The sequence below is a fragment of the Brevundimonas sp. SL161 genome (assembly GCF_049896985.1).
GTDB lineage: Bacteria > Pseudomonadota > Alphaproteobacteria > Caulobacterales > Caulobacteraceae > Brevundimonas.
Genome location: NZ_JAFCVJ010000015.1, coordinates 1 through 55706 on the forward strand (window position 1 = coordinate 1; position 55706 = coordinate 55706).

The window sequence follows — 55706 nt, forward strand, 5'->3', positions numbered from 1 at the left end:
GCCCCCTCCGTGCCGAGATGCGGATATTCGGCGGCGAGACGGCCCATAAGCTGAGTTTTTCTCATCCATCATTTAAAGCGGGACCGGGGCAATCTGCCAATGGTGTTTCCGAAGCGGACCATCGCAAGAGCCGCTAAGGGTCGATTTGCGAACTTGGCATGCCGCCGCAAAGCGGACATTCCCGCGACGGCCTGACACGACTGGCCGCGTCGTCAGCCAGGGGGTTATCAACAAGCCTGGGCCGACGGGTCCGACGGCCTGTTGCAGGCGACGCGGCGCTGGCCGGCGTCACCGTCGTAAAGCTTCAGATGAGCGCGTGGTAAGCCCAGGTGGGGATAGGCCGGGCCTGCACTGCGCCCGTGTGTAACAGGTTAGTAGATGCAGCCATGTTCGCAGCCTTTGTAGGGGTTGATCGAGCGGTCGAAATTGACGTCGGGACTGGTATTGGTGGTGATGATCTTGCGGGCGTGTTCAGGCGTCAGGGTCGTTCGGAGCGGGGCCGGCGTGTCGTCCTCCGCCGTCCAGCCATCGTCGAAATCCTCGTGCACGACGGGTTCGAACCGGCCGGTGGCGTTGGTGCGGGCGCCGCGTCCTTTCCTCGGCAAGGGAGCAGTAGACATGGGGGGAGGCTAGGTTCCAGAACGGAACAAAGCAAGAACAATTTCGTCGTGAGCTCGCGATCCACTAACGCCGATTTCACTATCCAGGGCTCGCCCTTCGCGCGATAATCTCAGCCTTCGCAGAGGAGCTGTCATGATCACACTCATCGTCATCGGCGTTATCGTCGTTATCCTGATCTTCGTGGTGATGGGGGCCTACAACCGCCTGGTCGCGCTGGATCAGAAGGCCGACCAGTCGTTCGCCGACATCGACGTGCAGCTGAAGCAGCGGAACGACCTGATCCCCAACCTGGTCGAGACGGTGAAGGGCTACGCCTCGCACGAGCAGGAGACGCTGAACGCCGTGACCCAGGCGCGCGCCGCCGCCGCGGGAGCCACCACCGTCGACGACAAGGTGACAGCCGACAACATGTTGACCGGCGCCCTGGGCAAGCTGTTTGCCGTGGCCGAGGCCTATCCGGACCTGAAGGCCAACACCAACTTCCTGGAGCTGCAGCGCGAGCTCAGCGACATCGAGAACAAGCTGGCCGCCGCGCGCCGGTTCTTCAACAACGCCGTGGCCGAGTTCAACGCGGTGCGGGCACAGTTCCCGACCGTGCTGTTCGCCGGGATGTTCGGCTTCGGGACCGAGAAGCCCTTCTTCGCCGTGGACGCCGCGGATCGCGCTGCGATGACCGCCGCTCCGCCGTCGGTGAAGTTCTAGGTCCACATGGCCGCTGTCGGTCTCCAGACCCACATCTGGGCGAACAACACCCGGTCGACCCTGCTGCTGATCGGGTTCCCAGTCATGCTGAGCCTGGTCCTGTTCGGGCTGGAGCTGGTGCTGATGGGATTCGGCGTCCTGCCCAACTCGGGCGGGACGCTGGGCGTCGACATCAACTACGCCGTGGGGATGCTGGCGGGGACCATTCCGCTGGCGGTCGTCGTGGCCCTGATCTGGTTCGCCATCGCCTGGTTCGGCAATCAGGCAATGATCGACGTGATGACCGGGGCGCGGAAGGTCGAGCGGCAGGACGCGCCGGAGCTCTATAACCTGCTGGAGAACCTGGCGATTTCCCGCGGTCTGAGGACGCCGGCACTGCGGATCATCGAGTCGGAGAGCCTGAACGCCTTTGCCTCGGGCATCCGTGAGGGCCACTACAGCGTCACGGTAACCCGGGGGCTGATCGACGCCCTGGATCGCGACGAGATGGAGGCCGTGCTGGCGCACGAGATGACCCACGTCATCAACAAGGACGTGCGGACCATGGTGGTCGCCTCGATCTTCGCCGGGATCATCAGCGTGATCTGCCAGCTGGTGTTCCGGGGGCTGTTCTATGTGCGAGGCGGCAAGGACAACAAGAACGCACTGCCTTTGATCCTGATCGGGTTCGCCATCGCGGCCATCGGATATGTGTTCGCCATCGTCATCCGGCTGATGCTGTCGCGGACGCGGGAGTATGTGGCGGACGCCGGCGCGGTGGAGCTGACCAAGAACCCGGATTCCATGATCTCCGCGCTGCGGAAGGTGTCGGGGCGATCCAAGCTGGAGGCGCCCGATGACGTGCAGGGCATGTTCCTGGACAACGAACGGGCCGGATTCACCGACGCCCTGTTCGCCACCCACCCGTCGATCGACAAGCGGATCGCGGCTCTGGTGAAGTTCGGCGGCGGGCGTGATCCGGGGCCGTGGGACGGCTTCGACGGACCGATGAGGGGCAACAGGACAGCGGTTCCGCAGACCAGATCGACCGCCGTTCCCTACAGCTGAGAGGTTCCTCCGTGGCCAAGCGCAAGATCGAGGTTGAGAACGCCGTCAGCCCTGGCCACGTCCAGTCGGTCGACGCGGACAAGTACGAGGCGACTCGCGACGCCTATATGTCGGTGCTGATCCGCGAGGCGCCGGGGATGACGCCGGCCGAGATCAAGTCGGCGCTGACGCCGAAACTGTCTCAGGACCTGTTCCCCGGTGGGGCGACGGCCGGCTGGTGGGCCAAGTGCGTGCAGCTTGATCTCGAGGCCAAGGGGATCATCGTGCGCGGGCCGGGCAGTCCGGTGCGGCTGCGGAAAGCCTAGTCGATGCGAGTCCAGCCGAGCGGCTTGAGCACTTCCATCGGCCTGAACTGGGCCTTGTAGTCCATCTTGGGCGAGCCCTCGACCCAGTAGCCGAGGTAGACGAAGGGCAGGCGCACGGCCTGGGCCTGACGCACGTGGTCGAGGATGGCGAAGACGCCCAGCGACCGCTTGACCATCTCCGGATCGAAGAAGCTGTAGACCATGGATAGGCCGTCGGAGAGGAGGTCGGCCAGGGTCACGGCGACCAGATCGCCCGGACCCTCGTCGGTCGAGGGCAGGCGGTATTCGATCAGATGGGTGCGGACCGCCGTGTCCTCGACCATGGAGATATAGTCGGGCCAGGTCATGTCGGTCATGCCGCCGCCCGGGTGGCGATGGGCGAGGTAGCGTTTCAGCAGGGCGAACTGCTCCTGGGTCGCCTCGGCCTCGACGAGATCGCGCGACAGGTCGTCGTTGCGTGCGAGGACCTTGCGCTGGCCGCGCGAGAACTGAAACTCCGGCGCCGGAAGCCGCACGGAGATACAGGCGTCGCAGCCTTCGCAGGCCGGGCGGTAGGCGATGTTCTGGCTGCGCCGGAAGCCGGCGTGGGTCAGCTCGTCGTTGACGTGTGCGCCGTCCGAGAAGGGCAGGTTGGCGAACACCTTCCGCTCGGTCATGCCCGGCAGATAGGGGCAGGGCGCGACCGCCGTCATGAAGAAGCGAAGCTGACGTGTCGGAACATGCTGCGTCACGGCGTCAGGTCCGCATCCGCTGTCGTCCGGCGTAGGGCAGGGCCGTGTTCAACGGACGATTTGCCGCCAATCGCTGCTGCGCCGCAAGCCGGTTCGCGCCGTAACCGAACGGCGCGGCCCTCACAGGCTGGTGTCCGTGGGCAGGACCGGCGCTTCGCGCAGCAGGACGATGGCGATCCGGCGGTTGCCGGCGAGGGACGGATCGTCCGGATACAGAGGATCAGAACCCGCCTTGCCCGCGACCGAATAGACCCGGTCGGCGTCGATCCCGGCGCCCTGGAGGATCTGGCGAGAGGCATCGGCGCGGCCGGCCGACAGGGGCCAGTCGCTGGCGGTCGAGGCGCGGCCTGAGCCGGCGACCGCCGAGGTGTGGCCCGAGATGGAGATGCGGTTCGGCAACCGGTTCACGACCCCGGCGATGGCCCGCAGCAGGACCTGGGCGCGGGCGTTCGGACGGGTCGAGTTCTGTTCGAACATCGAGCGGCCTTCCTGATCGACCAGCTGGATGCGCAGGCCTTCGGGCGTCTGGTCAATGATCAGCTGTTTCGAGAGCTCGGCCAGTTCGGGCATGCGCTGCATGGCCTGGCGCAGGGATTCGGCGGCGGAGGCGAACTCGGCGGCTTCGCGGGCGGCGATCTCCTGACGCAGTTCCTCTTCGGATGCGGCGCCGAGGTTGGCGCTGGACCCCGCCTCCTCGGGCGCGTTCAGGGGCGCTTCGGGGGCCTGTTGTTCAAGAACCGATTGGGAGCCCGAGCTCTTGGAGCCGTCCTCGCCCAGAGAGGTGCCGCCCAGGATGCCGCCGGATCCGGATGTGGTCTGGGAGACGCTGGCGGGCGCGAAATATTCGGCGATGCCCTTCTTCTGTTCCGGATCGGTCGTGTTGATCAGCCACATCAACAGGAAAAAGGCCATCATCGCGGTCACGAAGTCGGCGTAGGCGACCTTCCAAGCGCCGCCATGATGGCCGCCGCCGACCACCTTCTTGATCTTCTTGATGATGATCGGACGATCGCTGGCGTTCATCGACTCGGGCTCACGGGAACTGAACCGACCGTCGATGATCAAGGTTAATGCGACGTTTCGTAGTCGCCTCAGGCGGCGAGAAACCCGAGATGCTCGAGCAGGATCGTCGTCCCCAGGGCAATGAGGGCGACGCCGCCGATCATTTCCGCGATCTTGCCAAAGCGGGCGCCGACGGCCCGGCCGATCAACATGCCCGCCGTCGTCAGGGCGAAGGTCGTCAGGCCGACACTGAGGGCGATGACCCAGATATTCACGCCGAGGAAGGCCAGGCCCACGCCGACCGCCGCTGCATCGATGCTGGTGGCCACGGCGGTGGCGATCAGGGCCCATGGGCCGGACCGCGTCGGGGCTGCATCGGGTTCGGAGGGTCGGGAGGCCTCCCAGATCATCTTGCCGCCGACGGCGGCCAGCAGGACGAAGGCGATCCAGTGATCGACGCTCTCGACGAAGCCTGCGGCGAGCAGGCCGAGGCTCCAGCCGATCAGGGGCGTGATGGCCTCGATCACGCCAAAGACGGCGCCCGCCTTGACCGCCGACCACCACGACGGCCGATGTGCGGCGCCGCGCCCCACGGCGGCGGCGAAGGCGTCCGTGGACATGCTGAGAGACAGGACAGCGATCGCTCCGGGCGTCATCATCGATCTCGCCGGGCAGTCACGGCGCCCGGCCGGATCGGGCGGGGCCGTCCTAGGGGACGGCGGATCAGTTAGCCCAGACTGAACTGACATGACGGTTGTCGCAGGCGCCGTCAGGTCCTAAACCCGCCGCCACGCGGATGTGGCGAAACTGGTAGACGCACCAGATTTAGGTTCTGGCATCGCAAGATGTGGAGGTTCGAGTCCTCTCATCCGCACCATCTTTTTTAGGGCGCTATCGCTCGCCGCGCTGCGGCTCACTGCTTGAGCGCATTTTGGGCGCTATCGCTTGGCTCGCGGAGCCTCGCTGTTTGGGCGCGGATTCCCCAATCCCCCGTGCGCCCCGGCGAAGGCCGGGGGCCAGATCGCAGCCGTCGGCGGCACGGATCAGCCGCCTCAAACCGTTCAAAGCACCAGTCTTGCCGGCCGTCGCCGGGGTGCACGGTTGGGGTTTAGCCGGCTGCGTTCAGTGTGCAGCCCAAAAAACAAAAGGCCCGGGATTGCTCCCGGGCCTTCCGTTTGTCTGGACTAGAGAGACCTCAGTCCTTCTGGTTGTCGACGCCGGAGCCCATCGCCTCGGCCGGGGAGGACATGGTGGTCTCCTCGGTGATGTCGATGCCCTTGGCCAGTTTGGAGTTCCAGAAGCCGTAGACGGCGTAGATGACCGCACCGACGGCGGCGTAGCCGCCCAGCAGCATGAGCGGGAGGGGGTTGTCCTCCGCCGCGTGCTGGAACATCGGGATCAGGTTCTGGCTGGCCAGGAACAGGCAGGCCAGGATGCCCAGGACGGCAGTGAAGATGCCGCCCGGGACTCTGAACGGACGCGGCATTTCCGGGTGCTTGATGCGCAGGAAGATCACGCTCAGGCACACGATCGAGAAGGCCGTGGCCGTACCCAGCGAGACCAGGTCGCCCAGGATCGAGATGGGCAGGAAGGCCGCCGCGATGGCGATCAGCACGCCCAGCAGGATGGTGCCGATCCAGGGGGTGCGGAACTTCGGATGGATCACGGCGAAGGCGCGCGGCAGCAGACCGTCGCGGGCCATGGTGTAGAAGATCCGCGTCTGGCCGTAGCACAGCACCAGCATGACCGAGCTGAGGCCGGTGATCGCGCCGATCTTGATCATGAAGCTGATGACGTTCAGCGGCTGACCACTCGCCAGGATGATCGGCGTGTTGGCCCATTCCAGGCTCATGCGGTCGATGGCGACAGCCACGGGCGCGGGGCTGGCCAGCTCCATATACGGAACCACGCCGGTCATGACCGCGGCGACGGCCATATAGATCAGGGTACAGACGAACAGGGCGCCCAGGATGCCGAAGGGCACGTCCTTGGACGGGTTCTTGGCCTCGGCGGCGGCGGTCGAGACGGCCTCGAAGCCGACGTAGGCGAAGAAGATGATCGCGGCGCCCCTGAAGATGCCGCCGACGCCGTACTGGCCGGCGACTCCTGTCGGTTCAGGGATGAAGGGCACCCAGTTGTCGGGGTTCACATAGCCGATGCCCACCGCAATGAACGTCAGCAGGACGATGATCTTGATGACCACGATGACGTTGTTGATGTTGGCGGATTCCGAAACGCCCAGCACCAGCAGGCCGCATACGGCGGCGATGCCGATGGCGGCGACCAGGTTGAACGTGCCGGTCATCGGGAAGGACGTGGCGCCTGCTTCCTGGACCAGTTGAACCAGAGGCGTCGCCCATTGAGGGCCCTCGCCGCCGGCGTAGGCGATGGTCGGGAAGATCTGCTGGCTGATGCCGAAGTCGGTCAGGATCGAGACAACGTAGCCGGACCAGCCGACCGCCACGGTCGAGGCCGCGACGCCGTATTCCAGAACCAGCAGCCAACCCATGATCCAGGCGAAGACCTCGCCCAGGGTGCCGTAGGCATAGGTATAGGCGGAGCCGGAGACCGGCATGGTCGAGGCCAGTTCGGCGTAGCAGAGGCCGGCCAGGCCGCAGGCGATGCCGGCGACGACGAAGGACAGCATGATGGCCGGACCGGCGTTGGCCGCAGCCACCTGACCGGTCAGAACGAAGATGCCGGCGCCGATGATGGCGCCGATGCCCAGACTCATCAGATTCCACTTACCGAGCGTGCGCTTCAGCTCGCTCTTGGCCGCTTCCTTCTGGATCTGCGCTACGGATTTTCTGAGGAACAGTCGGTTCCCCTTGGGCCTAAGGCCATCTGCGGACATACGTCGCGCCCCCTCGATACGAAAACACGGCGGCCCCTCCCCGGGGCCGCCTTCCAGCGCGGGACGCTAGCGACGGATCAACGCAGGCGCAACGCGGTTTCCGATCCATGAAGGCGCTGCAACGGTTTCGTGACCCGACGCGTGGCCGTCCGAACGCACATTCCTTGGTGGGCCGCCGATGTCGGGCTAGTGCACCCCGGATGATCCTGCCCATCCACGCCGTGCTCGATGACCTGAAGGCCGCGGTCGCCGCTAATCCGGCGGTCGTCCTTGCCGCCCCTCCGGGCGCCGGCAAGACCACGGTCGTGCCGCTGGCGCTGCTGGGTGCCGACTGGCTGGGCGGGCGCAAGATCCTGCTGCTGGAGCCGCGTCGGCTGGCGGCGCGGGCGGCGGCGGAGCGGATGGCGCAGACCCTGGGCGAGAAGGCCGGCGACACGGTCGGCTATCGCACCCGGCTGCAGAGCCGGATCGGGCCGAAGACGCGGATCGAGGTGATCACCGAGGGTGTCTTCACCCGCATGATTCTGGAGGATCCGGGTCTGGAGGGCGCAGGCGCCGTCCTGTTCGACGAGTTCCACGAGCGCAGCCTCGACGCCGACCTGGGACTGGCGCTTGCGCGGGACAGCCAGTCGGTGCTGCGCGACGACCTGAAGCTGGTGGTCATGTCCGCGACGCTGGATATCGTCGGGGTGTCCAAGCTGCTGAACGGGGCGCCGGTGATCGAGGCGCAGGGGCGGGCGTTTCCGGTGGAAACGCTCTACCTGGGTCGCAATCCGGTCGAGCGGATTGAGGACGCCGTGGCGCGCGCCTGTCTGACGGCGTTGGACGACCAGTCCGGGTCGATCCTCGCCTTCCTGCCCGGCCAGGGGGAGATCCATCGGACGGCGCAGAGGATCGGCGAACGGCTGCGCGATTCGAACGTTGATGTGGTCGCCCTGTACGGCGCCCTGGACAAGGAGACCCAGGATCGGGCCATCGAGCCGTCGCCGACCGGGCGGAGGAAGATCGTGCTGGCGACCTCGGTGGCGGAGACCAGTCTGACGATTCAGGGGGTGCGGGTCGTCGTCGATTGCGGCCTGTCGCGCGTGCCCCGATTCGAACCCTTGAGCGGGCTGACGCGGCTGGCGACGGTGCGGGTCAGCCGGTCATCGGCGGAGCAGCGCCGGGGTCGGGCGGGGCGGACGGAACCGGGTATCTGTTACCGACTGTGGGACGAGGAGGCGACGCGCGGCCTGGTCCCGCATCAGCGACCGGAAATTCTGGAGGCCGACCTGACCGGGCTGGCTCTGGATCTGGCGCGTTGGGGCGCGCGGACGACCGAGGGGCTGGCGCTGCTCGATGCACCGCCGGCGGGGGCGCTGGCGGAGGCGCGGGCGGTGTTGACGCGGTTGAAGGCGCTGGACGGGCAGGGCGGGTTGACGGAGCACGGGCGGCGGCTGACCCGGATGCCGCTGACGCCGAGGCTGGCGCATCTGGTGGCGGCGGCGGCCGACGCCGGCGCGGCGATGCTGGGCGCGCGCATCGCCGCGGTCCTGAGCGAGCCGGGGCTGGGCGGAAACGACATTGACCTGAGAGACCGGTTGCGCGGGTTTGAACGCGACCGGTCGGCAGGGGCGCAGGATGCGAGGAAGCTGGTCGAGCGATGGGCGAGGGCGGCGGGCGGCGGTTCCGGCGGCGGGGGAGAGGTCGAGGTCGGCGAACTGCTGGCGGAGGCCTTCCCCGAACGGGTCGCCAGGGCAAGGGGCAGGCCTGGCGAGGTGCTGCTGGCGTCGGGGCGCGGGGCGTTTCTCGATCCGACGGACGGGCTGGCGCGGGAGGCGTGGCTGGCGGTGGCCGACCTCGGCGGCGGAGATGCGAAGGATCGCATCCGGCTGGCGGCGCCGCTGGACCCGGCCGGGCTGGAGCCACGGCTGACGACCGAGGACCGGCTGGTGCGCGAGCCTTCCGGGCGGATGGTCGTGCGGCGCATCCGCCGGGTGGGCGCGATCGTGTTCGACGAGAAGATCACCGGGGCGCCGGATCGGGCAGCGATCACGAAGGCGCTTCATGACGAGGTCGGGACGGACGGGTTAAGAGGCCTGAAGTGGGGCGAGCGGTCGAGCGCGGTTCGGGCGCGGCTGGCTTTTCTGCATGGGCTGGACGCGGACTGGCCGGACATGTCGGACGCGGCCCTGATGGAGCGGCGCGCGGACTGGCTGTGGCCGTTGCTGGAAACCGTTCAGGACCTGTCTCAGATCCGGGATGAGGCCCTGGCGCAGGGGCTCGAATCCCTGAGTCCGTGGGATCGGCGGCGGCTGATGGACGAGCTGGCGCCCGCACGGCTGACGACGCCGCTCGGGTCGGCGGGTATCGACTATGGGGCCGAGGGCGGGCCGCGCGTGGATATCCGGGTGCAGGAGCTGTTCGGGGTGACGACCCATCCGGCCGTGGGCGGGGGGCGTGTTCTGCTGACGCTGGCCCTGCTGTCGCCGGCGCGGCGTCCGATCCAGCTGACCAGGGACTTGCCCGGCTTCTGGCGTGGCTCATGGAAAGACGTGCGCTCCGAGATGCGCGGTCGCTATCCGAGGCATCCCTGGCCCGAGAATCCGGCCGAGGCGCCGCCGACCAACAGGGTGAAGCCGCGCGGGACCTGACCGGCTTGACCAGCCGAGGGTGTCAGACGCAACGATGGTCGACGACCTGGGGGACTACCGTTGACCGAACCTGCACTACTGATTGCACCCAGCCCGACCTCGACGGGCCGCGTCCTGTTCGCCAGCCTGATCGGCACGACGATCGAGTTTTTCGACTTCTATATCTACGCCACGGCGGCGGTGCTGGTGTTTCCAGCCCTGTTCTTCCCCGGCAGCGATCCGCTGACGGCGCAACTGCAGTCGTTCGCCACCTTCGCGCTGGCCTTCTTCGCACGGCCGGTGGGCGCCGTCGTGTTCGGCCATTTCGGCGACCGGATCGGACGCAAGGCGACCTTGGTCGCGGCCCTGATGACGATGGGCTTGTCCACCATCGCCATCGGTCTGTTGCCGACCTATGCGCAGGTCGGGGTGATCGCGCCCCTGCTTCTGGCGGTGTGCCGGTTCGGACAGGGGCTGGGGCTGGGCGGCGAGTGGGGCGGGGCTGTGCTGCTGGCGACCGAGAACGCGCCGCCGGGACGCAAGGCCTGGTTCGGCATGTTCCCGCAGCTGGGCGCGCCGATCGGCTTCATCCTGTCGACCGGGGCCTTCATCCTGCTGACCTCGCTGATGAGCGAAGAGGCGTTTCTGTCGTGGGGAAGGCGCACGCCCTTCCTGGCCAGTTCGGTGCTGGTGTTCGTCGGCCTGTGGGTGCGGCTGAGAATCACCGAGACGCCGGAATTCAGCCGGGTCATCGAGCGGGCCGAGCGGGTGAAAACGCCGGTGCTGACGCTGCTGACGCGATACAAGGGGGCGCTGATCCTGGGGACTCTCGGGGCGACGACGACCTTCCTACTGTTCTATCTGATGACGGTCTTCGCCCTGAGCTGGGCGACGACGACCATGGGATTCACCCGCGCCGACATCCTGCCGATCCAGCTCGTCGGGGTGATTTTCTTCGGGGCCTTCATCCCGATCTCGGCCCTGGCCGCGGACCGGTTCGGACAGATCAAGGTGCTGATCGCGGCCTCGGTCGCGATCGGCCTGTTCGGTTTCCTGATCGCGCCGTTGTTCACCGGCGGCCTCACCGGACTGCTGATCTTCTTCTCACTGGGTTTCGCGCTGATGGGCGCCACCTACGGTCCGCTCAGCGCCGCCATGGCGCGGCCGTTCCGGGCGGCGGTCCGCTACACTGGGGCGTCGATGGCCTTCAATCTGGCGGGGATCGCGGGAGCGTCGCTGGCGCTCTATGCGGCGACGTCGCTGGCCAAGACCTACGGCGTCCCGGCGGTGGGGCTCTATCTGGCGGCGACGGCGGCGATCACGGTGCTGGCCCTGATCGGCATGTCGCGGCTGAAGGACGAGGTCTAGTCAGTCACCGCATAGACCATGACGCCCGTGGCGATGGCCAGGTTCAGGCTGTCGGCGCGGCCGCGCATCGGGATCTTGACGTTGACGTCGCAGGCGGCGGCTAGGGCGTCGGTCAGACCGGCCTGTTCATTGCCCATCAGGATCAGGCTGGGTCTCGCGTAGGCGGCCTCGCGGTAGCCGACCGTGGCGTCCAGACGGGTGCCGACGACGCTGCCGGGCCAGGCGCCGCGCCAGGCCAGGAAGGCATCCGGCGTGCAGCGTGTGATGGCGACGGCGAAGACCGAGCCCATGGTCGCGCGGACGGCCTCGACCGAGAAGGGATCGACGCAGTCGCCGATCAGGATGACTCCGCCACACCCCGCCGCGTCCGCGGTTCGGATGATGGTGCCGAGGTTGCCGGGATCGCGTACCTGTTCCAGGGCGACCCAGCACGGGGCGGTCTCGGGCCTCAGCGCCGACAGGGGCGTGTAGGCCTGTTCGAAGACGCCGAGCACTGTCTGGGGGTTTTCGCGACGGCTGATCTTCTCGAGGATCGGATGGGTGACGACGACAATCTCGCCCCCGACCTTCAGGGTCTCGGCGCGGGCGCGCTCCAGCAGGGGGTGGGGCCGCGCCTCCATGCCGACGAGCAGGGTCCTGGGGGCACGACCTTGGTCCAGGGCCTCGCCGACGAACTTCAGACCCTCGGCCAGGAACAGGCCTGTGGCGTCGCGTTCCTTGCGCATGTGAAGGGCGCGGACGGCCTTGACCGTGTCGTTGGTCAGGGAGGTGATCAGGCGGTCTTCGCTCACGACGCCGACCATCGGGCGAAGAAGCTGAGGCCGATGGCGCGGGCGTCGGGACCCTCTTCGGACAGCGCCAGTTCGCCCCAGTCGATCCGGCCGCCGCGATCAGCCGTGGCCTCCTTCATCTGGTGGGCCAGCGACAGGCCCGAGATGCGGGCGGCGTAGGCGTTCAACACCAGGAAGTCGGCGTCGTCGGCCAGCAGGGCGGCACAGTCGGCGAGCAGGCCCGGCATGTCCTCGAACAGGCGCCAGACCTCGCCCGTGGGGCCGCGCCCGTATTTCGGAGGGTCGAGGATGATGCCCTGGTATTTCGCTCCCCGGCGAACCTCACGCGCGACGTATTTGCGGGCGTCATCGACGATCCAGCGGATCGGCCTGTCGGACAGGCCGGACAGTTCGGCGTTCTCCCGCGCCCAGGCCACGGACTTTTTGGAAGCGTCAACATGGGTCACCTCGGCGCCGGCTGCAGCGGCTGCCAGGGAAGCGACGCCAGTGTAGCCGAAGAGGTTGAGAACTTTCGGGCGCTGCAGGTTGCGGATCCGCGCCTCCAGCCATTCCCAGTTGGCCGCTTGCTCGGGGAAAAACGCCAAGTGTCGGAAGGGGGTGAAACGGCCCACAAAGCGGACGTCGCGCCAAATCAGCGGAAAGGCGTCGATCGTGCCCTGTTCGTCGAAGCGCCAGCGGCCGGCGTCCTCTTCCTCCTGCTGGGGATCGAAGACGGCGTTGGCGCGCGTGAAGGCGGCCGGGTCGCGCGGCTTCCAGAAGCACTGAGGCTCGGGGCGGACCACGGTGTGGCGGCCGTAGCGTTCCAGCTTCCTGCCGTCGCCGCTGTCCAGCAGGGCGTAGTCCGACCATCCGCGCGTGACGAGGGTTTCGGGCAAAGAGGACAGGACGGGCGGCATCGGCATGGCCTTATTCCGTCATGCGGCCTCGCGTCCAGCTTCGACCTCGGCCTGGGCGGCGATCGCCAGGGCCGGATCGCGCCGATGGCGGGTCTTGTCCCAGGCGAAAGGCTCGGCCGCCAGACGCCATGCCGCGTGCCCGAAGGCGAGCGTCAGCAACGACCAGTAGGCGGGAGCCACCATCATGTCGGCCACGGTATAGGACACCCCCGCCCGTCGTGCGCCGACCTTTCCGTTCAGCCAGGCGGCGACAAGGCCGAGGACAAGAACCGCGAGGGCGAACCGGGGAGTCTCCGGGGGCAGGCCTGCCGCCGTCGCAAGGGCCATCGTGGCGATGACCCAGGCCACGGAGGGTGCATGGGCGGCAGCGGCCGCGAGCGACAGTCCCAAGGTCGTCATCAGGGCGAGGACGCCGCGCCAGCCTAGTCCTGCCGGCGATCGGGTGTGCACGCCCCAGGTCTGCATGAATCCCTTCAGCCAGCGCGTCCTCTGGGGCAGCCAGTCGACCATGTCGCCGGGCGGCGTCTCGTAGGTCGGTTGTCGGAGCGTGCCGAGCCGATAGCCGCACCGCCACAGCCGAAAGCCCAGATCGGCGTCCTCGGTCACGTTGTGGGCGTCCCATCCGCCGACGGCGCGCAGGGCCTGGACGCTGAAATGATTGCTGGTCCCACCGAGCGGGAACGGCAAACCGAGCCGCGCCAAGGCGGGCAGGGTGACCTCGGACAGGCGGCGTACTCGACCGCAAACTGGCGCTCCAGGAAGCCGCCTCCGGAGCCGGCCTGCGCGCGGATCCGCAGGGGCGCCTGAAGGGTGGCGAGCCGGCCGGTCGGATCGGCGGCGAAGCGGGCCGCGGCCTCGCGCAGCTGACGCGGGTCGGGATCGTCCTCCGCGTCATAGACGGTGAGGAGCGCGCCGGACGCGACCGCGAGCCCGGCGTTCAGGGCGGCCGGCTTGGTGCGCGGGCTGCCAGGCGGAACGACGAGCACATTCAGCCAGGCCGGCAGTGCGCACTGAGCGGCGGCGGCAAGGGTCGCGTGGTCGTGGGCCTCCAGAAGCAGGAATCCTTCCAGCAGCTTGCGGGGATAGTCGATCGCGTCGAGGCGCTCGACCAACTGGGGCAGGATTTCCGCCTCGTCGAGCAGGGCGGCGAGGATGGTGTAGCGAGGCAGATCGGCGGCCGGTTCGGGATCGGGAGCGAGGCGGAGACTCACCAGAATCAGGACGACGCGCCAGGCAGCGGCGGCAAGGAAGACGACCTGGGCCAGCAGAATGAGGAAGGCGCCGGTGACCGGGCCGTTCGTCGCCATTCCCCATATGAGGGCACCGAGGCTGATCACGAAGATGATCGACTGGCCGAGGCCGAACGACCGCATGTCCGCGCGGTGGGGATACCCGCGGATCGCGCCTTGCGTGCTGCCCCGAATACCCGCCATGGTTATTATGCTAGCTTAGGGTGGTGTCTCCGGCAAGCCGTTGGCGCGCCTGCGGCAATGGCGCTATGCAAGGTCGAGGCGGGCCCTGTTGGTGCGCCGGTTCTCCTTCAAGGAGTTCAGCGTGTCGGCTGAAACCGTAATACCCTCAACCGCTTCGTCCCGCTCGACCCGCAAGCCGAAGGGCGAGGGTCACGCGCGCCGCGCCGAGATTCTGGCCGCTGCGGAACGCATCTTTGTCGACGTCGGATACGAGGGCGCGACCATCCGCCGGATCGCTGACGAGGTCGGCCTGTCATCGACGGCGCTCTACATGCACTTCTCCGAGAAGAGCGAGATCCTGCACGAGATCTGCCGCCTGGCCTTCGCCCGGCTGCAGGCGGCGAACGCGACGGTCATCGCCGAGGGAGGGCCGCCCGAGGTCGTCTTGCGCAAGCTGATGGAGGCCTATGTCGACTTCGGATTCGAGAACCCCAACGCCTATCGCCTGACCTATCTGACCCGCCCGATCGAGGCGCGGGACGGGGCCCAGAGCGCGGCCCAGATGCTGGGCGGCGAACTGTTCCGGGCGTTTGAGGCGATCGTGGAAGAGGCGGGTGCGGCCGGTCGACTGCGGGGCGATGCGCGCGCCTCGGCCCAGGCGTTGTGGGCGGGGTCGCACGGGGTCATCTCGCTGATGATCACGAAGCCCTATTTCGAGTGGGTCGATCGGAGCCTGCTGACCCGGACCATGCTCGACGCCCTGTTCGCCGGACTGCTCAAGCCCTGATCCTGCTCCAGAGATCAGCGAGAGCCTGACTCATGCTTTCGACAGAAGCGCGAAGCGCTTCCGTCTCAAACGATCAGGCTCGAGGCGATCAAGGCTGGTAGGGCTGGGGTCCGCCGGTGCCGCGCGCGATGTCCGCCGAGGTGGTGAGCGGGGCCGAGCCCCCGTTCAGGCGGGCCTTGTAGACTGCCATGTTCTCCATCACCCGCATCATGTAGTTGCGCGTCTCGGTGAAGGGCGCGCACTCGATGAAGTCGATCGGATCGACCCCGCCGGCTGCCAAGCCGCCGCGCGGATCGCCGCAACGGGCCACCCATTGCGGAGCCCGTGCGGGCCCGGCGTTGTAGCCCACGGTGGTCAGCAGCATCGAGCCCCGGAACTGGCTCATCAACTCGCCCAGATGATAGCTGCCCAGGGTCATGTTGTAGTCGGCATCCCACAGTCGCTCGGCCGACCAGGACATGCCCAGACGACGGGCGACGCCGGAGGCGGTGGAGGGCAGGAACTGCATCATGCCGCGCGCATCAGCGCCCGATCGGGCGCGCGGGTCGAAGCTGGATTCCTGACGCGTGATGGCCATGGTGAAGGCCAGGGGGGCGGCGCCGGCAACCTCGGGCGGGATGCGGATCGGGTACTGGCGCTCGGGCAGCAGGAAGCCGCGCTGGCTGGCGGCGCGACCGACCATCATGGCCCCGAAGCCGTCGCCGTAGCCGCGCGTCATGTCCATCAGGAGAGCCAGGTCGTTGATGCCCGGCAGTGTGTCGTCCAGGTGGTAGGCGAAGACGCGGTAGAGGCTCGTCTCGCCCGTCTCGCCCAGGATGCGGGCGGCGCGAACGACCTCATTGGCTTCGAAGGATGCGACGTCGTTCCGGGTCGGGACGGGCTCGGGCGGCAGGGTCAGGGTGGTCATCCCCGCCTTCTCCGCCGCCAGCTGGCCGTAGAAGGTCTGAATGTGACGGGCACCGCCCTGATAGAAGGCCTGGGCGCGGGCCTGGTCGCCCTGGGCTTCCGCCGCGCGACCCAGCCAGTAGAGGGCGCGGCCTTGGGTGATCGGGGTGGAGGACGACTGGCGCAGGGTCTCGAAGTGACCGGCGGCGCGTGCGGGATCGCCCAGCTTGGTCAGGGCGACCCAGCCGGCGAAGAACTCGGCGTCGACCTTGCGCTCGCCTGACGGGAAGCCGTGACCGGCCATGGCGTCATAGGCCGCGCGCCACTCGCGGCGCTCCAGCGCGTCAAGGAAATAGTTGCGGCGCTCGTTCCACAGGGCGGTCTGGCCGTCGGCGTGCAGGGGCGCGGCAGGCAGGGCGGACAGAAGGGCGAAGCCTTCGGTCTGGCGATTGGCCGCTCGCAGGATACGGACTCGCTCCAGGACGACTGCAGGGTCAGCGGCCTGTGACGGCGACAGGCTGGCGACGACGCTGTCGGCCGCATAGGCGCTTCGCAGGGTCATCGCGGCATTGGCGGTGGCGCGGCGCTCCGGCGAGACCAGATCGAGCATGGCGCGGGTCGCTGGGCCATGCGGGCCGGTCAGCAGCATGTTCAGCCGGGCGTCATGATCGCGCTGGGTGAGGGTGTTGCCCCAGCGGGTGAGGATGCGGCTCTGGGTCGCCTCGTCGAAGGACTGGGTCTGCCACCATTCCTGGATCAGCAGGCGGGCCTCGCCGGAACGGCCGCGCTGGTCCAGCGCATCGGCCAGGGCGATGGCGCCCTGCACCGTCGTCGGACGCGACGCGCTGAAGAAGGCGAGGGCGGCATTGGCGCCCATGCCTGCGCGTTCCAGCGCCTGTTCGCCGGCAGCGATCCGGGCCTCGGCGCGGGGCCAGGCGCGCATCGCCTGAACGTCGTTGGACAGCTCGGTCCAGGACAGTTGCGGCGCGGCAGTATCGACGAGCGCCCACTCGACCAGCTTCCTGGCCGTCGGGTCGCCAATGCCGGAGATGGCGTTCTGCGTGCCCATCACGTCGCGGGCGCGAGCGGCGGCCAGACCCTGGCGGAAGAGGGCGGTGTCGGCGTCGCCCAGGATGCGCGCCTGATACCCGCCGCTCTGCCCGGTGACGTAGGGCGTCGGCTGACGGTTCAGGTCGGCAGTCTGCGGAATCGGCGCGAGAACGGCCAGTACGGCCGCGAGGCTGGTCGCGAGCATGATGTGTCCGATCCTCATTCATCCCGGTTGCGGGTTCGAGCCCGGCAACCTACCCTCTTGCGTCTCGTATCAGGCGCCCGTCGCCCATCCCCCACGCAAGGTATTCTTGTTTCAATGACCGCCCCCTTGTTCAAGGGCGTGATCACCGCCCTGATCACACCACTTCGTGACGGAAACGTGGACGAAGGCGCCTTCGAGGCCCTGCTGGAACGCCAGATCGCCGCCGGGGTTCACGGCGTCGTCCCCATGGGCACGACCGGAGAGAGCGCCTCACTGACATCTGACGAGCATCGTCAGGTGGTCGAGTTGTGCGTACGGCTGGCTGCGGGTCGGGTCCGGGTCATTGCGGGCTGCGGCTCAACCGCGACCGACAGGGCCATGGGTTACACCCGGCATGCCAAGACCGTCGGCGTCGACGCCGCCCTGGTCGTGACGCCCTATTACAACAAGCCCTCGCAGGCGGGGTTGCAGGCCCATTTCGAAGCCATCGCAAACGCGGTCGAACTGCCGCTGCTGCTCTACAACGTGCCCAGCCGGACGGGTGCGGACATGGCCGATACGACCGTGGCGGCGCTTGCGGCGCATCCGAACATCGTCGGCATCAAGGACGCGACCGGCGACATGGCGCGGGTGAGCTGGATGCGGGTCAACATCGGCGGATCCTTCGCCCTGATCACCGGCGATGATGCGAGCTTCCCCGGCTATATGGCCCACGGCGGGGGCGGTATCATCTCCGTGGTGTCGAACGTCGCTCCCGAAGGCATGGTCGCCCTGTGGAACGCCATCCAGGCTGGCGACCGAGCCCTGGCCCTGTCCTGGCAGGACCGGCTGAGCGGACTGGCAAGAGCGCTTTTCCTGGACAGTTCGCCGGCACCGACGAAATACGCCCTGGCCCGGCTGGGGCTTTGCACCGAGGAAATGCGGTTGCCGCTCGTGCCGATGCGCGATGACGTCAAGCCGGCCGTCGATGCGGCCATGGCCGCGGCGGGTCTGTGATGGCCACCACCAAGGAAAAGGCGGCCGCGACCGTCAAGGCTCCGATCACCAAGGCCAAGCTGATCGCCGAGAACCGCCGGGCGCGGTTCGACTATTTCCTCGAGGATAATCTCGAGGCCGGGATCATGCTGCTAGGGACGGAAATCAAGGCCCTGCGTATGGGTCGGGCCAATATCGCCGAGAGCTATGCGGCGGTGGAAGGGCGCGAGATCGTGCTGATCAACGCCGACATCCCACCCTATGCCCAGGCCAACCGGTTCAACCACGAGCCGCGCCGGCCGCGGAAATTGCTGCTGCATCGCAAGCAGATCGACCGGCTGATCGGGGCGGTCCAGAAGGACGGCCAGACTATCATCCCGCTGCGGCTCTACCTGAATGACGACGGCAAGGCGAAGCTTGAGATCGCCCTGGCCAGGGGCAAGAAACTGCACGACAAGCGCGAGGCCTCGGCCGACCGCGACTGGCAGAGGGACAAGGCCCGGCTCATGCGCGACAAGGGCTAGAAGCCCGCAGAGCGGCTCAAGGGGCTGGCCTCGATTACATTCGGGATCGAGGCGACGGCGGCCGGATTGGCGTCATAGAGGCCGAGCGACGGGCGGATCATCGCTTGCAGAACCTGACCCGACAGCGTGAGAACGATCGCCGCCAGGATTGCGAGCCCCGCGACCTTCCGCTCGCCTGCTGTGAACAGTTGAGGTTTGTTGTTGGTCTGTCTGCGCATCTGAACCTTCCTCTCCCTCCTGCAACGGAAGCTGCGCCGCAGTGTTCCGCCCGGTTCCGCGTCAGGAAGACTCGCCGATTCGGTGTGTCCGGCGAACAACAGTCGCCTAAACGGGGTCGGCCTCGATGGCGGCGCGGGCGCGGGCGAAGATGGTCACGAACATCTCTGGCGTCAGTCGGCCGGTGTTCGTGTTGAGCCGGGAGCAGTGATAGCTGTTGATCAGGGTGTAGGGGCCGACCTTTGCCTCGACGCCGTGACCGGCGGCCATGCCGGAGGCCGGGACGCCAAGCACCTTCAGCACGCTCTTTCGCGACACGTCGCCCAGTGTGACGATGACTTTCAGCCGGGGCAGGGCGGTCAGACGGTCGATCAGGAAGGGGCGGCAGGTCTTCTCCTCGATCGGCAGGGGCTTGTTCAGCGGCGGGGCGCAGCGGACGGCGTTGGTGATCATGCAATCGACCAGTTGCAGGCCGTCGTCGGGTCGCGCGTCGTAGACGCCGGTCGCGAAGCCTGTCTTCGTCAGGGTCTGGTAGAGGATCCAGCCTGCGCCATCCCCGGTGAAGGGGCGGCCGGTGCGGTTGGCGCCGGTTCGACCAGGGGCGAGGCCGACGACCAGCAGGCGGGCGTTGGGATCACCGAACGAGGGGGCGGGGCCGTTGAACCAGTCTGGGTTCTGGCGCCGGTTCTCCTCACGATAGGCGACGAGGCGGGGGCAAAGCGGGCAATCGCGGGGCGGTTCCGGGGTCATGCGCGATCGTCCGCCGGGAAGGTGCGCACCGTCGGCGTGGTCGCTGGCGTGCGGGGGCGGCCGTAGTCCTGGAGCAGGTCGACCAGTTCGACGAAGTCATCAGCCTGACGCCGCAGTTCGTCGGCGATCATCGGCGGCTGGCTCTTCAGGGTCGAGACGACGGTGACGCGGACGCCCTTCGACTGCACCGCCTGGACCAGCCGGCGGAAGTCGCCGTCGCCGGAGAAGAGGATGGCATGGTCGATGCGCGGGGCCAGCTTCAGCATGTCCACCGCGATCTCGATGTCCATATTGCCCTTGGTGCGCGTATGGCCCTGGGCGTCGGTGAATCGCTTCACCGGCTTGGTCACCAGCGAGAAGCCGTTGTAGCCCAGCCAGTCAATCAGGGGCCGGATCGGAGAGAACTCTTCGCCCTCGGTCACCGCCGTGTAATAATAGGCGCGAACCAGGACGGCTTTCTCCCGGAACGCATCGACCATCTTCTTGAAGTCGATGTCCGCGTTCAGGGCCTTGGTCGCCGAATACAGATTGGCCCCGTCGATAAACAGCGCCAGACGGTCGGTCGGATAAAGTCTCATGGAAATCGCGTCCCCGGAATCGGTCACAGCCCCTCAGGCGGTCAGCGTCAATATCGACGTCGACCTGGATCTGGACGCCGCCGTCATCGTCGCCCTGGGCTGCAATGACAAGGGGGTCTGGCCCTCGTGCCGCGAGGCGCTGGAAGCGGCGCTGCACCGGTTTCGCTTCGAAGGGATCGATGTGATCGCCAGTTCGAGCTGGTGGACGTCGCAGGCCTGGCCCGACCCGAGCGACCCGCCCTTCGTGAACGGCGTCGTCATCGTGCGCACGGACCATGATCCTCACGCCCTGATGGCGGCCCTGGGCCGGATCGAGGAGGCGTTCGGACGACGGCGCACAGCCGCCAATGCGCCGCGCACGCTGGACCTGGACCTGATCGCCTATGGCCGGGAGCAGGGCGATTGCAACGGCCTGATCCTGCCGCATCCGAGAGCGGCCGAGCGGCTGTTCGTCATGGGGCCGCTGGCGGAGATCGCGCCGGGGTGGGTTCATCCGCATGGGGGAGAGGCGGTCGAGCTTGCACGGATGGCGAGCGTCGGGACAGATGCACATCTTTCGCGGAGTTAACATGCGTCGTCTCGCTGGCGCTTTGGCTCTCGTCCTGATCTCTGCGCCGACACCGGGGCTCGCCCAATCCGACTGGCTCGACGTCGCACAGGCGACCGCGCCGCGAGACGCCTGGCCCGTGGGGGGCTTCGCTGTGTCGGGCCGCAATGGAACCTGGCGGCACGATATCTACAGCCGGTTCGTACCCTTTCCCGACACTGAGGACGGACTGGGTTTCGGCCACTTCGCCATCCGCAAGTCGCTGAACAATCCCGAGGGGATCGAGCAGATCGTCTGGGCGGATGAAGAGACCCGCCCGCAGGTCCTGGGGGTGATGCGCGCGCTGGATGCCTTCCAGCCGCCGCAGATCGATATCTGGGGGTTGCGACGGCGCATCCCCACCGAGGCCGGCCTGTATCCAGCCGCGCCGGGACCGGACGGAAACAGCTACGCGATCTGGGTGAAGGCGCAGGCGCAGACGGCGGATGGCGCCTTCACGGATCTGATGATCGCCGGCGGGGCTGGATTGATCAAGGGCTTCGTCGAGTTCGCGGAGGGCCAGCTGGCGGCATGCTGGAGCCGCGACATTCCGGCCGGCTTCGAGCGCTCGCACCGGTAGCCGCCGCAAAACCGCCGCCCTGGGAGTGCAGATGTGGCGTTGCACAAAGGCATGCCTATCTGTATGCAACGCGGTTCTCCCCCCGCCCGAGGTAATTCATGGCTCGCGTCACTGTCGAAGACTGCATCGAGAAGGTGCCGAACCGGTTCGGCCTGGTCCTGCTGGCGGGTAACCGCGCCCGCGCGATCGCCAACGGCGCCGCCCTGACGCTCGATCGCGACAACGACAAGAACCCCGTCGTCGCCCTGCGCGAAATCGCCGACGACACAGTCGTTCCGGCCGAACTGCTTGAGACCGTCATCGTCGCCCTGCAACGCGTCGACGAGCGCACGGAAGCCGAGGACGAGGCGGAAATCGTCGGTCTGCTGGCCGAGCCGCAACATATGAACATGGCCGAGGCCGAGCTGATCCGTGCGCTGCAGAGCGACCGGGACGGCGGCCAGGAGGAACGCTACTGACGGCGGTACCCGCCAACGGTATCACCATCCTCCCGGCGCGGTCCGGTACGACCCCGCCGCCAAAGATCATTGCCAATGACACCGCTTCGCCGTCTGTGGAAACGCAGGCGGCGAAACGCATTCCGGTCCTGCGCCAGTTCGAACTGATCGAGGCGGTCAAGGCCTATGACCCCACCGCCGACGAGGCCTTGCTGAACCGGGCCTATGTCTATGCGATGAAAATGCACGGCTCGCAGTTGCGGGCCTCTGGCGACCCCTATTTCGCCCATCCGATCCAGGTCGCGGGCATTCTGACCGACTACAAGCTCGACACAGCTACCATCGTCACCGCACTGCTGCATGACGTGGTCGAGGACACCTCGGCGACGCGCGACGATATCGCGGCCATGTTCGGCGAGGAGGTGGCAGGGCTGGTCGAGGGGGTGACCAAGCTGAGCCGGCTGGAACTCCAGGCCGAGCATACGCGCCAGGCCGAGAACCTGCGCAAATTCATCCTGGCCATCTCCAAGGATGTGCGTGTCCTGCTGGTGAAGCTGGCGGACCGTCTGCACAACATGCGGACGCTCAAATACGTCAAGCCGGAGAAACGTGAGCGGATTTCCAGGGAGACGCTGGAAGTCTACGCGCCTCTGGGCCGGTCGATCGGCATCCATTCGATCGCGTCCGAGCTGGAAGAACTGGCGTTCGAACACCTGAATCCCACGGCCCGGACCGCCATAGAGCGGCGCCTGGAGGCGCTGAAGCTCGAACACGGCCACGCCACCGAAGGCGTCGCCGCCGAGATCCAGCAGGTGCTCAGCGAGGCCGGCATCGCGGCGCGCGTCTATGGTCGCCAGAAGACTCCCTATTCGATCTGGCGGAAACTGCAGCGCAAGTCGGTGGGCTTTTCGTCCCTGTCGGACATCTACGGCTTTCGGGTTCTGGTCGCGTTCGAGGACGACTGTTACCGCGCCCTGGGCGTCATCCACCGCGCCTGGCCGATGGTGCCGGAGCGGTTCAAGGATTTCATCTCCACGCCCAAGTCGAACAACTACCGCTCACTGCACACGACCGTCGTCGGACCGGGCGGCCTGCGGATCGAGATGCAGATCCGCACCGAGGCCATGGACCGGGTGGCCGAGGACGGGGTGGCGGCGCACTGGGCCTACAAGAACCAGTCCTATGGCTTTGACCAGGAGGCGATGGAGAAGGATGGCGGGCGCGACCCGCTGCAGAACCTGCGGCACCTTGTGCAGGTCATCGAGCACGGGGAGGGGGGCGAGGACTGGGTCGAGCACGCCAAGCTCGAGATGTACCTGGACCAAGTCTTCGTCTTCACCCCCAAGGGCGCCCTGATCACCCTGCCGCGCGGCGGGATGGCGCTGGACTTCGCCTATGCGGTCCACACCGAGGTCGGGGACACGGCCGTCGGGGTCAAGATCAATGGCGAGCTGAAGCCCATGCGTACGGCGCTCCAGAACGGCGACGTGGTCGAAATCATCCGCGGCAAGAAGCGCGAGGCGCCGGCCGACTGGCGCAGCCTGACCGTCACTGGCCGGGCGCGGTCGGCGATTCGTCGCCATATCCGTTCGTCGGAGCGGGACGAATTCTACAAGCTGGGCAAGACGACGCTGGAGCAGGCGTTGACGCGCGCGGGCAAGTCGTTGGCCGATGTGTCGCTGAAGGTCGTGGTCGAGACCCTGGCGACGGGGACGCAGGAAGACCTGTTCGACGCCATCGGCCGGGGACGGATCCAGGCCAACCGGGTCGTCGAGATCCTGTTCCCTTCGCTGAAGGGGACGCTGACGACGGGCGCGGATCGCAAGAAGATCGGCGACGCCCACGCAAGGCTGTTTGTGCGCGGCGGAGGCCTGACGCCGGGCATCAGCATCCATTTCGGCGCTTGTTGCACCCCGGTGCCAGGCGACCGGATCGTCGGCATCCTCGAGCCCGAAAAGGGGCTGACCGTCCATGTCATCGACTGCCAGAAGCTGGCCGATTTCGCGGACGACGACAGCGTCTGGCAGGACCTGCAGTGGACGCCGCAGGCCGAACAGGGGGTGGTCGGCACCGCCCGGCTGCGCGCCACGATCCAGAACGCGCCGGGCGTGCTCGGTCAGGTCGCCACAGTGATCGGCGAGGCCGGCGGCAACATCCTGAACCTGAAGATGGCCCACCGGCAGTCGGACTTCTTCGACATGGACCTCGACGTCGAGGTCGCTGACGCCAAACACGCCACCAGTATTATCGCCGCTCTGAGGGCCAATCCCAGCGTGGATACGGTCGAACGCTCGCGGGGGTAACCTTGGCTTTCGCATCCTCCGCCCCCCCACGCCTTCGCGGCGCAGACCGGGGGATGACGAATAGCGCCTATTTTTTGCCGGGCGGCTGGGTGAAGGGCGAGGTTCCGACCGACACCGCCGGCTTGGGCTTCTCGGCCTTGGGTTTGCGGACTTCCTTGTTCGACTTCACTTGACCCTTGGCCATGACCGATACTCCTGACGCGCGCCGCCGGGAGGGCGGATGCCTGTCCTCCTCCAACGCGAGATTTTCCACAATAGCCGCCGCCCAAGCTTCACGCCCTGTTGACGAGAACAAACTGCCAACATAGAACAATACCAGAACGATACATCTGGGGATAAGGCGATGACAAGAGTGGTTCGGGAAGCGCTGTCGCTTGCATCGTGCGGCGGCTTTGTCTGGATGGTCTGGCAGGTCGCCCTGTTGGCGAGATGAGTCGCCTCCGGCCTGCGCTCGAGGTTCAGGCCATCACCGATACGCCCGCAGAGACCGGTTTCGTCCATCTGAGGGTGCGCTCGGCCTATTCGCTGCTTGAAGGCGCGATCAAGGCGGGCAAGGTCGGCAGGCTGGCGGCGGATATCGGCATGCCGGCGGTGGCCGTGGCGGACCGGGTCAATCTGTTCGGGGCGCTGGAGTTCTCCGAGGCTTCGAAGAGCGTTGGTGTTCAACCATTGATCGCCTGTGCGCTGCCGGTCACCGGCATCGGCGGAAAGCGCGGTGAGCGCTGGGCCAAGGTCCCGACCGTGGTCCTGATATGCCAGAACGAGACCGGCTGGCGAAACCTGTGCGCCCTGTCGTCCTCGGCCTATCTCGATGCGGGCGACGAGGAGCCGCACGTGCCCTGGGCCAAGGTCGTCGCCCATTCGGAAGGGCTGATCCTGCTGTCCGGCGGCCCTGACGGCCCCGTCGACCCGCTGCTCGTGCAGAACAAGCCTGGCGAGGCCGCCACGACCCTGGCCGCCATGGCCGGGGAGTTCGGCGACCGCTTCTATGTCGAGCTGCAGCGCCACGGCCTGCCAGACGAGGCCGCCGCCGAGCGTGGACTGGTCGAATGGGCCTACGCCAACGACCAGCCGCTGGTCGCCACGAACGACGTCCACTACGCCAAACAGAACCAGGCGAAGTCGCACGACGCCCTGCTGTGCATCGCCGACGGCGCCTTCACCGGCCAGGAAGACCGGCGCCGGATCACCGACCAGCATTTCTTCAAGTCGGCCCCAGAGATGCGGACCCTGTTCGCCGACCTGCCCGAGGCCTGCGACACCACGATCGAGATCGCGCGCCGTTGCGCCTTCCTGGTCAAGACCCACCCGCCGATCCTGCCGCGCTTCGACGCCGGAGACGGCCGCACCGAGCCCGACGAACTGATGCACCAGGCCCGCGAGGGTCTGAAGGCGCGGCTGAAGCTGGTCACGCCCTCGGCGCCCGAGGCCGACTACTGGACGCGACTAGAGTGGGAGGTCGGGATCATCACCCAGATGGGCTTCCCCGGCTATTTCCTGATCGTGGCGGACTTCATCAAATGGGCCAAGTCGCACGGGATTCCTGTCGGGCCGGGGCGGGGATCCGGGGCAGGGTCTCTGGTCGCCTGGGCCCTGACCATCACCGATCTGGATCCGTTGCGGTTCGGTCTGCTGTTCGAGCGGTTCCTGAACCCCGAACGGGTCTCCATGCCCGACTTCGACATCGACTTCTGCCAGGAGCGGCGCGAGGAGGTGATCACCTATGTCCAGGAGCGCTACGGCAAGGACCGGGTCGCCCAGATCATCACCTTCGGTACCCTGCAGGCGCGGGCCGTGCTGCGCGACGTCGGCCGTGTGCTGCAGATGCCGCTGGGCCAGGTCGACCGGCTCTGCAAGATGGTGCCGAACAACCCGGCCAATCCGACCACGCTGGCGCAGGCCATCGAGATCGAGCCCCGCCTGAAAGAGGCCCGCGACGCCGAGCCGGCGGTGGCGAATCTGCTGGCGACGGCGCTGGAACTCGAGGGGCTTTACCGCAACGCCTCGACCCACGCCGCCGGCATCGTCATCGGCGACCGGCCGCTGGTCGAGCTGACGCCCCTGTATCAGGACCCCCGCTCGGACATTCCGGCCACCCAGTTCAACATGAAATGGGTCGAGCCGGCCGGTCTGGTGAAGTTCGACTTCCTCGGCCTGAAGACCCTGACCGTGCTGGACCGGGCGCACGGCTATCTGAGCCGCAGGGGCGCCGCGCAGGACTTCAACCTGCTGCCGCTCGACGACAGGTCGACCTATGAGCTGATGGCCTCGGGCCAGACGGTCGGGGTGTTCCAGCTGGAATCCCAGGGCATGCGCGACACCCTGCGCAAGATGCGGTGCGGCTCCATCGAGGAGATCACGGCCCTGATCTCCCTCTACCGGCCGGGGCCGATGGAGATGATCGACACCTATATCGATCGCAAGTTCGGGCGACAGGAAGTCGATTACCTGCATCCGTCTCTGCAGGAGACGCTGTCGGAGACCTACGGCGTCATCATCTACCAGGAACAGGTGATGAAGATCGCCCAGATCCTGGCCGGCTATTCTCTGGGCGAGGCCGACCTTCTCCGACGCGCCATGGGCAAGAAGAAGAAGGAGGAGATGGACATCCAGAAGGCGCGCTTCATCGCGGGCGCCTCCGAGAAGTCCGTGCCGGAACAGCAGTCTGACACCATCTTCGAACTCGTGGCCAAGTTCGCCGGCTACGGCTTCAACAAGTCGCACGCCGCCGCCTATGCGCTGATCAGCTACCAGACGGGCTGGCTGAAGGCGAACCACCCCGTCGAGTTCTTCGCCGCCTCAATGTCGCTCGACCTGTCGAACACCGACAAGCTGGCGGTCTTTTATCAGGACGCGCGCAAGCTCGAGGTGCCAGTGCGTGCGCCCGACGTGAACGCCTCCTCGGCCGACTTCGACGTCAGCTGGGATGAGGGCAAGGGGGCGGTCCTTTATGCGCTCGGCGCCATCCGCAACGTGGGCCTGGAGGCGATGAAACATGTCGTCGAGGTGCGCGAGACCGGCGGGCGGTTCGCTGACATCTTCGATTTCCTGGAGCGGGTCGATCCGCGCGCGGTCAACAAGCGGGCGCTGGAAGGCCTGGCCAAGGCTGGAGCGTTCGACTCGATCCACCCGAACCGGCGCCAGCTGTTCGAACAGGCCGACACCCTGATGGCCTATTGCCAGAGCGTGGCGGCGGACCGGACCTCGTCGCAGGTGTCGCTGTTCGGCGCCGATCAGGCCGGCGCGTCGCGGCCCCGGCTCAAGAGCATGGAGCCCTGGGTCGGGCCTGAACGCCTGGATCAGGAGCTGTCGGCGGTCGGCTTCTACCTGTCCGGCCACCCGCTGGAGGACATGGAGGGCGCGCTGCGGCGCAAGCGCGTGACCTTCGTCGCCGAGGCGGTGCAGCGCGCGGAGCAGGGCCACGACGCCTTCCTGATGGCCGGCGTTGTGCGCCGCCGTCAGGAAAGGGCCAGCCAGAAATCCGGCGAGAAGTTCGCCTTCGTCACCTTCTCGGACCCGACCGGCGAGTTCGAATGTCTGTTCCCGCCGGAACAGTTAAGGAAATGCCGCGAACTGCTGGAGGTGGGCGCTGCCCTGATGGTGCGGGTTCGGGCGAAGTCGTCGGACGGCGAGGTGCGGTTCTTCGGCGATGACTGTTCCAGGCTGGAGACGCTGGTGGACGACGCGTCGGTGGGACTGCGGGTCCACGTCTCCGCGCGCTCCACGGATCCGGCGGCGATCCAGGTCCGATTGGCCAGGGCCCTGGCGCAAGGAAAGGGCGGTGAGGTCACCCTGATCGCCTCGTTGGACGGGCGACGCGAGGTGGAGGTGCGGTTGCCCGGCCGCTATCGGCTGGACGGGGCGCTGCGCGGGGCGCTGAAGTCGGCGCCCGGGGTGCTGATGCTGGAGGATGCCTGAGGTCGGCCCGGATATATATTTTCTGTGGATTCCTCACTCCTGCGGGCAAGGATGAACGATCCGCTCTTGTGCGCTCGAACCCTCTTCCGCCGGGGAAGGGTTGCTTTCTCGCGCGTCCAGGACTAGAAGCTCGCCCACTTCACACGCAGGCGTGGCGCGTTTCGGGGAGACATCCTGAAGCGCTCCGTTCCGAGGGACCATCCGGTCCTTTCACCGTCTGCGGCGGAATAATCGGAAAAAGGACTTCCAAGATGGCTCTGCCTGACTTCTCCATGCGCACCCTGCTCGAAGCAGGCGCCCACTTCGGCCACCAGACGCACCGGTGGAACCCGAAGATGGAGCGCTACATCTTCGGCTCGCGCTCCAACATCCACATCATCGACCTGTCGCAGACGATGCCGCTGTTCCACCAGGCTCTGGTGGCCGTACGCGAAGTCGCCGCCAAGGGCGGTCGCGTCCTGTTCGTCGGCACCAAGCGCCAGGCTGCAGAGCCCGTCGCCGAGGCCGCCAAGCGCTGCGCCCAGTATTACATGAACAACCGCTGGCTCGGCGGCACCCTGACCAACTGGCGCACCGTGTCGGGCTCGATCGCCCGCCTGCGCGAGCTGGAAGGCCTGCTGGAGCGCGGCGGGGAAGGCCGGGTCAAGAAGGAACTGCTGACCCTCGAGCGCGAAAAGGAAAAGCTGGAGCTTTCCCTGGGCGGCATCAAGGACATGGGTTCCATCCCCGACATCATGTTCGTGATCGACACCAACAAGGAAGCGATCGCGATCCTCGAGGCCCGCAAGCTGAACATCCCGATCATCGCGATCCTGGACACCAACTCGGACCCCGACGGCATCACCTATCCGATCCCGGGCAACGATGACGCCGCGCGCGCCATCCAGACCTATTGCGACCTGATCGCCGACGCCGTCCTGGACGGCCTGGCCGCCGGCGCCGCGAACTCCGGAGTCGACCTGGGCGCGATGGAAAACCCCGTCGAGCCGATGCTGGCCGAGGCCTCGGCCCCGGTTGAAGCCGATCTCGCCCCCGAGGGCGCCGAGGCTGTCGCCGAGGAAATGCTGGCCGCGTCGGGCGAAGAGACGCCTGCCGAAGAGCCTGCTGCCGAAGAGCCTGCTGCCGCGGAGCCTGCTGCCGTGGAACCGGCAGCCGAAGCCGAGAAGACCGAAGCCTGATCGGATCGGTCCGGCGATCCGGACCGTCCGCAAAACTGACATGCGGCCGGGGTAATCCCCCGGCCGCTCATGCATTCGATACAGACCTCAGGAGACCAGAAATGGCCGAGATCACCGCCGCCCTCGTCATGGAACTGCGCGCCAAATCCGGCGTCGGCATGATGGACTGCAAGAAGGCGCTTCAGGAAACCGACGGCGACATCAGCGCCGCGATCGACTGGCTGCGCGCCAAGGGCCTGTCCAAGGCCGCCAAGAAGGCCGACCGTGTCGCCGCCGAAGGCCTGGTGGCCGTCGCCAGCCGCGAAGACGGCAAGGGCGAAATCGGCGCCGCCATCGAGTTCAACTCGGAAACCGACTTCGTCGCCCGCAACGAGCTGTTCCAGAACGCCGCCAAGGCCTTCGCCCAGAAGGGCCTGGAGCACCACTCCGTTGAGGCCCTGCACGGCGCCGAGCTGGAAAACGGCAACACCATCCAGGCCGAGGTCACCAACATGATCGCGACCATCGGTGAGAACATGCAGCTGCGTCGGGCGGCTCGCCTGTCGGTCGATGAAGGCGTCGTCGCCTCCTACGTCCACAACGCCGTGGCTCCGGGCCTCGGCCGCATCGGCGTGCTGGTCGCCCTGCACGGCGGCGGCGACAAGGTTGCCCTGCGCGAACTGGGCCGCAAGATCGCCATGCACGTGGCCGCGACTGCTCCGCTGTCGCTGAACACGGACGATCTGGACCCGGCCGCCGTCGAGAAGGAACGCTCGGTCCTGACCGAAAAGGCCAAGGAAGAAGGCAAGCCGGAAGCCATGATCGCCAAGATCGTGGAAGGCCAGATCAACAAGTTCCAGAGGGACGTGGTGCTGACCAAGCAGCCGTTCGTGATGAATCCGGATGTGACCATCGAACAGTTGGTCGCCGACAAGGGCAAGGAACTGGGCGCTCCTGGCCTGCACCTGGCCGGCTTCGTCCGCCTGGCTCTGGGCGAGGGCGTGGAGAAGATCGAGGGCCCGGACTTCGCTTCGGAAGTGGCCTCGATGATGGCTCCGAAAGTCTAACCATACATACTGCGTGACTATCGGGGCGCGTTCGGCTTTGAAGCCGGACGCGCCCTTCGTCTATAAAGGCCCGCCCGATTCCCGTGAAACGAGACCCCCATGCCTGCTGACAGCGCCCCCCCGCGATACAAGAAGGTGCTGCTGAAGGTCTCGGGCGAGGTCCTGATGGGCGAGCAGGGCTATGGCATCGACATGCACACGGTCGATACCGTGGCCGCGGCCATCGCCCGGGTGGTCAAGGGCGGGACCCAGGTCTGCCTGGTGATCGGCGGCGGCAACATCTTCCGTGGTCTGTCGACGGCGGCCGCGGACATGGAGCGCGCCAGCGCCGACTACATGGGCATGCTGGCCACCGTCATGAACGCCCTGGCCATGCAGAACGCCCTGGAGAAGATCGGCGTCGATACTCGGGTGCAGAGCGCCATCCCGATGGCCGCGATCGCCGAGCCCTACATCCGTCGTCGCGCCGTGCGCCACATGGAAAAGGGGCGGGTGGTGATCTTCGCCGCCGGCACCGGCAACCCCTATTTCACGACCGACACGGCCGCCGCCCTGCGCGCCGCCGAGATGGGCTGCGACGCCCTGCTGAAGGGAACTTCCGTGGACGGCGTGTATTCCGCTGACCCGAAGAAGGACAAGACCGCGACCCGCTACGACCACCTGACCTATCAGGACGTGCTGTCGCAGAACCTGAAGGTCATGGACGCCGCCGCCATTGCCCTGATGCGCGAGTCCAAGATTCCGATTGTGGTGTTCTCGATCCGCGAGGAAGATTCACTGCGCAAGGTGCTGAAAGGCAAGGGAACGTTCACCGTGATCAGTGACGCTCCGCCCAAAGCCGCCTGAGACAAGACCAAGAATGAGGAGACCCCGATGGCCAAGCCTGATCTGAAGACCTATCGCGACCGTATGGACAAGGCTGTGTCCTCGCTGAAGGAAGAATTCCAGGGCCTGCGCACCGGCCGCGCCAATGCTGGTCTGCTAGATCCCGTTCAGGTGCAGGCGTACGGCTCCTCGTCACCGCTGAACGCCGTGGCGGCGATCAGCGTGCCCGAGCCGCGCATGATCTCGGTCAGCGTCTGGGACAAGACGATGGTCGGACCGGTCGAGAAGGCCATCCGCGCCGCCGGTCTGGGCCTGAACCCCATCGTCGATGGCCAGACCCTGCGTATCCCCGTGCCGCCCCTGACCGAAGAGCGTCGCAAGGACCTGGCCAAGCTGGCCGGCAAATACGCCGAAACGCAGAAGATCTCCGTGCGCAATGTGCGTCGCGACGCCAACGACGACCTCAAGAAGGCCGAGAAGGCGGGCGACATCAGCCAGGATGAGCAGAAGAAGATGGAAACCGAGGTCCAGAAGGACACCGACGCGGCCATCAAGCGCATCGACGAGACCTTGAAGACCAAGGAAGTTGAGATCATGCAGGTTTGAGGCCTCCCTCAAGCCTCGACAGAACGGATATCGGATGACGGCCCCCTCCGGCGGCGCGCCAGCCCCTGAAGCGGGGCCCCGGCATGTCGCACTGATCATGGACGGCAACGGTCGCTGGGCTCAGGCTCGCGGTCTGCCCCGGGCCATGGGTCATCGCGAGGGTGTGCAGGCGCTGAAACGCACCGTCCAGGCGGCGCCGGCCTTCGGCATCGAATGCCTGACAGTGTTTGGGTTCTCGACCGAGAACTGGCGGCGTCCGGCCGAAGAGGTCTCCGACCTGATGGGATTGGTCCGGTCCTATGTGGCCAGCGATCTGGCCCGGCTGGAGCGGGAGGGCGTACGCGTGCGCGTCCTGGGCCGCCGGACCGGACTGCCCGCCGATATCGCGGCCATCGTCGAACGCGCCGAGCGGTCGACGGCGCACAACAGCCGCTTCCTGTTGCAGGTCGCGTTCAACTATGGCGGCCGGGCGGACATCGTCGATGCGGCCAAGGCCTATGTGGATCGGTTGCTGGCCGGCGAGGCGACCGGGCCGCTGGATGAAACGACCCTGGGACTGGGCCTGTCCACTGCGGACGGACCACCCGTGGACTTGATCGTGCGCACTTCGGGCGAGCAGAGGCTGTCCAACTTCCTCCTGTGGGAGGCGGCCTATGCCGAGCTGGTTTATCAGGACGTGCTGTGGCCCGACTACGGGGCCGAGGCCTTGGCCGAAGCGGTGGACCAGTACCTGCAGCGCGACCGACGGTTCGGCGCGATCGCGGTCGAGCCGGCGCTCGCGGTCAGCTGATGGCGTTCAAGGTGCGCGACATGGGCCTGCGCGCCGCTTCGGCCATCGTTCTGGCGCCGCTGGCCATGCTGGCCGTCTGGTTTGGCGGACCCTGGATTCTCGGCGTCCTGCTGATCGCCTGTGTCGTCCTGTCCATGGAATGGGCCAGGATGAGCGCTCCGTCCGACTGGAAGGCCGTCGCCGCCGCCGTCGCCCTGGCGCTGGTGGCCACACTGCTGTCCAATCCGAACGAGGCCCTGTCCTTCAGCCTGGTGCTGCTGGTTTTCGGCGGCGCTGCGGCAGGCCTGTTCGCGAGGGCGCGCGGGCAGTCCGGAATCGATGCGGCCTACGGCGTGCTGTACCTCGGTTGGCCGGCACTGCTGCTGATCTGGTTGCGGGACGGGAACACGGCGATCGGCTTCTACTGGGTGACGTTGGCCTTCGTGGTCGCCTGGGCGTCGGATATCGTGGCCTTCCTGGTTGGCAGCGCCGTCGGAGGCCCGAAGCTGTGGCCGCGGTTCTCGCCCAACAAGACCTGGTCCGGCTTCATAGGCGGCTTGCTGGCGGGCACTGTGGCCGGCGCCGCCATGTCGGCCCTGCCCGAGGCGGGCGTGCGCTCGATGCAGTGGAGCGCGCTGCTCGGCTTCGCCGCCGCCCTGGCGACCATGGCCGGCGACCTGTGGGAATCTGCTCTGAAGCGGCGGTTCGGGGTCAAGGACGCGGGAAACCTGATTCCGGGACACGGCGGTCTGATGGATCGGGTGGACGGGCTGATGTTCGCCATCGTGGTCGTCGCCGTCGGACGGGTCCTGGCCAACTATTTCGGCGCGGGCACGTGATCCGGCGTCGCGTGACTGTGCTGGGGTCCACGGGCTCCGTCGGCGCCTCGACTCTGGACCTGATGGATCAGGCGGAGGCGGCCGGGACAGGGGCCTTTGAGGTCGTCGCCCTGACCGGCGGAAACAATATCGAGCGGCTGGCCGAACAGGCGCGCCGCTGGCGTCCCGCTGTGGCCGTCACGGCCGATCCGAACAGGCTGGAAGAGCTGCGTACGGCGTTGACCGGGACCGGCATCGCGGTGGCGGCGGGAGAGGCGGCCGTGGTCGAGGCGGCGACGCGACCGGTGGATCTTGTCATGGCCTCGATCGTCGGCGCCGCAGGGCTGAAGTCCGCCTGGGCCGCCGCCGCGACGGGAGCGACCCTGGCCTTGGCCAACAAGGAAAGTCTCGTCTGCTGCGGCTCGGCCCTGATCGAGCGGGTCAAGGCGAGCGGAGGCCGGTTGATTCCGGTCGATTCCGAGCATTCCGCCATCTTCCAGGTCTTCCCGTCCGAGGCGCCTGAACGGGTCTCCAGACTGATCCTGACGGCGTCGGGCGGCCCGTTCCGCCAGGCCTCGCGCGCTGACATGGCCTCAATGACCCCGGAACAGGCCGTCGCTCACCCGAACTGGAGCATGGGGGCCAAGATTTCGGTCGACAGCGCCACCATGGCCAACAAGGGCCTGGAAATGATCGAGGCGGCCTATCTGTTCAACATGCCGGCCGATCGCATCGATGTGGTCGTCCACCCCGAATCGATCATTCACAGCCTGGTCGAGTTCATTGACGGCTCGACCCTGGCCCAGATGGGGCCGCCGGACATGAAGACCCCGATCGCCTACGCCCTGGCCTGGCCCGACCGGATGGCCTGGCCGGCGCCCAAGCTGGACCTCGCCGCCCTGGGTCGGCTGACCTTTGAGGCGCCCGATCCGGAGCGGTTTCCGTCCCTGCGACTGGCGCGCGAGGCGCTCGAGGCGGGCAGGGGAGCGCCAACGATCTTCAACGCCGCCAATGAGGTCGCCGCCCTGGCCTTCCTTGACCGGCACCTGGCCTTTCTCAATATTGCCGCAGTCGTCGCCGAAACCCTTGATCGGATGACGAAGACGGGGGCGGATGCCGATTTCGACGATGCCTGCGCCGGCGCTCTTGCACTCGATGCTCGCGCCCGCCGGGTCGCGATGGAAATCGTCGGGGATCTGGCGTTCGCCGCCTGATCCCTTCGGCTCAGCGGAAATGGAGACGGTATGCTGAACGCGCTGGGACAGGCCCTGATCTACATCGTGCCGTTCCTGCTGGTGCTGACGGTCATCGTCACCATCCACGAACTGGGCCACTTCCTGGTCGCGCGCGCCTTCGGCGTGAAGGTCGATCGGTTCGCGATCGGCTTCGGCAAGGCCATGTTCAGCCGCACCGACCGGAACGGTATCGAATGGCGCGTCGGCTGGATGCCGCTGGGCGGATATGTGAAATTCTCCGGCGACATGGATGCGTCCAGCGTACCCGACAGTCGGGGCCTCGATACGCTGAAGTCCGAGATCGTGGCGCGGGACGGTATCGGCGCCGAGCGCGACTATTTCCACTTCAAGCCGGTCTGGCAGCGGATGCTGATCGTCGTCGCCGGTCCGGTGGCGAATTTCATCCTAGCGATTTTCATCTTCACCCTTCTGTTCTCGCTGCTCGGGGTGGACCTGCGCCCCGCCCGGGTGGCCGAGGTGACGGCAGGGTCGCCCGCCGCCGCCGCCGGATTTCAGGCTGGTGACCTGATCACGGCCATCGACGGCCGCGTGATCGCCGACGCCGGAGAGGTAACGCGCAAGGTCAGCCTGTCGGCCGGCGACGCCGTCCAGTTCACCGTCGAGCGCGCCGGATCGGAAATACGGCTGGTCGCGACGCCCATCCGGCGGGTCGAAACGGATCCGATTGCGGGCCGTGTCAGCGTGGGCCGGATCGGCCTGGCCCTGTCCTCCACGGCGGCCGAGACCCGTCACGTCCGCTATAATCCTGTCGAGGCCGTCGGCCGCGGCGTCCAGGAGACCGGCGACATCCTGGGAACCACCCTGACCTATCTGGGCCGGATATTCACGGGCCGTGAGTCGGGGGATCAGTTGAGCGGGCCGCTGGGCATCGCCAAGGCGTCCGGGGCCCTGACCAACGCGGCGGTGGCCGCCAATCCCGATCCCGTGGCGACCGTGTTGAACCTGCTTCTGACGCTGACGAGCTTCGCCGCCATACTTTCGATCGGAATCGGCTTTCTAAACCTCTTGCCCATCCCGGTTCTGGATGGCGGACATCTGGTCTTCTACGCCTATGAGGCTGTGGCGAAGAAACCCGTTGCCGCCGTCGTTCAGGAGGCGGGGTACCGGGTCGGTCTTGCTTTGCTGGCGGGTTTGATGTTGTTCGCGACCTGGAACGACCTGCAGAAGTTGAACCTGTTCAAATTCCTGGGCGGGCTCGTCAGTTGAGCCGACGCCAGCCCCCGATGGTTTCCCGCATGATCCTGAACGACCTCCGCGCCGCATCGAATACGGGTGACCGCAACCTGCGCAGGACCTGCGTGGCCACGGCCAGCCTTCTGGCGCTTGTCGCGGGGACGCCGGCCCTGGCGCAGACCGCGCCGGCGCCCGCCATCCAGCCCGGCCAGATCGCCGCGCCGGCCGCCCAGACGGCTCCATCCGAGACCGGAGTGGTCAACCGCATCCTGGTCCAGGGCAACCAGCGCATCGACCAGACGACGGTGCTATCCTATCTGCCGATCCAGCCGGGCGACACCATCGACGCAGTGATCCTGGACGTCGCGATCCGCACCTTGGACCGAACCCAGTTGTTCGCCGATATCCAGATCGGCCTGCAGCCGAACGGCGACCTGGTCGTCCGCATCGTCGAGAACCCGATCATTAACCAGGTCGTGTTCGAGGGGAACGGCGCGATCAGCGAGGACAAGCTGCGCGAGGAAGTAACCATCGCGCCGCGCGGCATCTACACCCGCGCCCGGGTCCAGGAGGATGTGGGCAAGATCATTGAACTGTATCGTCTGTCGGGCCGTATCTCGGCGAACGTGACGCCCAAACTGGTCCAGCTCGAACAGAACCGCGTCGATCTGATCTTCGAGATCGACGAGGGCCCGGAGACGGGCGTCCAGTCGATCACCTTCCTGGGCAATGACGCCTTCTCCGACAGCGAGTTGCGCGAGGTCATGGTGACCAAGCAGACGCAGTGGTGGCGGCTGTTCACCAAGAACGACAACTACGACCCCGGCCGCCTTGATTATGACCGAGAGCAGCTGCGGAAATTCTATACGAACCGGGGCTACTACGACTTCCGCATCACCTCGGCCGTGGCCGAACTGGCGCCGGACGACAGCGCCTTCGCCATGACCCTGACGGTCGAAGAGGGTGACAAGTACAACTTCGGCGACATCCAGGTCGTGACCGAGAACGACCGCCTGAACGCGGACTTCCTGGAACTGCTGCTGCCGATCCGGACCGGCGACCTGTACGAGAGCGACAAGATCGAGAGCTCGGTCGACGCCCTGACCTTCGCGGCGGGCTCGGCGGGCTACGCCTTCGTCGACATCAACCCGACCTATCGTCCGAATCCCGAGACCGACGCCATCGACGTCACGTTCAACGTGTCGGAAGGCCAGCGTGTCTACGTCGATCGCATCAACGTCATCGGCAACACCCGCACCATCGACCCGGTCATCCGGCGCGAGCTGATGCTGACCGAAGGCGACGCCTTCAACCGCACCCTGCTGGAGCGGTCGCGCAACAACCTGCGGGCGCTGGGCTTCTTCAAGGAAGTCACGGTCGATGAGACCCGCGGCGCCGCGCCGGACCGTTCGATCGTCAATGTCACCGTCGAGGAGCAGCCGACAGGCGAACTGTCCGTCGGCGCGGGCTTCAGCTCCGTCGACAGCTTCGTGGTCAACCTGGGCATTTCGGAACGCAACTTCCGCGGGCGGGGCCAGAACGTGGTCGCCCGCGTCGAATGGGGCTCGCTGCGCCAGCAGATCGATTTCCGCTTCACCGAGCCCCGGTTCCTGGGCCGTGACGTCGGCGCGGGCTTTGACCTGTTCCACTCGCGCTACGATTTCCAGCAGGAATCGTCGTTCGACTATCGCTCGACCGGCGCAGGCGTGCGTCTGACCTACCCGCTGAACGGCTACAGCCGTCTGTCGACGCGCTACTTCATCAAGGACGACGAGATCCTGGTGCCGATCGGCTACTGCGACGCCAACGGTGTCGGCTCGTCGGCCCTGTGCGAACAGGTCGGCGCCTCGCTGAACTCGTCGGTCGGCTACACACTGCTGGTCGATCGCCGAAATGACCCGGTGCGCGCCACGCGCGGCTGGACGGGCTCGATCCGCCAGGACTTCGCGGGTCTCGGCGGCGACGTGAACTATGTGAAGACCGAGGTTGATGCGACCCTCTACTACGGCATCACCCCGAGCTGGATTGTCACTGTGGCGGGTTCGTCCGGCTATGTGTCCGGCTGGAGCGGCGACGCCGTGCGGATCAACGACCGCTTCTTCAAGGGCGGCAACAGCTTCCGCGGCTTCGAGAACGCCGGCATGGGGCCGCGCGATCTGGCAACGAATGATGCGCTGGGCGGCAATTTCTACGCCGTGGGCAGCGTCGAACTGACCCTGCCGAACGGCCTGCCCGCGCAGTACGGTATCAAGACCTCGCTGTTTGCCGACGTCGGCACCCTGGGGGTTCTGGACAACCGTTATACTCTCGGAACCAACGGCCTGCCGGACCCCTCCATCGCGGATGACCTGTCGCTGCGCGCGTCCGCCGGTCTCAGCGTCCACTGGAAGTCGCCGATGGGCCCGATCCGGTTCGATTTCAGCCAGATTCTGAGCAATGAAGACTACGACCGGACCGAAACCTTCCGCTTCTCGACCTCAACCCAGTTCTAAGCCCGGGCCCTTCGGCCCTAAAAGGTTACCCATGAAAATCCTCGCTATTGGCGCTTTCGCCCTGGCTTCGCTCGTCGCCTCGACCGCCGTCGCCCAGACCCAGGGCCCGCAAAATCCTGGTCCGAACATCCCGGGCGTCTGCGTCTATTTCAACCAGCGCCTGCTGGCGACCTCGACCGCCGGTCAGGCCGTTCAGGCCCGCATGGAACAGCTGGCGACCGAAGTTCAGGGCGAACTGTCGCCCTATGCCACAACGATCCAGACCGAGATCACTTCCCTGCAACAGGGCGGTCAGGCCGCTGACGCCGACGGTACGCGCCGCACGGCCCTGCAGGCTCGCATCCAGGAAGCCCAGACCCTGGAACAGACCCGCCAGGACGAACTGCGCTACACCCTGTCGGAACAGCGCCGCCTGATTTCGGCCGCTGTCGAGCCGATCCTGGTCGCCGTCTATCAGGAACGTGGCTGCGGCATCCTGATCGACCGCGAGAGCGTGTTCATCCTGAACCCGGCGATGGATGTGACCGACGTGGTCATCGAGCGGTTGAACAGCCAGCTGCCGACCCTGAGCTTCAACCGCCTGCCGGTCCCGGCTCAAGCGGCTCAATAAGGCGAAGGGCATGACGCCCGACGCCCGCTTTTTCGATACGCTGAGTCCGCTCGGCGTCGACGACCTCGCGGCCCTGACGGGCGGCGAGGTCGTTCGCACTTCGGATGTTCGCATCGCGCGGGTCGCACCGCTCGCCACGGCGGATGGTCGGGCCGTGGCCTTCCTCGGCGACCGAAAATTCCTCGGAGCGTTGCAGGCCACCACGGCCGGCTGCGTGATCCTGCCCAGTGAAGCCGTGGACGCCGCTCCGACCGGGGCGGCGGTCATAGTCTCCCGCACGCCTCAGGCGGCCTGGGCCGCTTGCGCAATTGCATTGCATCGCCCCATCCGGCTGACTGCGACATCGGTTGTCGATGTTTGCGAGGACGACAGCGTGGTGATCGAGTCGGGCGCGATCCTGAGTCAGGGCGCGCGCATCGGGCGAGGCAGCCGTATCGGCGCCAACAGCGTCATCGGCCCCGGAGTTCAGATCGGCCGCGACTGCGATATTGGCCCCAATGTCACCATCCGATTCGCCCTGATCGGCGATCGGGTGAAGATCTATGCCGGCGCACGGCTGGGCGAGGCCGGGTTCGGCGCCGCCGGCGGCACGACCGGCCCGGTGGACGTGCCGCAGTTGGGGCGCGTCATCATCCAGGACGGTGTCACGATCGGCGCCAACACCTGTATCGACCGGGGCGCATTCGATGACACGGTGATCGGCGAGAACACGAAGATCGATAATCTGGTCATGATCGCCCACAATTGCGTCATCGGTCGCAACTGCCTGATCGCGGGCCAGACGGGGATCTCGGGGTCGGTGACGATCGGAGACGGCGTCATGTTCGGCGGCCAGGCGGGCGTGGGCGACCACTTCAGGATCGGCGTCGGCGCGCGGGTAGCGGCGGGCGCAGGGGTGCTGGCCGACATTCCGGCGGGTGAAACCTGGTCCGGCTATCCGGCCAAACCGATCCGTCAGTTCTTGCGTGAAACTGTCTGGGTGTCCAAACAGGCGGGGCGAAAAAGAGAGCGGACGGATGACTGAGCCTGGGGTGAAGATCGACTACGCCGAGGTCATGCGCCGGCTGCCCCACCGTTATCCGTTCCTGCTGGTGGACAAGGCCGAGGCCTTCGTGGCGAGCACGTCGATCACGGGCATCAAGAACGTCACGCACAACGAGCCGTTCTTCCAAGGCCACTTCCCCATCGATCCCGTCATGCCGGGCGTCCTGATCGTCGAGGCCATGGCCCAGACTGGCGCGCTGCTGATGTCCAAGAGCCTGGACGTCGCCGTCGAGGGCAAGGTCATCATGTTCATGTCCATCGACGGCGTTCGCTTCCGGAAGCCCGCGCGGCCGGGCGATCAGTTGCGCATGGACGTTGTCGTGACCCGACAACGCGGCGACATCTTCAAGTTCCGGGGCGAGACCTTCATCGACGGCAAGCTGGCGGCCGAAGCCGACTTCGCGGCCATGGTCGTCACGGTCAACCAGCCCGTCACGCCATGAGCCATATCCACCCCACCGCCATCGTCGACGGCTCGGTCGACCTGGGTGCGGACGTGGCGATCGGGCCGTGGTGCATCGTGGGACCTGGCGTGACGCTGGCGGACGGGGTCCATCTCGTCAGCCATGTGGTGGTCCAGCAGGACACCTCGGTCGGCGCCCGCACCGTCATCCACCCCTTCGCCGTCATCGGCGGCGACCCCCAGCACAATGGCTACAAGGGCGAGACGGTCCGGCTGGAGATCGGCTCGGACAACGCGATCCGCGAGCACGCCACCTTCAACCGGGGCACGCCGCAGGGATCGGGCGTGACGCGTGTCGGCTCTAACGGCCTGTTCATGACCGGCGCCCACGTCGGCCACGATGCGGTCGTCGGCGACCATGTGGTGATGGCCAACAGCGCGACCCTGGGCGGCCATGCGCGGATCGGCGACAAGGTCTTCCTCGGCGGCCTCTGCGCCGTGCACCAGAACGGCCGGGTGGGGCAGGGCGCCATCGTTGGCGGTCTCGCGGCCGTGACGCGCGACGTGATCCCCTATGGCTCGGCCTGGGGCAACCATGCTCAGCTGCACGGCCTGAACCTGATCGGGCTGAAGCGGAAAGGCTTCGGCAAGGACGCTGTGCGCCGGTTGCTGGCGGCTTTCCGGGACCTGTTTGAAGGCGAAGGGGTGTTCGCGGACCGGCTCGATGCGGTCGAGGCCGGTTACGCGGACCTGCCCGAGATCATGGAGATCGTCGCCTTCATCCGCGAGGACGGCAAACGGCCTTTGTGCCTGCCGGGCGAATGATCAAAACCCCACGCCAAACTGACCAGGAATCGGGACCAATCCGATCAGTCGGGACGTCAAATGCGTCAGACTCGCCAATCGCGCGTTCGACCAGCGACGGCGCGGCATGAGCGCCGGCAAGCTCGGTGTCATCGCGGGCGGGGGCGCCCTGCCGCTGGCGATTGCGGCGCGGTGCGAGGCCGAGGGGCGGCCTGTGTTCGTGGTGCGGTTGACCAGCTTCGCCGACCCGCATCTGATCCGTTATCCGGGACTGGAAGCGGGCTTGGCCGAGATCGGTCGGGTGCTGGCGGCGTTGAAGGCGGCGGACTGTGTCGCCGTCTGTTTTGCCGGGACCGTGAACCGTCCGGACTTCAAGGCTCTGAAGCCCGATCTGAAGGGCGCGTTGGTGCTGCCGGGAATCATCGCGGCGGCGACGAAGGGCGACGACGCCCTGCTGCGCAAGATCCTGTCGGTGTTCGAGAACGAGGGCTATGCCATCGAAGGGGCCGACGACATTCTGGGCGGCGAGACCCTGACGGTCGGCGCCCTGGGCCGCGTCACGCCGGATGAAGCCCAGCTTTCAGACCTCAGGAAAGCACTGCATGTCGCTGAAAAGGCAGGCGAACTGGATATCGGACAGGGCGCGGTCGTGTGCGACGGTCTGGTCCTCGCGGTCGAAGCCCAGGAGGGCACCGATGCCATGTTGGCCCGGGTTGCGGGGCTGCCCGGCGATCTGCGCGGCGCCACGGGCAATCCGAAAGGGGCGTTAGGAAAGGCCCCGAAGCCGATCCAGGACCTGCGCGTCGACATGCCGGTCATGGGCGCACAGACGATCGAGATGGCCGCCGCCGCCGGGCTGGCGGGCGTCGGCGGGGTCGCGGGCAAGCTGATCCTGATCGACCGGCCCGCGATCATCGAGGCTGCGGATCGGCTGGGCCTGTTCGTCTGGGGCGAGGACCGGTCGTGAAAGTCATGCTGGTCGCCGCCGAGGCCTCGGGCGATTCGTTGGGCGCGGGGTTGGCGCAGGCCCTGCGAGCCCGGCTATCGGACATCGCCTTCGTCGGCGTCGGCGGCCCGAAGATGGCGGCCGAGGGCGTCGAGAGCCCTTTCGACATCGCCCAGCTGTCCATCCTCGGCTGGCTGGAGGGGTTGCGGGCCTATGGCCGGGTCAAGGCGAGGGTCGCCGATACCGTCGCCCTGGCGGTGCGCGAGCGGCCCGACGCAGTGGTCCTGATCGACAGCTGGGGGTTCACCATCAGGGTCGCCAAGGCGCTGCGGCTGGTGCTGCCCGGCGTGCCGCTAATCAAATACGTCGGCCCCCAGGTCTGGGCCTCGCGACCGGGCCGGGCGAAGACTCTGGCGGGCGCGGTCGATCATCTGCTGGCCCTCTACGCCTTCGACGCGCCGTGGTTCGAGCGCCAAGGCCTGGCCACGACCGTGGTGGGCTCGCAGGCGCTGCACATCGACATGGGCACGGCGGATCCGGTGGCCTTCCGCGCCGCGCGGGGGATCGCCGCCGATGCGCCCCTGCTGCTGGTCATGCCCGGCAGCCGCCCGAGCGAGATCCGCCTGATGACGCCCGTCTATGAGGCGGCGATCCAGAAACTGAAGACGGAGCGTCCGGGCCTGGAGGTTGCGGTCGTCGTTGCGGGCACGGTCGCGGACGACGTGACGGCGCGTATCGCCGCCTGGCCGTTCCGGACCCACGTGGTCAGTGAAGCCGATAAATACGCGGCGATGAAGGCGGCCGGTGTGGCCCTCGCCACCAGCGGCACGGTCTCGACCGAATTGGCGCTTGCGGGCGCGCCCATGGTGATCGCCTACCGGTTCGCGCCGCTCAGTTACGCGATCATGAAGCCCTTCTTCACAGGCAGATACGCGACCCTGTTCAACCACGCGGCGGACGAGGAAATCGCGCGCGAGCTGATCCAGACCGATGCGACGCCGGAGAAGGTCGCGGCCGAGGTCGGTCGGTTGCTTCGCAATCCCGACGCGCGGGCGGCCCAGACCCGGCGCCAAACGGAGGCGCTGGACTATATGGGCAGGGGAGGCGAGGACCCGTCGGCCCTGGCCGCCGAAGCGGTTCTGACGATCATCGCGGGCGCCTCTGGATCAAACGGCGCATCCGCCCTAGATTCCGGCCGCTGATCCTTCTGGATGACCGTCGAATGACCTCTCCTCGCCTGCCAAAGAAAAGCGAGACGCTGGAAATCCGGCTGCCGCACGCCGCGAAGCTTGCCTTCATGGAGCGTTGCCGCGCGGCCGGCCTGACCGCGAGCGAGGTCGTGCGCCGCCAGATCGAGAGCGAGGCTCCGACGGCTCCGAAGGCGCACCGGACGATGACGGCCTGGCAGGTGCTGGCTGCGGCCATCGCGGGCGTCGTCATCGGCGCGGCCGCGGCGCCGTCGATCGCCCAGGCCCTGCCGGGATCCCGTGCCGCCTTCGACCAGATGGACGCCAACCATGACGGCGTCGTCTCCTTCGCGGAGTTTCAGGCCCGCTAGCGTATACGGTGGGCGATCCGGCCTGGCCTCAGGTTGAACCATGTCCAAGGCTTCCAGAGCGAGGCACCCGGCTTCCACGAGGCAACCACGAGTTCGGCGCGTCCCACGACGTTCGTGACCGGCAGCAGGCCTACGCCGACGTCTCCAGACCAGCGGCTGTCCAGCGAGTTGTCGCGGTGATCGCCCATGACGAACAACTGACCCTCGGGCACGATCCGGGCGGGGCGATCGTCGCCCTCAAGCCCGTGTCCGGCATCGAAGGTGATGTAGGCGCGGCCATCCACCTGACGCTCCTCGACCTGCTCCACGGGCCGTGCGGGCGCGTCCAGATCGAGGCCCGGGCCGAGCGCCCGCTGGGACAGGGCCTGACCGTTGACCGTCACGGCGCCGCCCGAGACCGACACTGTGTCGCCGGGCAGGCCGATGACCCGCTTTATCCAGGTCTCCTGCAGGTTGCTCGGCCGGCGGAAGACGACGACGTCGCCGCGGTTGGGCAGATGCTCGAACAGTCGCCCCGACGGCAGGGGCGGATTGAAGGGCAGGGAGGCGCGGCTCCAGCCATAGGCGAACTTGGAGACCACCAGATAGTCGCCGACGACCAGGCCGGGCTCCATCGAGGCCGAGGGGATGGTGAAGGGCTGGAAGGCGACTGTCTGGATCGCGACCGCAGCGGCCAGGGCGACAGCGATGGTGCGGACCGTGTCGATGATCTCGGCCATGCCTGACGGCGCCGCGTCTGTCGTGGTCGGCGTGTCCGGAGGACGGGTGTCGGGGGTCTGGGTCATGCCGGCACCTGAGCGCCCGACCGCTCTCTGCGCCAGCGAAGTCTTGTCCGGACAGCGCCCGATCGTGTCCGGACAAAGAAAAACGCCGGGGCGCGGGCCCCGGCGTCTTGTCTGTGCGGCTGTATCAGCCCCGGTTCTGGATCGGCACGTAATCGCGCTCTGTCGGACCGGTGTAGAGTTGGCGCGGACGGCCGATCTTCTGCGCCGGATCGGCCAGCATCTCTTCCCACTGGGCGATCCAGCCCACCGTGCGGGCCAGGGCGAACAGGACGGTGAACATCGAGGTCGGGAAGCCCATCGCCGAGAGGGTAATGCCCGAATAGAAGTCGACGTTCGGGAACAGCTTACGCTCGATGAAATACTCGTCCGAAAGAGCGATGCGCTCCAGTTCCTTGGCGACCTGGAACAGGGGATCGTTCTTGTCGCCGACCAGTTCGAGGATCTCGTCCGCGGACTCCTTCATCACCGTCGCCCGGGGATCGTAGTTCTTGTACACGCGGTGGCCGAAGCCCATCAGCTTGTATTTCTTGTCCTTAACGCCCTGGATGAACTCCGGAATCTTGTCGGGCGTGCCGATTTCCTTGAGCATCATCAGCGCCTCTTCGTTGGCGCCGCCGTGCGACGGACCCCACAGGCAGGCGATGCCGGCGGCGATACAGGCGAAGGGGTTGGCGCCCGACGAACCGGCCAGGCGAACGGTCGACGTCGAGGCGTTCTGTTCGTGGTCGGCGTGCAGGGTGAAGATGCGGTCCATGGCCTTGGCCATCTTCGGATCGACGACATAGTCCTCGGCCGGAACGGCGAAGCACATACGCAGGAAATTCTCGGCGTAGCTGAGGTCGTTGCGCGGCGAAACGAACGGCTGGCCGATGTGGTATTTGTAGGCGCGGGCCGCCAGGGTCGGCATCTTGGCGATCAGGCGGATGGCCGAGATGTTGCGCTGGACCGGATCGTGGATGTCCAGGCTGTCGTGGTAGAAGGCCGACAGGGCGCCGACCGTGCCAACCATGATCGCCATCGGATGGGCGTCGCGGCGGAAGCCTTCGAAGAAGCGGTCGAACTGCGAATGCAGCATGGTGTGGCGGGTGATCGTCTCCTCGAACGCCGCGTACTCGGCGGCGGTCGGAAGCTCGCCGTGCAACAGCAGATGGCAGACCTCGATGAAGTTCGACTTCGAGGCCAGCTGGCCGATCGGATAGCCGCGGTGCAGCAGGATGCCGGCGTCACCGTCGATATAGGTGATGGCGCTTTCACAGGCCGCCGTAGAGGTGAAGCCCGGGTCGAAGGTGAAGGCGTCGGTCGCGCCGTACAGTTTGCGTATATCGATAACGTCAGGTCCGGTCGTACCGGACAGGACCGGCAGTTCGACGGACTTGTCGCCGTAGGTCAGGGTCGCCGACCCGGCGGATTTGGAGGCTTCGGTCATCTGGCGCCCTTGCTTTCGTGTTCTGTCCGGACGCGAGAAACCCGGACCCCGATTGTTATGGCCGTTCACTTAGTCTGTTGCAGCGCATCATCCAAGCGCCCCAGCGCGTCTTCGCGTCCGAGGGCCGAGAGGGTGCGCGCGATGTCGGGCGAAGCGATCCCGCCAGTCAGGGCTGCGCGCATCGGCGGGCCGATCTTGCCGAAGCCGACGCCCTCTTCCTCCGCGAAGGCCTTGAGCTCGGCCTCCAGGGCAAACACGTCCCAGCTTTCGAACAGGGCGAGACGCGCGCGGACGCGGGCGATGCGTTCGACCGTCTCTCCGGACAGCAGGGCGCGGGCCTTTCCGTCGAGTTCGAGCGGACGGGTCTTGAGAACGAAAGCTGTCTGATCCGCCAGTTCCAGCAGGGTCTTTGCGCGATCCTTGACGAACGGCATGGCGCGCTGGAGGCGGGCCTCGTCGCCCTCGTTGAGGGGCGCGCCCCTGGCGAGATGGGCGTCCAGCGTCAGGCCGGCCAGCCGCTCGTCGGCGGCCAGACGCAGCCAGTGCGAATTGACGTGGGCCAGCTTGTCGAAGTCCAGTCGGGCCGGCGCCTTGCCGACGCCGTCCAGATCGAACCAGTCCCGCGCCTGTTCGTCGCCGAACAGTTCGTCGTCGCCATGGGCCCAGCCCAGTCGAGCCAGATAGTTGCGCATCGCCTCGGGCAGATAGCCCATGTCGGCATACTCATGGACCGCCTGGGCGCCGTGGCGCTTCGACAGTTTGGCGCCGTCGGGGCCGTGGATCAGCGGGATGTGGGCGAACACGGGCCGGTTCCAGCCCAGGGCGTCATAGATCAGCGACTGGCGCGCGGCATTGTTCAGATGGTCGTCGCCGCGAATGACATGCGTCACCCCCATGTCGTGGTCGTCGACGACGACGGCGAGATTATAGGTCGGGGCGCCGTCGGAGCGCAGCAGGACCAGGTCGTCCAGATCGTTCGCGTCCCAACTGACCTCGCCCTGGACGGCGTCCGGCACAATGACCCGGCCCGGCAGGGGGCGTCGGAAGCGCACGACGTGCGGCTGGGACAGGTCGTCGACGGTCGGCTGGCGGTCGCGCCATGGCGATTCGAAGGTACGGCGTTCGGTCTTGGCTTCGTCGCGCAGGCGGCCGGTCTCCTCCGCGGTTGTGAAGTCGCGATAGGCAGCGCCGAGCTCAAGCAACTGGTCCACGACGTCGCGGTGCCGGTCGGCCTGGGCGTGCTGAAAAACCGGCTCCTCGTCGGCGAACAGCTCAAGCCAGCTCAGGCCGTCGAAGATCGCCTTGACGGCGTCGTCGGTCGAACGCTCCCGGTCGGTGTCCTCGATGCGGACGAGGAACTTGCCGCCGCGGCCTTTCGCGTAAAGGTAGTTGAACAACGCCGTTCTCGCGCCTCCTATATGGAGGTAGCCGGTGGGCGAGGGGGCGAAGCGGGTGACGACCTGGGGAGAGGAGGCTGTGGGCATGGGGGAGGGGTCCGAACGGGCCGCCCTTATACCCCCCGATGCGGCAAAGCCCAGCCTGTCGGCGCGTCTTCGTGCCTGGGCCTGGGACGAGGTGCTGGCCCAGTCGATGCGCTGGCGGCTGTGGGCGCCGGTGGCCTTCGGCGGCGGGGCGGCGGTCTATTTCGCGCTGAGGCAGGAGCCGCCGTTGTGGCCACCGGCGGTCGCGGCGGTGTCGGCGACGGGGGTGTGGCTGGGCGCGAAGCTGCTGAGGCGGGGTCGGGCGTTACCCTGCCGCTGATGCTGGTCGCCTGCCTGTTCCTGGGGCTCGCGGGCGCCAGGCTGCGGGCGGAGGCGGTGGCGGCGCCGATCGCGCCGGCGCTGGCGGAGCCGACCGTCGTCGAGGGCTGGGTCGTCGATGTCGACAGCCCGGGCGACCGCGGCCATCGGATCGTCGTCGCGCCGGTGCGGATCCGGGGGCTGGAGCCCGAGGCGACGCCAATCCGGCTGCGGGCGACGGTGCGGGGGGGGCCGCCGACCCCGGGCTCGGCGATCCGGCTGTTCGCCATCCTCAATCCGCCGCCGCCCCCGGCCAGTCCCGGGGCCTATGATTTCGGCCGCAACGCCTGGTTTCAGAGGCTCGGCGGCACGGCTTTCGCACTGGGCGAGACGCGGGAGGCGTATCTGGCGCCGCCGCCATGGCGACTGCGGCTGTCGATGGCGGTCAACGGCGCGCGGTTCGCCCTGTCGCAGCGGATCGTCGCCCGGCTGGGCGAGCGGACGGGCGGGATCGCGGCGGCCATGACCACGGGCCATGAGACCTGGATCGCGCGCGAAGACCTCGATGCCATGCGGGATTCCGGCCTGGCGCACATCCTGTCGATCTCGGGTCTGCACATGGCCATCGTCGGCGGGTTCGCCTTCTTCCTTGTCCGGCTTGGCGTCGCCGCCTGGCCGTGGCTGGCGCTGAGGGTGTCGGGCAAGAAGGTGGCGGCGGTCGCGGGGCTGGTCGCCGTGTGGAGCTATCTGGTGCTGTCCGGCGCGCCCCCGCCGGCGCAGCGGGCGGCGATCACGGCGTCGGTCGCTTTCGCGGCGATCCTGCTGGACCGGCCGGCGATCACCATGCATGCGCTGGCGCTGGCGGCGATGGTTGTCCTGATCCTTCAGCCTGAGGCCATCGTGACGCCGGGCTTCCAGATGTCGTTCGCAGCGACGGCGGCCCTGGTGGCCTTGTCGGAGGGCTGGCCGCCGAGGACACGGGAGCTGTCCGTGCCCTGGCCGATCGCGGCGTTCCAGTCGGCGCGGCACTGGCTGTTGATCGCCGTGACGGCCAGTCTGGTGGCCGGCGCGGCGACCGGACCGTTCGCGGTCCAGCATTTCAACAGGGCGGCCATGTACGGGCTGCTCGCCAACCTGACGACGTCGCCTATCGCGGACTTCGTGATGATGCCGGCGCTGGCGCTGGGAGCCTTGCTGGAGCCCATCGGACTGGGCGGGCCGTTCCTGTGGGTGGCCGGCAAGGGAGTCGACCTGATGCTGGCCATCGGTCACTGGACGGCGGGGCTGCCAGGGGCGGTGAAGACCATCGCCAGCGCGCCGGACCATGTGCTGCCGATCTCGTTCCTCGGCGTCCTTTTCCTGTGCCTGTGGCAGGGGCGGCTGCGGTGGCTGGGCCTGCCCTTCGCCTGCGCTGTCCTGCTGTGGCCTCGCGCGCCCACACCGACGCTCTGGATCGGGGATGGCGGAACGAACGCGGCGTTCAGCGAGGCGGGCAAGGCGGTCGTGGTGCGGCCGGGCGTGCGGCAGTTCGCGGCGGACCTGTGGTCGCGGCGGCGCGGGCTGACGCTGGAGCCACGACCCGAAGACGGATGGGTCTGCGCGCGATCAAGCTGCGCTCCGGCCAAAACCGATAGGGCGCCCATCGCCCTGTGGTGGGGGAAGGCCGCGCCGGACGCCGGCCAGCTCGCCGCCTTGTGCGCCTCAGCGCCGCTGGTCAGCGTCCGAGCCGTTGTCCAGGACCTGCCGCCAAGCTGCGATGGAAAACTGGTGCTCGACGGACTGGATTATGCGCAGGGCGGTTCAGTCGAGTTGTGGCGCACCGCTCAGGGCTGGCGCGCGGTCTGGGCCACTGATGTGCGGGGCGACAGGCCTTGGAGCCGCATCAGCGATCCCGATGCGGCGGATGTGGTCCCGAGTGACGGCGTCTAGTGGTATTGGCGGATCAGGCCGACCAGCTTGCCCTGGACCTCGACCTGGTCGGGACCGAAGATGCGGGTCTCGTAGTTGCGGTTGGCGGGCTCCAGGGCGATGGAATTGCCCTTCTTGCGCAAGCGTTTGAGCGTCGCCTCTTCACCTTCAACCAAAGCCACGACGATCTCGCCGGATGCGGCGGTGTCGACACGCTTGATAACCACCAGGTCGCCGTTGAGGATGCCGGCCTCGATCATCGAATCGCCTTCGATCTCGAGCATGTAGTGCTCGCCGGCGCCCAGCATGGATTCGGGCACCTGATAGCGGCCGTGGTCCTGTTGCAGGGCGGCGATGGGCACGCCGGCGGCGATCTTGCCGACCAGAACCAGTTCGCGGGTGTCGTTGGCGGGCTCGGCGGCAGGGCTGCGGCCCCCGCCCTCGATGACCGCCGGGGTGAAGCCCGCGCGGCCACGCACAGCTCCCGCCGTCGCCTGTTCCGGCAGCTTGGTCACCTCAAGGGCGCGGGCGCGGTGGGCGAGGCGGCGGATGAAGCCGCGTTCCTCCAGCGCCGTGATCAGCCGGTGGATGCCCGACTTGGACGCCAGATCCAGCGCCTCCTTCATCTCGTCGAACGACGGCGAAACGCCGGTCTCCTTGAGTCGTTCATGGATGAACATCAGGAGTTCGTGCTGCTTGCGCGTCAGCATGGTGGGAATCGCCTCCAGAACAAGTCGTGAACCGTTGCCGATGTTCTGTAAGTGTTCTTGCCTAATGTCAACTTAACGGCAGAGGCGAATACCCTCTCCCGGTGGAAGGGGGCCTGAGCGCCCGAGAGCGGCGCGATCGGTCTTGCGCGAAACGGCGAGTGTCGTGCGCTGCTGGTGAGGTCCGATCCTCATCCGTCTCGCTTCGCGAGCCACCTTCTCCCAGCGGGAGAAGGAAGACCCTAGGCGAGCAGAGCTTGCGTCGCGGCCGTCACGTCCGCCTGACGCATCAGGCTTTCGCCGACGAGGATGGCCGCGGCGCCAGCGCTGGAGACATCCAAGACATCGGCCGGGCTGAAGATCCCGCTTTCGGCCACCAGAAGCGAGCCCGCTGGCGACAGCGGGGCCAGGCGGGCCGTGGCGCGGAGGTCGACGTCGAACGTTCGCAGGGAACGGTTGTTGATGCCGACCAGATCCCCGCGCAACGCGGCGGCGCGCTCCATCTCGGCCTCGTCGTGGGTCTCGATCAGGGCGTCCATACCGAAGCGTTTCGCCTCGGATAGCAGCTCGCCGGCCAGAACGTCGTCGATCATAGCCAGGATGATCAGGATGCAGTCGGCGCCCAGGGCGCGGCTCTCGGCCACCTGCCAGGGGTCGACGAGGAAGTCCTTGCGCAGACAGGGCAGGGCGACCGCGGCGCGGGCCTGGATCAGATAGTCGTCGGCGCCCTCGAAGCTGGGGCCGTCGGTCAGGATCGACAGGCAGGCCGCGCCCCCCGCCTCGTAGGCCTGCGCCAGGGCCGGCGGGTCGAAGTCCGCACGGATCAGGCCCTTTGATGGACTGGCCTTCTTGATCTCGGCGATCAGGGCGGGGCGGCCGGGCGCGGCGCGGCGCTCCAGCGCGCTGCGGAAGCCGCGCGGCATGCCGGCGATCAGCGCCAGGGATTCGATCTCCGCCTGCGGCTGGGCGGCCTTGCGGGCGGCCACGTCCTCGCGCTTGTAGGCGGCGATACGGTCGAGGATGTCGGTCATGCGGGGTCTTCGGCAACGGGCGGCGGCATCGAGGTGATGCGGGCCAGATCGGCGAGCGCCCGGGCCGCCCTGCCCTCGTCGATGGCGACAGCGGCGAGGGCCACGCCGACTTTGAGGTCCGGCGCCTTGTCCGCGACCACCAGGGCGGCGGCGGCGTTCAGCAGCACGACGTCGCGATAGGGACCGGTCTCCCCGGCCAGCAGGGCGGTCAGGGCCACCGCATTGGTCTCCGCGTCGCCGCCGCGCAGGGCTTCGATGTCGGCGCGGGGCAGGCCGGCGTCCTCGGGCGTGACGGTGAAACGGCGGACGACCCCGTCCTTCCACTCCGCCACCTCGGTCGGTCCCGTGGTGGTCAGTTCGTCGAGGCCCTGACCGTGGACGGTCCAGGCCCGGGTCGCGCCGAGCCGGCCCAGCACCTCGGCCAGCGGCTCGACAAGGCGCGGATCATAGACGCCCATGACCTGACGTTTGGCGCCCGCTGGATTGGAGAGCGGTCCCAGAAGGTTGAAGACGGTGCGGAAACCGATCTCGGCGCGGACCGGTCCGACGTGGCGCATGGCGCCGTGGTAGGCGGGGGCGAACAGGAAGGCGATGCCGGCCTCGTCGAGCGCCTGCCGCTGCTGCGCCAGTCCCGCGGTCAGGTCGACGCCGAGGACGCTGAGCACGTCCGATGACCCGGATTTCGAACTCATGGCGCGGTTGCCGTGTTTGGCGACCTTCAGGCCCGCGCCGGCCAGCACCAGGGCGGCGGCGGTCGAGATGTTGAAGGTGTGGGCCCCGTCGCCGCCGGTGCCGCAGGTGTCGATGACGTCATAGGGATGGTCCAGCGTCACGGCCGCATCGCGCATCGCCTGGGCGAAGGCGGCGATCTCCTCGACCGTCTCGCCGCGGATCCGCAGGGCGGTCACGGCGGCGGCGACCTGGGCCGGCGTCGGCTCGCCGCGCAGACAGGCGGCGAAGAAGTCGCCGGCCTCGGCCGTGGTCAGGGTCTGGCCGTCGACCAGCTTGGCCAGCAGCGGCTTGAAACCACCCTCAGCCATGGGATCAGACCATCGCCAGACGCTTGACGCCCGCCTGGTCGAGGAAGTTCGCGAGCATCTCGTGACCGTGTTCGGTGGCGATGGACTCGGGATGGAACTGGACCCCGTAGATCGGCCGCTCGTGATGCTGGAAGCCCATTATCTCGCCGTCCTCGGTCCAGGCCGTGACGTTGAGGCTGTTGGGCAGGGTTTCGCGCTGGACCGCGAGCGAATGATACCGGGTCGCGGTAAAGGGCGACGGCAGACCGGCGAACATCCCCTTGCCTTCATGGATGATGGGCGAGGTCTTGCCGTGCATCAAGGCCTTGGCGCGGATGACGTGGCCGCCCATCGCCTGGCCGATCGCCTGGTGACCCAGGCAGACGCCGAGGATCGGCATGTCCAGCGGCGCGGTGTCGATCAGGGGCAGGCAGATGCCGGCCTGATCGGGGGCGCAGGGGCCGGGCGACAGCAGGACCGCCTCGGGCTTCAGGGCCCAGGCCTCCTCCGTCGTCAGGTCGTCGTTGCGCACGACATGCGTCGTCGCGCCCAGCTCCGCGAGGTAGTGGACGAGGTTGTAGGTAAAGCTGTCGTAGTTATCGACGACGAGGATCATGCCGCGCTTCTAGAGCGGGACCGCGCCGACGCCAAGCCGACGCGTGCGCAACGGATCGTTAACGGTCACGGCCTGAAATCGGGGCTTCCACCGGAGCTATCGATTCCATGCGCCAGACCCAGGTCCAGATCGACGCCGCCCGCGTGGCGCTGAGCGAGCCCGAGGCGCGCAACGGCGTGATGGCAACGCTCGCCGCGGCCAGCCTGGCGGCCTGTGCGGCCGTGCTCCTGGCCGGGGTGATGATCCTGGGGCCGGGCGTCGCGCTGGAGGATGGGCCACCCTCGGCGAGCCAGACCTTCTAGACCTCGCCTGGCGTGTTCACCGGCGCGCCCAGTTCGAAGCGCCAGGCGTCCTCGGCCGCGCGCATGGGGGCGCGGGCCTTGGCCTCTGTCTCGGCGTATTCGGCAGCGGGATCGCTGTCATTGACGACGCCGGCTCCGGCCTGAACGAAGACCTGGCCGTCGGCGAACATGGCGGTGCGCAGGACGATGCAGATGTCCGCCTCTCCGCCTGCCGAGATATAGCCCACCCCGCCGCCGTAGCCGACGCCGCGCTTCTCGGTCTCCAGCTCGTCAATGATTTCCATCGCCCGGACCTTGGGCGCCCCGGACAGGGTGCCGGCGGGAAGGGCCGCAAGGAGGGCGTCGACCGCGTCGATGTCCGGGTGGGCTCGGCCCTCGACGTTGGAGACGATGTGCATGACCTGGCTGTAGCGTTCGACCACGAAGCTCTCGGTCACCTTGACCGTGCCAGGTGCGGCGACGCGGCCCACGTCGTTGCGGCCCAGGTCCAGCAACATCAGATGTTCGGCGCGCTCCTTGGGATCGGCCAGCAGTTCGGCCTCCAGCGCCTTGTCGGCCTCCGGCGTCGCGCCGCGCGGGCGGGTGCCGGCGAGCGGACGGATGGTGATGCCGCCGTCCTTCAGGCGGACCAGGATCTCGGGGCTGGAACCGGCCAGCTGGAAGTCGTCGAAGTTGAGGAAATACAGATAGGGTGACGGGTTCTGGCGGCGCAGCGAGCGGTAGAAGGCGAACGGATCGCCCGACCACGGCGCGCGGAACCGGTGGCTGAGGACCACCTGGAAGATGTCGCCGGCAACGATATAGCCCTTGGCCGCCGCGACCAGGTCGCCATAGGCGGCGGCATCGACCGGGGACTTGAAGGCGAGGGTTGCGGCGGGCTCGGCGGCGCCCCGGGCGACCAGGGGACGGCGCAGGCGAACCTCGAAATCGTTCAGCCGGGCTTCGGCCGCATCGACCGTGGCGGCGGGGTCCGACGCGCCGGGCCAGATCGGAGCCATGACGACGATCTCGTGCTTCACCGAATCGAACACGGCCACGACCGACGGCCGGGTCAGCACGGCGTCGGGCAGATCGAGCGGATCGGGATTGGGCGCGCCGAGCGGCTCCAGCAGCCGGACCATGTCGTAGCCGAAGACGCCGAACAGACCGGCGGCCATGGGCGGCAGGCCGTCGGGCAGGGCGAACCGGGTCTCGGCAATCAGGGCGCGCAGGCTGTCGAGCGCGCCGCCGTCCTGGGTCGGATAGCGTTTGGCGGCGACATCGGGACCGCGTGCGATCGAGGCGACGCCGTCGCGGCAGCGCCAGACCACGTCGGGCTCCAGGGTGATGATCGAATAGCGGCCGTTCAAGGCGCCGCCCTCGACCGATTCCAGCAGGAAGGCGTGCGGACGGCCCCAGCCGACCTTCAGATAGGCCGAGACCGGGGTCTCCAGATCATCGACAATCCGGCGCACGACGACCTGGGGTCGGCCCTGCGTCAGTCCCGCGAGGATATCCGCGCGGTCGGGATCCGCGCCGCCTCGGCTCATTGAGCGGGGGCGGCGGGGGTCGCGGGCGGGGTCGCGCCGGCGGCCGCAGGCGTCACGCCCAGGGCCTCGATGGCGCGGGCGGGATCGTTCTCGGCCTTGGCGGCGCGGGCGGCGGCGGCGGCCAGAGCCTCGCCGGCGCCGTTGATCAGCTCCTGGGCCAGGCGGGGCCGGATCTGGTCGGCGATCGGCGCGGCGAGGGCGGCCGTAGGCGCGCGAACCGCATCCACGCGGCCGACGACGAAGGCGGTCTCCGAGGCCGGGCCGGTGAAGACCTGGCCGCGCCCCTGTCCGAACAGGCCGCCCAGCACGCCGTCGCCGAGCGAGGCCTGCGATGCCGCATTCTGCTGGACGCCGGCGCGGGTGGTCAGGGTAGCGCCGGCCGAGGTCGCGACGGCCGCTATGTCCTCGCCGCCGCGCACGCGGGCGGCCAGTTCCTCGGCCTTGCTGGTCAGGCGACGAGCGTTCTCGCGCATGATCCACTGCTGGGCCAGCGGCTCGCGCACGTCGGCGAGCGCGGGCAGGGCGGCGGGCTGGATGTCGTCGAGCCGCAGGACGAAATACTGTCCCTGGCCGGCGTCGATCACGTCCGACTCTGCGCCTTTGGTCAGGGTGTAGGCATTCTGGATGATCTGCGGGGGGGCGTTCATCGGCTGACCGTCAGGCAGGCGAGCGTCCTGGGTGAAGGGCGGCAGTTGCACGATGCGAGCGCCGACTTCGCGCACGGCGTCGGCCAGAGGCTTGCCGTCGGTGCGAGCCTTCTCATAGGCCTCTACGCGGCTGAAGATGCGGGCCTTGGCGTCCTCTTCCTGCAGTTCGGTGACGATCGCCTCTCGGACGCCTTCCAGCGTCGCGGGCGCGCCGGGGGCGATGGAAACCAGCTTCGCTACGGTAAATCCGACGCGTCCCTGGATCGGGGCCGAGACCTGACCGGTCGTCAGACCGAAGACGGCGGTTCCGACGACGGGGTCCGGCACGGCGCTC

At 67.5% G+C, this 55706-nt stretch carries 54 protein-coding genes, 1 tRNA gene and 1 pseudogene (1 of these 56 running past the window's edge); 33 read left to right on the plus strand and 23 right to left on the minus strand.

Features of this window, described 5'->3' with window-relative positions:
* Positions 1-374: 374 nt before the first annotated feature.
* Positions 375-620 (minus strand): annotated as a pseudogene (locus ACP7AU_RS11380) (PA0069 family radical SAM protein); the annotation flags it as partial.
* Between the two features lie 133 nt (positions 621-753).
* On the opposite strand from ACP7AU_RS11380, the gene ACP7AU_RS11385 reads away from it, so the two are divergent.
* The 3 genes from ACP7AU_RS11385 to ACP7AU_RS11395 are packed head-to-tail and all read left to right on the plus strand — an operon-like array spanning position 754 to position 2675.
* On the plus strand, positions 754-1323 hold the full coding sequence (locus tag ACP7AU_RS11385) for a LemA family protein (RefSeq protein WP_426035867.1): 570 nt from the start codon (positions 754-756) through the stop codon (positions 1321-1323).
* Positions 1324-1329: 6 nt separating this feature from the next.
* The gene (locus tag ACP7AU_RS11390) at positions 1330-2370 is read left to right on the plus strand and encodes a M48 family metallopeptidase (protein ID WP_426051473.1); all 1041 of its coding nucleotides are present in this window, start codon (positions 1330-1332) and stop codon (positions 2368-2370) included.
* Positions 2371-2381: 11 nt separating this feature from the next.
* Positions 2382-2675, plus strand: a complete 294-nt coding sequence (locus ACP7AU_RS11395; protein WP_426051474.1) for a DUF6958 family protein — start codon at positions 2382-2384, stop codon at positions 2673-2675.
* Here the strand turns inward: ACP7AU_RS11395 and ACP7AU_RS11400 are convergent.
* The 3 genes from ACP7AU_RS11400 to ACP7AU_RS11410 form a co-directional block, all read right to left on the minus strand.
* Entirely contained in the window at positions 2672-3406 is a 735-nt protein-coding gene (locus ACP7AU_RS11400) for an arginyltransferase (protein WP_426035863.1), read from the minus strand. The genes ACP7AU_RS11395 and ACP7AU_RS11400 overlap by 4 nt on opposite strands.
* A 120-nt stretch (positions 3407-3526) precedes the next feature.
* On the minus strand, positions 3527-4429 hold the full coding sequence (locus ACP7AU_RS11405) for a flagellar motor protein MotB (RefSeq protein ID WP_426035861.1): 903 nt from the start codon (positions 4427-4429) through the stop codon (positions 3527-3529).
* A 68-nt stretch (positions 4430-4497) separates the two neighbouring features.
* On the minus strand, positions 4498-5067 hold the full coding sequence (locus tag ACP7AU_RS11410; protein WP_426035859.1) for a manganese efflux pump MntP family protein: 570 nt from the start codon (positions 5065-5067) through the stop codon (positions 4498-4500).
* Positions 5068-5200: 133 nt separating this feature from the next.
* Here ACP7AU_RS11410 and ACP7AU_RS11415 point away from each other — a divergent pair.
* Positions 5201-5285 (plus strand) — tRNA-Leu (locus ACP7AU_RS11415).
* A gap of 318 nt (positions 5286-5603) precedes the next feature.
* Here the strand turns inward: ACP7AU_RS11415 and ACP7AU_RS11420 are convergent.
* Complete coding sequence (locus ACP7AU_RS11420; RefSeq protein ID WP_426035857.1) at positions 5604-7262, minus strand: amino acid permease; 1659 nt, start codon at positions 7260-7262, stop codon at positions 5604-5606.
* Positions 7263-7462: 200 nt separating this feature from the next.
* Between ACP7AU_RS11420 and hrpB the strand changes: the two genes are divergently transcribed.
* The gene (gene hrpB, locus ACP7AU_RS11425) at positions 7463-9895 is read left to right on the plus strand and encodes an ATP-dependent helicase HrpB (protein ID WP_426051475.1); all 2433 of its coding nucleotides are present in this window, start codon (positions 7463-7465) and stop codon (positions 9893-9895) included.
* A 60-nt stretch (positions 9896-9955) separates the two neighbouring features.
* Positions 9956-11242 carry an MFS transporter gene (locus ACP7AU_RS11430; RefSeq protein ID WP_426051476.1) on the plus strand — a complete coding sequence of 429 codons (1287 nt, stop codon included), beginning with the start codon at positions 9956-9958 and terminating at the stop codon, positions 11240-11242.
* Here the strand turns inward: ACP7AU_RS11430 and ACP7AU_RS11435 are convergent.
* Genes ACP7AU_RS11435 through ACP7AU_RS11450 form a run of 4 tightly spaced genes read right to left on the minus strand, consistent with a single transcriptional unit; the run spans position 11239 to position 14362 of the window.
* Positions 11239-12033: a TrmH family RNA methyltransferase gene (locus ACP7AU_RS11435; RefSeq protein ID WP_426051477.1), complete on the minus strand. Its 795-nt coding sequence runs from the start codon at positions 12031-12033 to the stop codon at positions 11239-11241. The two genes, ACP7AU_RS11430 and ACP7AU_RS11435, sit on opposite strands and share 4 nt — an antisense overlap.
* Entirely contained in the window at positions 12030-12929 is a 900-nt protein-coding gene (locus tag ACP7AU_RS11440) for a class I SAM-dependent methyltransferase (RefSeq protein ID WP_426051513.1), read from the minus strand. Before ACP7AU_RS11440 ends, ACP7AU_RS11435 begins: the two co-directional genes overlap by 4 nt.
* 18 nt (positions 12930-12947) lie before the next feature.
* Positions 12948-13631 (minus strand): glycosyltransferase family 2 protein, encoded by a 684-nt coding sequence (locus tag ACP7AU_RS11445; RefSeq protein WP_426051478.1) that lies wholly within the window; start codon positions 13629-13631, stop codon positions 12948-12950.
* Positions 13532-14362 carry a hypothetical protein gene (locus ACP7AU_RS11450; protein ID WP_426051479.1) on the minus strand — a complete coding sequence of 277 codons (831 nt, stop codon included), beginning with the start codon at positions 14360-14362 and terminating at the stop codon, positions 13532-13534. The genes ACP7AU_RS11445 and ACP7AU_RS11450 overlap by 100 nt, the downstream gene beginning before the upstream one ends.
* 121 nt (positions 14363-14483) lie before the next feature.
* Between ACP7AU_RS11450 and ACP7AU_RS11455 the strand changes: the two genes are divergently transcribed.
* Positions 14484-15128 (plus strand): TetR/AcrR family transcriptional regulator, encoded by a 645-nt coding sequence (locus ACP7AU_RS11455; RefSeq protein WP_426035845.1) that lies wholly within the window; start codon positions 14484-14486, stop codon positions 15126-15128.
* 88 nt (positions 15129-15216) lie between these two features.
* On the opposite strand, the gene ACP7AU_RS11460 is transcribed toward ACP7AU_RS11455, so the two are convergent.
* The gene (locus ACP7AU_RS11460) at positions 15217-17268 is read right to left on the minus strand and encodes a transglycosylase SLT domain-containing protein (protein ID WP_426051480.1); all 2052 of its coding nucleotides are present in this window, start codon (positions 17266-17268) and stop codon (positions 15217-15219) included.
* 114 nt (positions 17269-17382) lie between these two features.
* Here ACP7AU_RS11460 and dapA point away from each other — a divergent pair, with 114 nt between their 5' ends.
* Positions 17383-18264 carry a 4-hydroxy-tetrahydrodipicolinate synthase gene (dapA, locus tag ACP7AU_RS11465; protein ID WP_426035841.1) on the plus strand — a complete coding sequence of 294 codons (882 nt, stop codon included), beginning with the start codon at positions 17383-17385 and terminating at the stop codon, positions 18262-18264.
* The gene (gene smpB, locus ACP7AU_RS11470; protein WP_426051481.1) at positions 18264-18767 is read left to right on the plus strand and encodes an SsrA-binding protein SmpB; all 504 of its coding nucleotides are present in this window, start codon (positions 18264-18266) and stop codon (positions 18765-18767) included. Before dapA ends, smpB begins: the two co-directional genes overlap by 1 nt.
* Here smpB and ACP7AU_RS11475 read toward each other — a convergent pair.
* The 3 genes from ACP7AU_RS11475 to ACP7AU_RS11485 all read right to left on the minus strand — a co-directional run bounded on the left by ACP7AU_RS11475 (position 18764) and on the right by ACP7AU_RS11485 (position 20311).
* Positions 18764-18985: a hypothetical protein gene (locus ACP7AU_RS11475; RefSeq protein ID WP_426035839.1), complete on the minus strand. Its 222-nt coding sequence runs from the start codon at positions 18983-18985 to the stop codon at positions 18764-18766. The genes smpB and ACP7AU_RS11475 overlap by 4 nt on opposite strands.
* Before the next feature lie 106 nt (positions 18986-19091).
* Complete coding sequence (locus ACP7AU_RS11480; RefSeq protein ID WP_426051482.1) at positions 19092-19733, minus strand: uracil-DNA glycosylase; 642 nt, start codon at positions 19731-19733, stop codon at positions 19092-19094.
* Positions 19730-20311: an NYN domain-containing protein gene (locus ACP7AU_RS11485; RefSeq protein WP_426051483.1), complete on the minus strand. Its 582-nt coding sequence runs from the start codon at positions 20309-20311 to the stop codon at positions 19730-19732. Before ACP7AU_RS11485 ends, ACP7AU_RS11480 begins: the two co-directional genes overlap by 4 nt.
* On the opposite strand from ACP7AU_RS11485, the gene folK reads away from it, so the two are divergent.
* The 4 genes from folK to ACP7AU_RS11505 all read left to right on the plus strand — a co-directional run bounded on the left by folK (position 20310) and on the right by ACP7AU_RS11505 (position 24217).
* The gene (gene folK / locus ACP7AU_RS11490) at positions 20310-20879 is read left to right on the plus strand and encodes a 2-amino-4-hydroxy-6-hydroxymethyldihydropteridine diphosphokinase (RefSeq protein ID WP_426035833.1); all 570 of its coding nucleotides are present in this window, start codon (positions 20310-20312) and stop codon (positions 20877-20879) included. The two genes, ACP7AU_RS11485 and folK, sit on opposite strands and share 2 nt — an antisense overlap.
* A 1-nt stretch (position 20880) precedes the next feature.
* Positions 20881-21477 (plus strand): hypothetical protein, encoded by a 597-nt coding sequence (locus tag ACP7AU_RS11495; RefSeq protein ID WP_426051484.1) that lies wholly within the window; start codon positions 20881-20883, stop codon positions 21475-21477.
* Between the two features lie 98 nt (positions 21478-21575).
* A complete protein-coding gene (gene rpoZ / locus ACP7AU_RS11500) occupies positions 21576-21935 on the plus strand; it encodes a DNA-directed RNA polymerase subunit omega (protein WP_303695799.1) in 360 nt (119 codons plus the stop codon).
* A 95-nt stretch (positions 21936-22030) separates the two neighbouring features.
* Positions 22031-24217 (plus strand): RelA/SpoT family protein, encoded by a 2187-nt coding sequence (locus ACP7AU_RS11505; RefSeq protein WP_426051485.1) that lies wholly within the window; start codon positions 22031-22033, stop codon positions 24215-24217.
* A gap of 67 nt (positions 24218-24284) precedes the next feature.
* Here ACP7AU_RS11505 and ACP7AU_RS11510 read toward each other — a convergent pair whose 3' ends face one another.
* Complete coding sequence (locus ACP7AU_RS11510; RefSeq protein ID WP_303695797.1) at positions 24285-24401, minus strand: hypothetical protein; 117 nt, start codon at positions 24399-24401, stop codon at positions 24285-24287.
* 281 nt (positions 24402-24682) lie between these two features.
* On the opposite strand from ACP7AU_RS11510, the gene dnaE reads away from it, so the two are divergent.
* The 17 genes from dnaE (at position 24683) to ACP7AU_RS11595 (ending at position 43663) form a co-directional block, all read left to right on the plus strand.
* On the plus strand, positions 24683-28135 hold the full coding sequence (dnaE, locus tag ACP7AU_RS11515) for a DNA polymerase III subunit alpha (RefSeq protein WP_426051514.1): 3453 nt from the start codon (positions 24683-24685) through the stop codon (positions 28133-28135).
* 251 nt (positions 28136-28386) lie between these two features.
* Positions 28387-29313 carry a 30S ribosomal protein S2 gene (gene rpsB / locus ACP7AU_RS11520; RefSeq protein ID WP_426051486.1) on the plus strand — a complete coding sequence of 309 codons (927 nt, stop codon included), beginning with the start codon at positions 28387-28389 and terminating at the stop codon, positions 29311-29313.
* A 101-nt stretch (positions 29314-29414) separates the two neighbouring features.
* Positions 29415-30359, plus strand: coding sequence for a translation elongation factor Ts (gene tsf, locus ACP7AU_RS11525; protein ID WP_426051487.1), 945 nt, complete (start codon positions 29415-29417; stop codon positions 30357-30359).
* 99 nt (positions 30360-30458) lie between these two features.
* A complete protein-coding gene (gene pyrH, locus ACP7AU_RS11530; protein WP_425990831.1) occupies positions 30459-31205 on the plus strand; it encodes a UMP kinase in 747 nt (248 codons plus the stop codon).
* A 27-nt stretch (positions 31206-31232) separates the two neighbouring features.
* Complete coding sequence (frr, locus tag ACP7AU_RS11535; RefSeq protein WP_425990829.1) at positions 31233-31790, plus strand: ribosome recycling factor; 558 nt, start codon at positions 31233-31235, stop codon at positions 31788-31790.
* A 34-nt stretch (positions 31791-31824) separates the two neighbouring features.
* Entirely contained in the window at positions 31825-32580 is a 756-nt protein-coding gene (gene uppS, locus ACP7AU_RS11540) for a polyprenyl diphosphate synthase (protein WP_426051488.1), read from the plus strand.
* Positions 32580-33398, plus strand: coding sequence for a phosphatidate cytidylyltransferase (locus ACP7AU_RS11545; RefSeq protein ID WP_426035821.1), 819 nt, complete (start codon positions 32580-32582; stop codon positions 33396-33398). Before uppS ends, ACP7AU_RS11545 begins: the two co-directional genes overlap by 1 nt.
* Positions 33395-34591 (plus strand): 1-deoxy-D-xylulose-5-phosphate reductoisomerase, encoded by a 1197-nt coding sequence (gene dxr, locus ACP7AU_RS11550; RefSeq protein WP_426051489.1) that lies wholly within the window; start codon positions 33395-33397, stop codon positions 34589-34591. The genes ACP7AU_RS11545 and dxr overlap by 4 nt, the downstream gene beginning before the upstream one ends.
* 30 nt (positions 34592-34621) lie before the next feature.
* Positions 34622-35839: a M50 family metallopeptidase gene (locus tag ACP7AU_RS11555; RefSeq protein ID WP_426035817.1), complete on the plus strand. Its 1218-nt coding sequence runs from the start codon at positions 34622-34624 to the stop codon at positions 35837-35839.
* 29 nt (positions 35840-35868) lie between these two features.
* The gene (gene bamA / locus ACP7AU_RS11560) at positions 35869-38298 is read left to right on the plus strand and encodes an outer membrane protein assembly factor BamA (protein ID WP_426035815.1); all 2430 of its coding nucleotides are present in this window, start codon (positions 35869-35871) and stop codon (positions 38296-38298) included.
* 31 nt (positions 38299-38329) lie between these two features.
* A complete protein-coding gene (locus ACP7AU_RS11565; protein ID WP_426035813.1) occupies positions 38330-38908 on the plus strand; it encodes an OmpH family outer membrane protein in 579 nt (192 codons plus the stop codon).
* Between the two features lie 10 nt (positions 38909-38918).
* Positions 38919-39932, plus strand: coding sequence for a UDP-3-O-(3-hydroxymyristoyl)glucosamine N-acyltransferase (gene lpxD, locus ACP7AU_RS11570; protein ID WP_426035811.1), 1014 nt, complete (start codon positions 38919-38921; stop codon positions 39930-39932).
* Positions 39925-40395: a 3-hydroxyacyl-ACP dehydratase FabZ gene (gene fabZ / locus ACP7AU_RS11575; protein WP_426035809.1), complete on the plus strand. Its 471-nt coding sequence runs from the start codon at positions 39925-39927 to the stop codon at positions 40393-40395. Before lpxD ends, fabZ begins: the two co-directional genes overlap by 8 nt.
* Complete coding sequence (gene lpxA / locus ACP7AU_RS11580) at positions 40392-41180, plus strand: acyl-ACP--UDP-N-acetylglucosamine O-acyltransferase (RefSeq protein WP_426051490.1); 789 nt, start codon at positions 40392-40394, stop codon at positions 41178-41180. Before fabZ ends, lpxA begins: the two co-directional genes overlap by 4 nt.
* 106 nt (positions 41181-41286) lie before the next feature.
* A complete protein-coding gene (gene lpxI, locus ACP7AU_RS11585) occupies positions 41287-42126 on the plus strand; it encodes a UDP-2,3-diacylglucosamine diphosphatase (protein ID WP_426035805.1) in 840 nt (279 codons plus the stop codon).
* A gap of 5 nt (positions 42127-42131) precedes the next feature.
* Entirely contained in the window at positions 42132-43307 is a 1176-nt protein-coding gene (lpxB, locus tag ACP7AU_RS11590; protein WP_426051515.1) for a lipid-A-disaccharide synthase, read from the plus strand.
* Between the two features lie 20 nt (positions 43308-43327).
* Positions 43328-43663 carry an EF-hand domain-containing protein gene (locus ACP7AU_RS11595; RefSeq protein WP_426035803.1) on the plus strand — a complete coding sequence of 112 codons (336 nt, stop codon included), beginning with the start codon at positions 43328-43330 and terminating at the stop codon, positions 43661-43663.
* On the opposite strand, the gene lepB is transcribed toward ACP7AU_RS11595, so the two are convergent.
* From lepB to gltX, 3 genes are all read right to left on the minus strand, one after another.
* Positions 43660-44448, minus strand: a complete 789-nt coding sequence (lepB, locus tag ACP7AU_RS11600; RefSeq protein ID WP_426051491.1) for a signal peptidase I — start codon at positions 44446-44448, stop codon at positions 43660-43662. The two genes, ACP7AU_RS11595 and lepB, sit on opposite strands and share 4 nt — an antisense overlap.
* 124 nt (positions 44449-44572) lie before the next feature.
* Positions 44573-45874: a citrate synthase gene (gene gltA / locus ACP7AU_RS11605; protein ID WP_426035799.1), complete on the minus strand. Its 1302-nt coding sequence runs from the start codon at positions 45872-45874 to the stop codon at positions 44573-44575.
* Positions 45875-45939: 65 nt separating this feature from the next.
* Complete coding sequence (gltX, locus tag ACP7AU_RS11610) at positions 45940-47358, minus strand: glutamate--tRNA ligase (RefSeq protein ID WP_426051492.1); 1419 nt, start codon at positions 47356-47358, stop codon at positions 45940-45942.
* On the opposite strand from gltX, the gene ACP7AU_RS11615 reads away from it, so the two are divergent.
* On the plus strand, positions 47306-47635 hold the full coding sequence (locus tag ACP7AU_RS11615; protein ID WP_426051517.1) for a hypothetical protein: 330 nt from the start codon (positions 47306-47308) through the stop codon (positions 47633-47635). The two genes, gltX and ACP7AU_RS11615, sit on opposite strands and share 53 nt — an antisense overlap.
* On the plus strand, positions 47584-49542 hold the full coding sequence (locus ACP7AU_RS11620) for a ComEC/Rec2 family competence protein (RefSeq protein WP_426051493.1): 1959 nt from the start codon (positions 47584-47586) through the stop codon (positions 49540-49542). The genes ACP7AU_RS11615 and ACP7AU_RS11620 overlap by 52 nt, the downstream gene beginning before the upstream one ends.
* Here the strand turns inward: ACP7AU_RS11620 and lexA are convergent.
* The 4 genes from lexA to ACP7AU_RS11640 form a co-directional block, all read right to left on the minus strand.
* The gene (gene lexA, locus ACP7AU_RS11625) at positions 49539-50231 is read right to left on the minus strand and encodes a transcriptional repressor LexA (protein WP_303695772.1); all 693 of its coding nucleotides are present in this window, start codon (positions 50229-50231) and stop codon (positions 49539-49541) included. The two genes, ACP7AU_RS11620 and lexA, sit on opposite strands and share 4 nt — an antisense overlap.
* A 239-nt stretch (positions 50232-50470) precedes the next feature.
* Positions 50471-51259: an indole-3-glycerol phosphate synthase TrpC gene (gene trpC, locus ACP7AU_RS11630; RefSeq protein ID WP_426051494.1), complete on the minus strand. Its 789-nt coding sequence runs from the start codon at positions 51257-51259 to the stop codon at positions 50471-50473.
* Positions 51256-52299: an anthranilate phosphoribosyltransferase gene (gene trpD, locus ACP7AU_RS11635; protein ID WP_426035790.1), complete on the minus strand. Its 1044-nt coding sequence runs from the start codon at positions 52297-52299 to the stop codon at positions 51256-51258. The genes trpC and trpD overlap by 4 nt, the downstream gene beginning before the upstream one ends.
* 4 nt (positions 52300-52303) lie before the next feature.
* Positions 52304-52894 (minus strand): anthranilate synthase component II, encoded by a 591-nt coding sequence (locus ACP7AU_RS11640; protein ID WP_426035788.1) that lies wholly within the window; start codon positions 52892-52894, stop codon positions 52304-52306.
* A gap of 107 nt (positions 52895-53001) precedes the next feature.
* Here ACP7AU_RS11640 and ACP7AU_RS11645 point away from each other — a divergent pair, with 107 nt between their 5' ends.
* Positions 53002-53196 (plus strand): peptidoglycan-binding protein, encoded by a 195-nt coding sequence (locus ACP7AU_RS11645; RefSeq protein ID WP_426051495.1) that lies wholly within the window; start codon positions 53002-53004, stop codon positions 53194-53196.
* Here ACP7AU_RS11645 and trpE read toward each other — a convergent pair.
* Both trpE and ACP7AU_RS11655 read right to left on the minus strand, forming a co-directional pair.
* Positions 53193-54725 (minus strand): anthranilate synthase component I, encoded by a 1533-nt coding sequence (gene trpE, locus ACP7AU_RS11650; protein WP_426035784.1) that lies wholly within the window; start codon positions 54723-54725, stop codon positions 53193-53195. The genes ACP7AU_RS11645 and trpE overlap by 4 nt on opposite strands.
* Positions 54722-55706, minus strand: partial view of a peptidyl-prolyl cis-trans isomerase gene (locus ACP7AU_RS11655; protein ID WP_426051496.1) — the 3' portion only. 950 nt of this gene lie beyond the right edge of the window; only the last 985 of its 1935 coding nucleotides appear in the window; its start codon lies beyond the right edge, outside the window; its stop codon occupies positions 54722-54724. Before ACP7AU_RS11655 ends, trpE begins: the two co-directional genes overlap by 4 nt.

Excerpts from the sequence above, each read along its gene's own strand:
- dapA (WP_426035841.1), top strand. The coding sequence starts at position 17,383 with ATGACCGCCCCCTTGTTCAAGGGCGTGATCACCGCCCTGATCACACCA.
- ACP7AU_RS11440 (WP_426051513.1), bottom strand. The coding sequence starts at position 12,929 with ATGCCGCCCGTCCTGTCCTCTTTGCCCGAAACCCTCGTCACGCGCGGA.
- ACP7AU_RS11485 (WP_426051483.1), bottom strand. The coding sequence starts at position 20,311 with ATGAGACTTTATCCGACCGACCGTCTGGCGCTGTTTATCGACGGGGCC.
- lpxB (WP_426051515.1), top strand. The coding sequence starts at position 42,132 with ATGCTGGTCGCCGCCGAGGCCTCGGGCGATTCGTTGGGCGCGGGGTTG.
- ACP7AU_RS11420 (WP_426035857.1), bottom strand. The coding sequence starts at position 7,262 with ATGTCCGCAGATGGCCTTAGGCCCAAGGGGAACCGACTGTTCCTCAGA.
- ACP7AU_RS11555 (WP_426035817.1), top strand. The coding sequence starts at position 34,622 with ATGCTGAACGCGCTGGGACAGGCCCTGATCTACATCGTGCCGTTCCTG.
- folK (WP_426035833.1), top strand. The coding sequence starts at position 20,310 with ATGGAAATCGCGTCCCCGGAATCGGTCACAGCCCCTCAGGCGGTCAGC.
- trpD (WP_426035790.1), bottom strand. The coding sequence starts at position 52,299 with ATGGCTGAGGGTGGTTTCAAGCCGCTGCTGGCCAAGCTGGTCGACGGC.
- ACP7AU_RS11385 (WP_426035867.1), top strand. The coding sequence starts at position 754 with ATGATCACACTCATCGTCATCGGCGTTATCGTCGTTATCCTGATCTTC.
- ACP7AU_RS11545 (WP_426035821.1), top strand. The coding sequence starts at position 32,580 with ATGGCGTTCAAGGTGCGCGACATGGGCCTGCGCGCCGCTTCGGCCATC.
- hrpB (WP_426051475.1), top strand. The coding sequence starts at position 7,463 with ATGATCCTGCCCATCCACGCCGTGCTCGATGACCTGAAGGCCGCGGTC.
- gltA (WP_426035799.1), bottom strand. The coding sequence starts at position 45,874 with ATGACCGAAGCCTCCAAATCCGCCGGGTCGGCGACCCTGACCTACGGC.
- lpxA (WP_426051490.1), top strand. The coding sequence starts at position 40,392 with ATGAGCCATATCCACCCCACCGCCATCGTCGACGGCTCGGTCGACCTG.
- lepB (WP_426051491.1), bottom strand. The coding sequence starts at position 44,448 with ATGACCCAGACCCCCGACACCCGTCCTCCGGACACGCCGACCACGACA.
- uppS (WP_426051488.1), top strand. The coding sequence starts at position 31,825 with ATGACGGCCCCCTCCGGCGGCGCGCCAGCCCCTGAAGCGGGGCCCCGG.
- frr (WP_425990829.1), top strand. The coding sequence starts at position 31,233 with ATGGCCAAGCCTGATCTGAAGACCTATCGCGACCGTATGGACAAGGCT.
- lpxI (WP_426035805.1), top strand. The coding sequence starts at position 41,287 with ATGAGCGCCGGCAAGCTCGGTGTCATCGCGGGCGGGGGCGCCCTGCCG.
- ACP7AU_RS11495 (WP_426051484.1), top strand. The coding sequence starts at position 20,881 with ATGCGTCGTCTCGCTGGCGCTTTGGCTCTCGTCCTGATCTCTGCGCCG.
- trpC (WP_426051494.1), bottom strand. The coding sequence starts at position 51,259 with ATGACCGACATCCTCGACCGTATCGCCGCCTACAAGCGCGAGGACGTG.
- smpB (WP_426051481.1), top strand. The coding sequence starts at position 18,264 with ATGGCCACCACCAAGGAAAAGGCGGCCGCGACCGTCAAGGCTCCGATC.
- ACP7AU_RS11510 (WP_303695797.1), bottom strand. The coding sequence starts at position 24,401 with ATGGCCAAGGGTCAAGTGAAGTCGAACAAGGAAGTCCGCAAACCCAAG.
- trpE (WP_426035784.1), bottom strand. The coding sequence starts at position 54,725 with ATGAGCCGAGGCGGCGCGGATCCCGACCGCGCGGATATCCTCGCGGGA.
- ACP7AU_RS11405 (WP_426035861.1), bottom strand. The coding sequence starts at position 4,429 with ATGAACGCCAGCGATCGTCCGATCATCATCAAGAAGATCAAGAAGGTG.
- bamA (WP_426035815.1), top strand. The coding sequence starts at position 35,869 with ATGATCCTGAACGACCTCCGCGCCGCATCGAATACGGGTGACCGCAAC.
- rpoZ (WP_303695799.1), top strand. The coding sequence starts at position 21,576 with ATGGCTCGCGTCACTGTCGAAGACTGCATCGAGAAGGTGCCGAACCGG.
- lexA (WP_303695772.1), bottom strand. The coding sequence starts at position 50,231 with ATGCTGACGCGCAAGCAGCACGAACTCCTGATGTTCATCCATGAACGA.
- ACP7AU_RS11475 (WP_426035839.1), bottom strand. The coding sequence starts at position 18,985 with ATGCGCAGACAGACCAACAACAAACCTCAACTGTTCACAGCAGGCGAG.
- ACP7AU_RS11645 (WP_426051495.1), top strand. The coding sequence starts at position 53,002 with ATGCGCCAGACCCAGGTCCAGATCGACGCCGCCCGCGTGGCGCTGAGC.
- ACP7AU_RS11480 (WP_426051482.1), bottom strand. The coding sequence starts at position 19,733 with ATGACCCCGGAACCGCCCCGCGATTGCCCGCTTTGCCCCCGCCTCGTC.
- pyrH (WP_425990831.1), top strand. The coding sequence starts at position 30,459 with ATGCCTGCTGACAGCGCCCCCCCGCGATACAAGAAGGTGCTGCTGAAG.
- rpsB (WP_426051486.1), top strand. The coding sequence starts at position 28,387 with ATGGCTCTGCCTGACTTCTCCATGCGCACCCTGCTCGAAGCAGGCGCC.
- fabZ (WP_426035809.1), top strand. The coding sequence starts at position 39,925 with ATGACTGAGCCTGGGGTGAAGATCGACTACGCCGAGGTCATGCGCCGG.
- ACP7AU_RS11410 (WP_426035859.1), bottom strand. The coding sequence starts at position 5,067 with ATGATGACGCCCGGAGCGATCGCTGTCCTGTCTCTCAGCATGTCCACG.
- ACP7AU_RS11390 (WP_426051473.1), top strand. The coding sequence starts at position 1,330 with ATGGCCGCTGTCGGTCTCCAGACCCACATCTGGGCGAACAACACCCGG.
- ACP7AU_RS11450 (WP_426051479.1), bottom strand. The coding sequence starts at position 14,362 with ATGGCGGGTATTCGGGGCAGCACGCAAGGCGCGATCCGCGGGTATCCC.
- tsf (WP_426051487.1), top strand. The coding sequence starts at position 29,415 with ATGGCCGAGATCACCGCCGCCCTCGTCATGGAACTGCGCGCCAAATCC.
- ACP7AU_RS11595 (WP_426035803.1), top strand. The coding sequence starts at position 43,328 with ATGACCTCTCCTCGCCTGCCAAAGAAAAGCGAGACGCTGGAAATCCGG.
- ACP7AU_RS11565 (WP_426035813.1), top strand. The coding sequence starts at position 38,330 with ATGAAAATCCTCGCTATTGGCGCTTTCGCCCTGGCTTCGCTCGTCGCC.
- ACP7AU_RS11460 (WP_426051480.1), bottom strand. The coding sequence starts at position 17,268 with ATGCTCGCGACCAGCCTCGCGGCCGTACTGGCCGTTCTCGCGCCGATT.
- lpxD (WP_426035811.1), top strand. The coding sequence starts at position 38,919 with ATGACGCCCGACGCCCGCTTTTTCGATACGCTGAGTCCGCTCGGCGTC.
- gltX (WP_426051492.1), bottom strand. The coding sequence starts at position 47,358 with ATGCCCACAGCCTCCTCTCCCCAGGTCGTCACCCGCTTCGCCCCCTCG.
- ACP7AU_RS11640 (WP_426035788.1), bottom strand. The coding sequence starts at position 52,894 with ATGATCCTCGTCGTCGATAACTACGACAGCTTTACCTACAACCTCGTC.